The organism is Pseudomonas sp. WS 5503 (assembly GCF_012985385.1).
Classification (GTDB): domain Bacteria; phylum Pseudomonadota; class Gammaproteobacteria; order Pseudomonadales; family Pseudomonadaceae; genus Aquipseudomonas; species Aquipseudomonas paracarnis.
The window spans coordinates 519045-576715 of sequence record NZ_JAAQWI010000003.1 but is presented as its reverse complement, the minus strand read 5'-3'; the positions used below and the strand labels follow the sequence as shown (position 1 = coordinate 576715).

46 protein-coding genes (2 of these 46 cut by a window edge) are annotated in these 57671 nt (G+C 61.9%); 33 read left to right on the top strand and 13 right to left on the bottom strand.

The window, feature by feature from the left end:
* Positions 1 to 233: the 5' portion of an alpha-2-macroglobulin gene (locus HBO10_RS11615; protein WP_034126426.1), read on the bottom strand. Its footprint begins 4663 nt before the window's first position; only the first 233 of its 4896 coding nucleotides appear in the window; it begins with the start codon at positions 231 to 233; its stop codon lies off the left edge, out of view.
* Between the two features lie 299 nt (positions 234 to 532).
* On the opposite strand from HBO10_RS11615, the gene HBO10_RS11610 reads away from it, so the two are divergent.
* Positions 533 to 1879 carry an MATE family efflux transporter gene (locus HBO10_RS11610; protein WP_034126425.1) on the top strand — a complete coding sequence of 449 codons (1347 nt, stop codon included), beginning with the start codon at positions 533 to 535 and terminating at the stop codon, positions 1877 to 1879.
* Positions 1880 to 1979: 100 nt separating this feature from the next.
* On the top strand, positions 1980 to 2306 hold the full coding sequence (locus tag HBO10_RS11605) for a hypothetical protein (RefSeq protein WP_034126424.1): 327 nt from the start codon (positions 1980 to 1982) through the stop codon (positions 2304 to 2306).
* Positions 2307 to 2386: 80 nt separating this feature from the next.
* Here HBO10_RS11605 and speA read toward each other — a convergent pair whose 3' ends face one another.
* The 4 genes from speA to HBO10_RS11585 form a co-directional block, all read right to left on the bottom strand.
* A complete protein-coding gene (gene speA, locus HBO10_RS11600) occupies positions 2387 to 4300 on the bottom strand; it encodes an arginine decarboxylase (protein WP_034126423.1) in 1914 nt (637 codons plus the stop codon).
* A 142-nt stretch (positions 4301 to 4442) separates the two neighbouring features.
* Positions 4443 to 4814 carry a translation initiation factor Sui1 gene (locus HBO10_RS11595; protein WP_032893757.1) on the bottom strand — a complete coding sequence of 124 codons (372 nt, stop codon included), beginning with the start codon at positions 4812 to 4814 and terminating at the stop codon, positions 4443 to 4445.
* Between the two features lie 306 nt (positions 4815 to 5120).
* Complete coding sequence (locus HBO10_RS11590) at positions 5121 to 5657, bottom strand: NUDIX hydrolase (RefSeq protein ID WP_034126422.1); 537 nt, start codon at positions 5655 to 5657, stop codon at positions 5121 to 5123.
* 2 nt (positions 5658 to 5659) lie between these two features.
* The gene (locus HBO10_RS11585; protein WP_034126421.1) at positions 5660 to 6727 is read right to left on the bottom strand and encodes a DUF2333 family protein; all 1068 of its coding nucleotides are present in this window, start codon (positions 6725 to 6727) and stop codon (positions 5660 to 5662) included.
* Between the two features lie 298 nt (positions 6728 to 7025).
* On the opposite strand from HBO10_RS11585, the gene HBO10_RS11580 reads away from it, so the two are divergent.
* The 13 genes from HBO10_RS11580 to HBO10_RS11520 all read left to right on the top strand — a co-directional run bounded on the left by HBO10_RS11580 (position 7026) and on the right by HBO10_RS11520 (position 24802).
* Positions 7026 to 8696, top strand: a complete 1671-nt coding sequence (locus HBO10_RS11580) for a PleD family two-component system response regulator (RefSeq protein WP_034126420.1) — start codon at positions 7026 to 7028, stop codon at positions 8694 to 8696.
* A gap of 53 nt (positions 8697 to 8749) precedes the next feature.
* Positions 8750 to 10711 carry a methyl-accepting chemotaxis protein gene (locus HBO10_RS11575; protein WP_034126419.1) on the top strand — a complete coding sequence of 654 codons (1962 nt, stop codon included), beginning with the start codon at positions 8750 to 8752 and terminating at the stop codon, positions 10709 to 10711.
* A gap of 304 nt (positions 10712 to 11015) precedes the next feature.
* On the top strand, positions 11016 to 11471 hold the full coding sequence (aroQ, locus tag HBO10_RS11570) for a type II 3-dehydroquinate dehydratase (RefSeq protein WP_169921993.1): 456 nt from the start codon (positions 11016 to 11018) through the stop codon (positions 11469 to 11471).
* Positions 11472 to 11495: 24 nt separating this feature from the next.
* Positions 11496 to 11960 (top strand): acetyl-CoA carboxylase biotin carboxyl carrier protein, encoded by a 465-nt coding sequence (gene accB, locus HBO10_RS11565; RefSeq protein WP_003188191.1) that lies wholly within the window; start codon positions 11496 to 11498, stop codon positions 11958 to 11960.
* Positions 11961 to 11977: 17 nt separating this feature from the next.
* Entirely contained in the window at positions 11978 to 13339 is a 1362-nt protein-coding gene (gene accC, locus HBO10_RS11560) for an acetyl-CoA carboxylase biotin carboxylase subunit (protein ID WP_003188188.1), read from the top strand.
* Between the two features lie 267 nt (positions 13340 to 13606).
* Complete coding sequence (gene prmA, locus HBO10_RS11555; protein WP_034126418.1) at positions 13607 to 14485, top strand: 50S ribosomal protein L11 methyltransferase; 879 nt, start codon at positions 13607 to 13609, stop codon at positions 14483 to 14485.
* A gap of 30 nt (positions 14486 to 14515) precedes the next feature.
* Positions 14516 to 15763 carry a DUF3426 domain-containing protein gene (locus HBO10_RS11550; protein WP_034126417.1) on the top strand — a complete coding sequence of 416 codons (1248 nt, stop codon included), beginning with the start codon at positions 14516 to 14518 and terminating at the stop codon, positions 15761 to 15763.
* Between the two features lie 185 nt (positions 15764 to 15948).
* Positions 15949 to 16962, top strand: a complete 1014-nt coding sequence (gene dusB / locus HBO10_RS11545) for a tRNA dihydrouridine synthase DusB (protein WP_034126416.1) — start codon at positions 15949 to 15951, stop codon at positions 16960 to 16962.
* Positions 16959 to 17279, top strand: coding sequence for a DNA-binding transcriptional regulator Fis (gene fis, locus HBO10_RS11540; protein ID WP_002555375.1), 321 nt, complete (start codon positions 16959 to 16961; stop codon positions 17277 to 17279). Before dusB ends, fis begins: the two co-directional genes overlap by 4 nt.
* Positions 17280 to 17361: 82 nt before the next feature.
* Positions 17362 to 18969 carry a bifunctional phosphoribosylaminoimidazolecarboxamide formyltransferase/IMP cyclohydrolase gene (gene purH / locus HBO10_RS11535; RefSeq protein WP_034126415.1) on the top strand — a complete coding sequence of 536 codons (1608 nt, stop codon included), beginning with the start codon at positions 17362 to 17364 and terminating at the stop codon, positions 18967 to 18969.
* A 125-nt stretch (positions 18970 to 19094) separates the two neighbouring features.
* The gene (gene purD, locus HBO10_RS11530) at positions 19095 to 20387 is read left to right on the top strand and encodes a phosphoribosylamine--glycine ligase (protein ID WP_034126414.1); all 1293 of its coding nucleotides are present in this window, start codon (positions 19095 to 19097) and stop codon (positions 20385 to 20387) included.
* A 116-nt stretch (positions 20388 to 20503) separates the two neighbouring features.
* Positions 20504 to 23278: a hybrid sensor histidine kinase/response regulator gene (locus HBO10_RS11525; RefSeq protein ID WP_034126413.1), complete on the top strand. Its 2775-nt coding sequence runs from the start codon at positions 20504 to 20506 to the stop codon at positions 23276 to 23278.
* A gap of 927 nt (positions 23279 to 24205) precedes the next feature.
* On the top strand, positions 24206 to 24802 hold the full coding sequence (locus tag HBO10_RS11520; protein ID WP_003171467.1) for a MarC family protein: 597 nt from the start codon (positions 24206 to 24208) through the stop codon (positions 24800 to 24802).
* Here HBO10_RS11520 and HBO10_RS11515 read toward each other — a convergent pair.
* From HBO10_RS11515 to cobG, 5 genes are all read right to left on the bottom strand, one after another.
* A complete protein-coding gene (locus HBO10_RS11515) occupies positions 24799 to 25578 on the bottom strand; it encodes a hypothetical protein (protein ID WP_034126412.1) in 780 nt (259 codons plus the stop codon). The two genes, HBO10_RS11520 and HBO10_RS11515, sit on opposite strands and share 4 nt — an antisense overlap.
* A 237-nt stretch (positions 25579 to 25815) precedes the next feature.
* Complete coding sequence (gene cobJ / locus HBO10_RS11510; RefSeq protein ID WP_034126411.1) at positions 25816 to 27453, bottom strand: precorrin-3B C(17)-methyltransferase; 1638 nt, start codon at positions 27451 to 27453, stop codon at positions 25816 to 25818.
* Complete coding sequence (locus HBO10_RS11505; protein ID WP_003188163.1) at positions 27453 to 28184, bottom strand: precorrin-2 C(20)-methyltransferase; 732 nt, start codon at positions 28182 to 28184, stop codon at positions 27453 to 27455. Before HBO10_RS11505 ends, cobJ begins: the two co-directional genes overlap by 1 nt.
* Positions 28184 to 28810, bottom strand: coding sequence for a precorrin-8X methylmutase (locus HBO10_RS11500; RefSeq protein WP_034126410.1), 627 nt, complete (start codon positions 28808 to 28810; stop codon positions 28184 to 28186). Before HBO10_RS11500 ends, HBO10_RS11505 begins: the two co-directional genes overlap by 1 nt.
* The gene (cobG, locus tag HBO10_RS11495; RefSeq protein WP_034126409.1) at positions 28803 to 30149 is read right to left on the bottom strand and encodes a precorrin-3B synthase; all 1347 of its coding nucleotides are present in this window, start codon (positions 30147 to 30149) and stop codon (positions 28803 to 28805) included. Before cobG ends, HBO10_RS11500 begins: the two co-directional genes overlap by 8 nt.
* Before the next feature lie 38 nt (positions 30150 to 30187).
* Here cobG and HBO10_RS11490 point away from each other — a divergent pair, with 38 nt between their 5' ends.
* The 18 genes from HBO10_RS11490 (at position 30188) to ureC (ending at position 47935) form a co-directional block, all read left to right on the top strand.
* Complete coding sequence (locus HBO10_RS11490; RefSeq protein ID WP_034126408.1) at positions 30188 to 31393, top strand: bifunctional cobalt-precorrin-7 (C(5))-methyltransferase/cobalt-precorrin-6B (C(15))-methyltransferase; 1206 nt, start codon at positions 30188 to 30190, stop codon at positions 31391 to 31393.
* Complete coding sequence (locus HBO10_RS11485; RefSeq protein ID WP_034126407.1) at positions 31390 to 32109, top strand: cobalt-precorrin-6A reductase; 720 nt, start codon at positions 31390 to 31392, stop codon at positions 32107 to 32109. The genes HBO10_RS11490 and HBO10_RS11485 overlap by 4 nt, the downstream gene beginning before the upstream one ends.
* A 424-nt stretch (positions 32110 to 32533) precedes the next feature.
* Positions 32534 to 32926 (top strand): DUF2946 domain-containing protein, encoded by a 393-nt coding sequence (locus HBO10_RS11475; RefSeq protein WP_034126406.1) that lies wholly within the window; start codon positions 32534 to 32536, stop codon positions 32924 to 32926.
* Positions 32927 to 32973: 47 nt separating this feature from the next.
* Positions 32974 to 33456: a copper chaperone PCu(A)C gene (locus HBO10_RS11470; RefSeq protein WP_034126405.1), complete on the top strand. Its 483-nt coding sequence runs from the start codon at positions 32974 to 32976 to the stop codon at positions 33454 to 33456.
* A gap of 10 nt (positions 33457 to 33466) precedes the next feature.
* Complete coding sequence (locus tag HBO10_RS11465; protein WP_034126404.1) at positions 33467 to 33865, top strand: DUF2946 domain-containing protein; 399 nt, start codon at positions 33467 to 33469, stop codon at positions 33863 to 33865.
* Positions 33866 to 33958: 93 nt separating this feature from the next.
* Positions 33959 to 36019, top strand: a complete 2061-nt coding sequence (locus HBO10_RS11460; protein WP_034126403.1) for a TonB-dependent copper receptor — start codon at positions 33959 to 33961, stop codon at positions 36017 to 36019.
* 118 nt (positions 36020 to 36137) lie between these two features.
* Positions 36138 to 37499, top strand: a complete 1362-nt coding sequence (locus tag HBO10_RS11455; RefSeq protein ID WP_034126402.1) for a PepSY domain-containing protein — start codon at positions 36138 to 36140, stop codon at positions 37497 to 37499.
* Between the two features lie 193 nt (positions 37500 to 37692).
* Complete coding sequence (gene urtA, locus HBO10_RS11450; protein ID WP_003188149.1) at positions 37693 to 38958, top strand: urea ABC transporter substrate-binding protein; 1266 nt, start codon at positions 37693 to 37695, stop codon at positions 38956 to 38958.
* Positions 38959 to 39124: 166 nt separating this feature from the next.
* Positions 39125 to 40627, top strand: a complete 1503-nt coding sequence (urtB, locus tag HBO10_RS11445) for an urea ABC transporter permease subunit UrtB (protein WP_034126401.1) — start codon at positions 39125 to 39127, stop codon at positions 40625 to 40627.
* Entirely contained in the window at positions 40627 to 41694 is a 1068-nt protein-coding gene (gene urtC, locus HBO10_RS11440; protein ID WP_034126400.1) for an urea ABC transporter permease subunit UrtC, read from the top strand. Before urtB ends, urtC begins: the two co-directional genes overlap by 1 nt.
* Positions 41691 to 42524 (top strand): urea ABC transporter ATP-binding protein UrtD, encoded by an 834-nt coding sequence (gene urtD / locus HBO10_RS11435; protein WP_014716710.1) that lies wholly within the window; start codon positions 41691 to 41693, stop codon positions 42522 to 42524. Before urtC ends, urtD begins: the two co-directional genes overlap by 4 nt.
* A 147-nt stretch (positions 42525 to 42671) precedes the next feature.
* Complete coding sequence (gene urtE, locus HBO10_RS11425; RefSeq protein WP_034126399.1) at positions 42672 to 43370, top strand: urea ABC transporter ATP-binding subunit UrtE; 699 nt, start codon at positions 42672 to 42674, stop codon at positions 43368 to 43370.
* Positions 43371 to 43400: 30 nt separating this feature from the next.
* On the top strand, positions 43401 to 44240 hold the full coding sequence (locus tag HBO10_RS11420) for an urease accessory protein UreD (protein ID WP_034126398.1): 840 nt from the start codon (positions 43401 to 43403) through the stop codon (positions 44238 to 44240).
* A gap of 158 nt (positions 44241 to 44398) precedes the next feature.
* Positions 44399 to 44701 (top strand): urease subunit gamma, encoded by a 303-nt coding sequence (gene ureA, locus HBO10_RS11415; RefSeq protein ID WP_003171437.1) that lies wholly within the window; start codon positions 44399 to 44401, stop codon positions 44699 to 44701.
* A gap of 9 nt (positions 44702 to 44710) precedes the next feature.
* Positions 44711 to 45223 (top strand): GNAT family N-acetyltransferase, encoded by a 513-nt coding sequence (locus HBO10_RS11410; RefSeq protein ID WP_034126397.1) that lies wholly within the window; start codon positions 44711 to 44713, stop codon positions 45221 to 45223.
* A 5-nt stretch (positions 45224 to 45228) separates the two neighbouring features.
* Positions 45229 to 45762 (top strand): GNAT family N-acetyltransferase, encoded by a 534-nt coding sequence (locus HBO10_RS11405; RefSeq protein ID WP_034126396.1) that lies wholly within the window; start codon positions 45229 to 45231, stop codon positions 45760 to 45762.
* Positions 45759 to 46064 carry an urease subunit beta gene (locus HBO10_RS11400; RefSeq protein WP_003188134.1) on the top strand — a complete coding sequence of 102 codons (306 nt, stop codon included), beginning with the start codon at positions 45759 to 45761 and terminating at the stop codon, positions 46062 to 46064. Before HBO10_RS11405 ends, HBO10_RS11400 begins: the two co-directional genes overlap by 4 nt.
* Before the next feature lie 170 nt (positions 46065 to 46234).
* Positions 46235 to 47935 carry an urease subunit alpha gene (ureC, locus tag HBO10_RS11395; protein WP_054896378.1) on the top strand — a complete coding sequence of 567 codons (1701 nt, stop codon included), beginning with the start codon at positions 46235 to 46237 and terminating at the stop codon, positions 47933 to 47935.
* Here ureC and HBO10_RS11390 read toward each other — a convergent pair.
* The 3 genes from HBO10_RS11390 to HBO10_RS11380 all read right to left on the bottom strand — a co-directional run.
* On the bottom strand, positions 47932 to 53103 hold the full coding sequence (locus HBO10_RS11390; RefSeq protein ID WP_034126394.1) for a DUF6543 domain-containing protein: 5172 nt from the start codon (positions 53101 to 53103) through the stop codon (positions 47932 to 47934). The two genes, ureC and HBO10_RS11390, sit on opposite strands and share 4 nt — an antisense overlap.
* An 84-nt stretch (positions 53104 to 53187) precedes the next feature.
* Entirely contained in the window at positions 53188 to 54126 is a 939-nt protein-coding gene (locus HBO10_RS11385) for a DnaJ C-terminal domain-containing protein (RefSeq protein ID WP_034126393.1), read from the bottom strand.
* Positions 54127 to 54356: 230 nt separating this feature from the next.
* A protein-coding gene (locus HBO10_RS11380; RefSeq protein ID WP_034126392.1) for a DUF6543 domain-containing protein crosses the window boundary here: on the bottom strand, positions 54357 to 57671 show its 3' portion. Its footprint extends 3627 nt past the window's final position; only the last 3315 of its 6942 coding nucleotides appear in the window; its start codon lies off the right edge, out of view; it ends in the stop codon at positions 54357 to 54359.

The following is a 57671-nucleotide window of genomic DNA, read 5'->3' as shown; positions in this document are numbered from 1 at the left end:
GAAAAACTCACCGACAGCGTGCTGGCCCCATCCAACTGCACCTCGGACACATCCACCACGCTCAGCTCACGCCCGGCATAGCGTTGCTTCAACGCTGCCACGTCCACCGCCGCTTTCACCGGCTTCGGCGCTGCCGCCACGGTGGGCGCAGGCGGTGCAGCGGGTTTATCGGAAGAATCGCAAGCGCTCAGCAGGGCCAGCGCGCAGGCCAGGAACAGTCCTTTGTTAAGCATGGGGCACTCATAGTCAGAGGGAACCGAGGGGTGAACTATATATCAGCGCCGACCAAGCTGCTGCGGCGCCGGTCACATTGACCGACGGAGGGGCGGTTGGTTCTAGGTGGGCATGAAGCCAAGCCAAATCCCACAGCCACTGGAGATCAAACGGTGGGAGCTGGCTTGCCTGCGATAGCGGTCTTTCAGCCGATATCTTCACTGGCTGACCCACTGCTATCGCAGGCAAGCCAGCTCCCACATTGGTTCTGCTGTGTGGCGGGTTGACGGTTACAATGCCGCTCCACCAAGGAGCCTTCATGACCGCCCTGCTGACCGACTGGCGCCACCGCCCTACCCATCGCCGCGTCTGGGCCCTGGCCGCGCCGATGATCCTGTCGAATATCTCAGTGCCCTTGGTGGCTCTGGTGGACAGCATGGTCATCGGCCACCTGCCCCACGCCCACCAACTGGGTGCCGTGGCTGTCGGCGCCAGCCTGTATACCTTCCTCGCCTGGGCCATGGGTTTCCTGCGCATGGGCTCCACCGGGTTCGCCGCCCAGGCCGCCGGGCGTAACGATGGTGCAGCGTTGCGGCAAATCCTGTTGCAAGGCTTGCTGTTGGCGCTGGGGCTGGCGATGTTACTGGGTACCGTGGGCATTCCCCTGAGCCATCTGGCCCTGGAATGGATGCAGCCCTCGCCCGAACTGAACCAACTTACCCGCGAGTTTTTCCACACCCGCCTGTTCGGCCTGCCCGCCGCTCTCGCCAGTTATGCACTGGTCGGCTGGTTCCTCGGCACCCAGAATGCACGAGCGCCATTGGCGATTTTGCTGACCACCAACCTGGTCAACATCGCGCTTAACCTATGGTTCGTCCTCGGGCTGGACTGGGGCGTGGTCGGCTCCGCCCGAGCCTCGGTGATCGCAGAGTGGACCGGCGCCCTGCTCGGCCTGGCGCTTACGCAAAAAGCCCTGCGCGCCTATCCTGGGCATATCGCTTGGGCCGCCTTGAAATTGTGGCAAAGCTGGCGCCCGTTGCTGGCGGTCAACCGCGACATTTTTATCCGCAGCCTGGCGTTGCAGTCGGTGTTTTTCATGATCACGGTGCAAGGCGCAAGGCTGGGAGATGCCACAGTTGCAGCCAATGCCTTGCTGCTCAATGGGCTGTTACTGACGGCACATGCCCTGGATGGCCTGGCTCACGCGGTCGAGGCTCTGTGCGGCCACGCCATCGGCGCACGTGACCGGCAAGCGTTACGGCGGTCATTGGTGGTTGCCTGTGGTTGGTCGCTGATCGCCAGCGTGGGTTTCGCCCTGCTGTTCACCTTCGGCGGCCATCTGTTCATCGCCATGCAAACCGATATCCCCAGCGTGCGCGAAACCGCCGATATCTACCTGCCCTACCTCGCGGTATTGCCGTTGATTGCGGTGTGGAGTTATTTGCTCGATGGGCTGTTTATCGGTGCAACGCGGGCGCGGGAAATGCGCGATGGGATGTTGCTGACGGTGATGCTGGTACTGCCAATTGCCTGGGCCTTGCAGGGCTTGGGCAACCACGGACTGTGGATAACTTTTTTGCTATTCATGGCGGTACGCAGCTTGATCCTGGGGGCGATTGCCTGGTGGCTGAGCACGCAGAATCGCTGGCTGAGCGATACCCGCTGACACGAGCCCCTACCTGTTACTTCTGACAGGTTACAAGCCGATTTTTCAAGCGTTGAATAGCGATGGGCAACCTCCCCTGCTTACGCCAAGGAAAATCGCTATGAATATCAAACGACAAACAGGCATCGTCACCCTTTGGGTAATCGCCACGCTGACTACCGCAGGCTGCACGGCGCCGTCGAACTCAACAGCGCAGCCGGCCGGGACACTGCGGGTGGAGAATCAAATGGCCGGTGAGTACACACTCGTGGTGATACATGGGACTGAACAGCACAGAATCACCAAAGGCGAATCAAAGGACCTGACAATCGATGGAAAAGAGGTGCTCCTGTCGCGCCTCAACAGTCAGGGCACAATAACGCAGATAGCCCTCAACGCTCACTCAGAGAGCAAATGCCCAGTGACGCAATGCTTGCTCGTAAGGTGACTTGATCAACGTCGTGCCAATGCGGCCGGCCTCACAGGAACTAAACGAACACTCGCTCAGTTCCGGTGAGGCCGCACGACTCAAGAAGACAAGTAAGAAGAACGAGTCAACCCAAGACGCAACGCATCCAGGAACTGGGTACGCTCGGACGCCGAGATCTTCGCGCTCGCGCACTTGTCGCGGTAGTGCGTCATCAACTCTTCCGGCGACAAGTGCACATAGCGCAGCATGTCTTCGATGGTGTCGTGAGTCTCGATCCCGGCGCTGTACACCGAACCGTCTTCACGCTGGTAGATGTTCACCGAGTCGGTGTCACCGAACAGGTTGTGCATGTCGCCCAGGATTTCCTGATAGGCGCCGACCAGGAAGATACCCAACAGGTAGTCCTCGCCTTCGTTCAAGCCGTGAACCGGCAGGCTGGTTTCGATGCTCTGCTCATCGACGTATTGCTTGATCTTGCCGTCGGAGTCGCAGGTCAGGTCTTGCAGCACGGCGCGGCGCAGCGGCTCTTCGTCGAGGCGGTGCAGCGGCAGGATCGGCAAGACCTGGCCGATGGCCCACGTATCCGGCAAGCTCTGGAATACCGAGAAGTTGCAGATGTATTTGTCGGCCAGCTTGTCGTTGAGTTCGTCCAACACCTGGCGGTGCGAGCGCTGGCGGGCTTTCAACGAGTTGTGCAGGCGGCGGCACACCGCGAAGTAGCACTGTTCGGCCAGGGCTTTTTCGGCCAGGGTCAGCTTGCCGTCGGCGTACTGGGTGGCCACGTCGCTCATGTAGTGGGTGGCGCGCCAGTAGGTTTCGGTGACCATCTCGATGTCGGTCGGGCCCAGCAGGTCCACCAGCCATTGCACGGTTTCCGGCAGGCTTTCCTTGTTTTCGATGGTTGGGATTTCGTCGTTGTGCTTCTCGACGTCCGTCACCTGCACCACCAGCATGGCGTGGTGAGCGGTCAGGGAGCGGCCGCTTTCGGAGAAGATGTTCGGGTGCGGCAGGCTCTGCGCGTCGCAGAATTCCTTGAGCATGCCCACTACCACGCCGGCGTAGTCGTCCATGTCGTAGTTGATCGAACTGGCGTTGCGCGAGTGCGTGCCGTCGTAGTCCACGCCCAGGCCACCGCCGACGTCGATGTGGTCCACCGGCAGGCCGAGGTTGCGCAGTTCGCCGTAGTAACGAATGGCTTCCTTGAACCCGTGCTGGTAGTCGGCCAGGTTGGCAATCTGCGAGCCCATGTGGAAGTGCAGCAGGCGGATTCCCTGGTCCAGGCCGGCTGCGCGGAAGCGCTCGACCACCGACAGCAACTGGGCTGCCGACAGACCGAATTTGGATTTCTCGCCACCGGTGTCCGCCCACTTGCTCGATGCCAGGGACGACAGGCGCACACGCAGGCCCACCTGCGGCTTGACCTTGAGGCTCGCTGCCTCTTCGATCACCAGCCCCACCTCGGACTCTTTCTCGATCACGATGAACACGTTGTGGCCGAGCTTCTGGCCCATCAGCGCCAGGCGGATGAACTCACGGTCTTTGTAACCGTTGCAGACGATGGTGCCGCCCTTCGGCGCCAGGGCCAGCACGGCCAGCAGCTCAGGCTTGGAGCCGGCTTCCAGGCCGATGGAAACGTTCTGGGTGGCAATGATGTTCTCGATCACCGCTTCCTGCTGGTTCACCTTGATCGGGTACAGCGCGGTGTACTTGCTCTGGTATTCCAGGCGCTCGATGTTGGCATCGAAGGCACCGGTCAATTGGCGCACGCGGTCTTGCAGGATATCGGGGAAGCGCACCAGCAGCGGCAACGACAGGCCGCTTTTGCGCAACTCATCGACTTGCTCGTACAGGTCGACGGGCGTGCTGTTCGGGCCGTTCGGACGGACTTCTACGCGACCGGCTTCATTGATCGCGAAATACCCGGCCCCCCAATGGCGAATCCCGTAAACACTGCGGCTGTCCGCAACTGTCCATTGGCTGCCATCGTCTTTGCGTGTGCGTCGTACGGACATCGAAGTCCCCTATAAATGAAGGCGAAGGCGCCACCTCTCGCGGAGGCTGGCGCAGTCTAAAGAATGAAAATGACGATTTGCCTGCAAGGGAAGTAGACCCCACTGGCAGGACAGAGTTTAGCCACAGGTTGGGAAGAGGCTTTCAGCCGCCGGACTTCTTGGCCTTGTACCCGAGCTTGATCAGCTCGGCCAACAGCAACTCGACGTGATCGCCCTGAATCTCGATAACCCCGTCTTTCAACGCGCCACCGGTGCCACAGCGCTTTTTCAGCGAGGTGGCCAATTCCTTCAGGGCGTCTTCAGCCAGGGGCACGCCGGTGATAGTGGTCACCGTCTTGCCGCCACGGCCTTTGCTCTCGCGACGCACGCGGGCAATACCGTCGCCTTCGGGGATCAGGGTCTGTTTGCAGGTGCACGAATCCACGGGCTGACGACAGTCCGGGCAGTGTCGACCTGCGTCGGTGGAAAATACCAGGCCACCAAGGGCGGCGAAGGATGCGGCTTTTTTGGCCACCGGCAATCCTCTTGGGAGGATGAAGACTGATCGGCGCCGCACAAGGCGGTGACCGACCGCGAAGCCCCACTCAGGCAGGGGCAGCGCTACCGAACCGTCAAGGCCACCACCACTGTAGGAGCGAGCTTGCTCGCGAAGATCGTCAACGATAACGCGGGCATTCAGCCAGCACGCGGTGTCTTGGCGTTTTTCGCGAGCAAGCTCGCTCCTACAGGGTGAAACAATAGCGGTTCGGGTGAAAAGGCGCGCAGTGTAACGGCAAAAAGCCAAGTTGCTAAGAGCCAAATGGCGCCAATTTATACAACTTTAGCGACGTGAGGCGAGATAGCGCCGCAAGCCCTCTTGGGCGTCCGGGCAATAAGACTTTTGCTCGGCCTCTGCAAGCACCGTTTCAATGGATAGAAAACGCGCTTCCATGACCTCTTCAGGCTGCAAACACAGCGGGCCGTCCCATACAGCAGAGTAGGACGTACACCACAGGCGGCTGTCGCCATCTTCAAAGTAAAAATGATCGTGCTCGACCAACTCCACGCCACTCACGCCCAGCTCTTCCGCCAATTCCCGCTGTGCCGACAGGGCATAGCTTTCTCCCGCCGCCACCATCCCGCCCGCCGCCGTATCCCAGAACCCCGGGTACAGGGCTTTGCTCAGCGTGCGCCGATGCACACACAGCTCGCCTTTGGAATTGAACAGGAAGATAAACGTGCAACGGCCGATCAAGCCGCGCTGGCGCAGGTCGGACCTGACCAAGTGACCGAGCAGATGGTCCTGCTCGTCGACCCAGCAGATCAGTTCAGCGTCGGAGGCTGCTCGGTGTGCGGCCTCCTTTTGAGTAGCGTCCATCATCAACCCTGGTTGAGGAGCTGACGCAAGTCGATCACTGCAGCGTTTGCCCGGGAAATATAGTTGGCCATCACCAGCGAATGGTTCGCCAGTACGCCGAAGCCACTGCCGTTAAGAATCATAGGACTCCATACCGGTTCTTGCGAGGCCTCTAGCTCCCGAATGATCTGGCGCACGCTGACGGTGGCATTTTTCTTGGCCAGTACGTCGGCAAAATCGACTTCGATGGCACGCAGCAGATGGGACAGCGCCCATGCCTGGCCGCGCGCTTCGTAGAACACGTTGTCGATCTGCATCCATGGGGTTTCCACCACTTCTTCATCGACCTGCGGCACTTCACCCGGCGCCAGCGTCTCGGTTTTCAGCGCAGTGTTCAACTTGACCCGGCCCACGCTGGCGGACAGACGCTGGGACAGCGAGCCCAAACGTGTGGCCACATCGCCCAGCCAGTTGTTGAGGTTGTCGGCACGCGCATAAAAAAGCGCGCCGCGCTGGTTCGGGTCAGACAGGCGCGCTTCGTAGCGGCTCAAGGAATTGATGCCTTCCTGGTATTCCGACTCACTGGATGGCAGCACCCAACTCTTGTTGTCGAAGTTGAAGCGCGGCTCGGCCTTGGCCAAGTCAGCGTCTTCAGCCGACTGCGACTGGGAGCGGGCGAAGTCTTTACGCAGGGCGCGGGTAAGGTCACGCACCTGCACCAGCACGCCGTATTCCCAGCTCGGCATGTTGTCCATCCACAAGCCTGGCGGGAAACGGTCGTTGGAGATGTAGCCGCCTGGCTTGTTCAGCAAGGTGCCGACCACGGTCTTGAGGGTTTCGACGGTGGTGTAACCCACCACCATCTGCTTGCCTTCCTTCTCGGCGGCAAGCTGGGCATTTTGCTGCACCGGAAACAGCGCCGGCTCTTGGCTCCAGTACCAACCCAGGCCACCGGTGACCAGCAGGTACAAGCCGATGATGCTGAGCAACGCCCGGCTCATCAGCAGGTTGCGAAAATAGCTGCGGTTGGCCGACTTGGGCTCAGCGGCGGGGCCTTTGGCACTGCCTTCGCGGTTTTTCCAGTCCAGCATGGCGATATCCTTTCAATCACTTGAGTTCATGCACGTCAATTGTCCGGGTGCGTTCAGACATTCCGACCACAACCCTACCCCATCGTGCCCATCGGTGCGGGGCTTTTACACGAAACTGGCGCACCAGCGCGCTTGGACTATAAAGGATGCACGCGATTTACGCTGCGCGACCCATTGGTCAATAACTGAATGGCAGGCACGCAGACTTAATTGACGTATGACACTCATCTATCAGAAAAGAGGTGCTAGCATAGAGCCATCAGTCGACCTCAGCATGCACCCTCACAGTAGTCAGGATATGACCGAGTCAGAAGACCCCAGCCGCGAGCGTCTCAAGCAGCACTTTGCCCAGCGGGTAATTCATCAGGCACGTCAAATTCTTGAGATCTGGCAGCGCCTGCAACGCAGCGAGTGGTCGAACGCCGACTTTTCCGAACTCAGCGAAGCCAACCTGCGCCTGCAACGCTTCGCCGAACGCTTCGAACAGCCCGAACACACACAACTGGCACGGCATATCAGTCAATCCTTGCAGGCTGTGGACGAGAACCGTGGCCGTCTGAGCAGCCAACTGATCACCGAGCTCAACCGCTTGATGCAACGCCTGTCCCGCACCGGCCTGCGCCAGGGCGATCAGCTTGAGCAAACCTTCCTGCCGCCGATGCGCAAGCCGATCTATGTGATGCTGGCCGACCATGACCGCGCCGAACGCCTGGCCAAGCAGTTGGAGTTCTTCGGCATGGGCGCCCACGCCCTGGACAGCGTGGCCGCCTTTCGCGCGTCCATGGCCGAGCGTTTGCCGTCGGCGATCGTGATGGACGTGGACTTCTGCGGCACCGGCCTGGGCCTGAAGCTCGCGGCAGAGGCCCAGGAGGGCCTGGAGCAAAAGCTGCCGCTGTTGTTTTTCAGCCTGCACGAAACCGACACCCCGACACGCCTGGCCGCCGTACGCGCCGGCGGCGAAGAGTTCCTGACCGGCACCCTGGAGGCCTCAAGCCTGCTGGAAAAGATCGAAGTGCTAACCTGCGCGGCCCAGTACGAACCGTACAAAGTGCTGATCATCGACGACTCGCGGGCCCAGGCGCTGCACACCGAACGCCTGCTCAACAGTGCCGGCATTGTCACCCGCACATTGACCGAACCGATCCAGGCCATGGCCGAGCTGGCGGATTTCCAGCCCGACCTGATCATCCTCGACATGTACATGCCTGCCTGTACCGGCACCGAACTGGCCAAGGTGATTCGCCACAACGACCGCTACGTCAGTGTGCCGATCATTTACCTGTCGGCCGAGGACGACCTGGATAAACAGCTGGATGCGATGAGCGAGGGCGGTGACGATTTCCTCACCAAACCGATCAAGCCGCGTCACCTGATCACCACTGTGCGCAACCGTGCGTCACGTGCGCGCAACTTGAAGGCACGGATGGTGCGCGACAGCCTGACCGGGCTGTACAACCACACGCATATCCTGCAACTGCTCGAAGATTGCAGCTTCCGCGCACGCCGCGAGAACAAGCCGTTGAGCTTTGCCATGCTCGATATCGACCACTTCAAGCGCGTCAATGACAGCCACGGCCACCCCATGGGCGACCGGGTGATCAAGAGCCTGGCACTGTTTCTCAAGCAGCGTTTGCGCAAGACCGATTACATCGGCCGCTACGGCGGTGAAGAGTTCGCCATCGTGATGCCCGACACCGACCTGGAATCGGCCTGCAAAGTGCTGGACGACATTCGTCGGCGCTTTGCAGAAATCCACTACCCCGCCCAACCGCAGGATTTGTGGTGCACCTTCAGCGCCGGCCTGGTGGAGCTGTGCGACGGTTCCGACAGCTTGATGATGGCCGCCCAGGCTGACGAAGCGCTGTACCGCGCCAAGGACGCCGGACGTAATCGCGTGCAAGCCGCTCGTACATCAAAGCAAAGTGCCATCTTTTCACCAGAATCCACCGATTCGGTCATAACGCTGTAATACAAACGCAATAAATTCAGGCGCTTATCTCTTGCCGTCGGTTGAAACCCCGCATGCGCCTGAAGCTGCTGACCAATCTCAATACCCTTCTGCTGGTGGCTGTGTGCCTGGCCCTCGGGGCGACACTGTGGTGGTCGCAACGGGCGCTGGAGCGTCCGTACTTGTTGATGGAGCGCTACCTCGGGTTGTCCCAGGTCTTTCAAAACCAGGCTGCCCGTAACATCGAGGACTACTTAGCCAGCGGCGATGCCCTGCGCCTGAGCAGTGCAACCCAGAGCCTGGAAAGCCTGCAGCTTCAGCTGGGCGAACTGCCGCCCGACTTGGCGCAAAACCTGCGCCCCAGCCTCATGGACCTGGAGACTTTCAGCAAGACCGACCTGTTGGCCGCCGGTAAATTGGCTGGCGACCCGCAAGCCCTGTTGCTGCAAGCCGAGCGTGAACTGGGCGCGAACCTGGAACAATTGAGCCAGTACGCCAGCGGTGTCAATTCCGCGGAGGCTGCGCATTATATGTCGCCATTGCTCGCAGCCTCACAGCACCTGGGCAAACTGTCCCTGGCCCGCGACAAGCTAGTCAGCAGCGGGCGCGCCGAGTTGGCCGCGGATGTCGAGCGGGAAGTGACCAACCTGCGCACTCAGGCCGACCTGCTTGCGCAGCTGCCCTTATTGGGAATAAAGGCCAGCGCTGAATCCCACACCGATGATTTTTCCGCGTTGATGGGCCTGGAAAATACCGAAAAAACCGAAGCCCAGGACACCGGCGTCGACCTCAAGCGCGAACTCAACAGCCTGTTGACCCGCTACCCCGCCGAACTCCAACGCACCCGTGAACAGATCCAGCAACGCGCCGATCTCGCCGCCAGCACCCACCTTAAAATCACCAACGTACAACAGGCCATCGCCGGCCTGGAACCCGTGGTGCGCGCGCAACACGCGAAGATTCAGGGTGAAGTGCGTGTGATGCAGGGGGTGATGATTGGTCTGATCCTGCTGATCGCATTGCTGATCGATACCCTGCAACGCCGCCTGGCGCGCGTGCTGACCAACCTGGCACCCGCCTTGTCGACCTGGGCCGAAGGCGACTTCAGCCAACCGATTGCCCTGGGCAAGACCAACCGTGAACTGCACGATATCGAGGCCTCCCTTAACCGCCTGCGCGCCTACCTGGTGGATCTGGTCGGCACCATCCGTGGCAATGCCGAAGAAGTGGCAGGCAGCAGCCGCGCCCTGGCCGAACTGAGCAGCGGCCTGCACGACGGCGCCGAGCGCCAGGCCGGCGACACCGCGCAAATCCGTGATTCCCTGGGCGAACTGGAAGCCACCATCCAGCAAGTCGCCGGGGATGCCAGCCAGGCCGCCGGGGCCAGTCGCAGTGCGGGCCATGCGGTAGAGCAAGGCCAGCGTGTGATCGGCCTGAGCCTCACCGGGCTGCATGCGCTGGTAGGCGAAGTGCAGCAAAACGCGCAGATGATCGAGAAACTTGCCGAAGAGTCCGCCACCATCGGCGGCGTGCTCACGGTGATTCGCTCGATTGCCGACCAGACCAACCTGCTGGCGCTCAACGCCGCTATCGAAGCCGCCCGCGCCGGTGAAGCCGGACGTGGTTTCGCCGTGGTAGCCGACGAAGTGCGCTCCCTGGCCCAGCGTACTGCCGGCGCCACCGCCGAAATCCAGGGCCTGATCGCCGGCCTGCAAAGCGCCGCGCACCAGTCGGTAGAAGGCATGCGCGCCCAGGTCGAACACGCCGAAGCCACCGCCCAGCAGGCCCAGGCGGCGGATGGCGCGCTGGATGAAATCGTCGGGGCGATCCAGACCATCTCGGATACCGCCGTACGCATTGCCGATGTGACCGCGCAGCAGAGTGGCGCCGTGAGCGAGATACGCGACAACAGTGAGCGGATTCATCAATTGGGTGAGGATAATTTGCTGCGTATTGGCCAGGGCCGGAGCCAGGGCGAGCACCTGCTGGTACTGGGCGGGCAACTGACTACCGCCGTGCAAGCCTTCCGCGTCTAACCCGATCCGGCCCTCTATGAAGACCGCAATGTGGCTGATCGTTCCCACGCTCCGCGTGGGAATGTCGCCCCAGACGCTCCGCGTCCCGCTTTAAAGCCGTGACGCAGAGCGTCACTGGATGCGTGCCCACGAGGAGCGTGGGTGCGATCAGCTCCCACACTGACCAAATGCCGTCTCCCAGTCACAAATTTTGCGCAATCCTCGCTAATCGTGCCGGCTACTGCATAGAACTGGACAGTCACAAAGGCTTTGCGGCATAGTCGCCGGGTTCTGACGCACCCACACCAATAACAAGGAACAGCCAATGGCGACCTTACTGGTTCTTCACGGACCCAACCTGAACCTGCTTGGCACCCGCGAACCGGGCGTCTACGGGGCAGTGACCCTGGACCAGATCAACCTCGACCTGGAAAAGCGGGCCCGTGAAGCCGGCCACCATTTGCTCTACCTGCAAAGCAATGCCGAGTATGAATTGATTGATCGCATCCATGCCGCGCGCGGCGAAGGCGTGGACTTTATTCTGATCAATCCCGCCGCTTTTACGCACACAAGCGTTGCATTACGTGACGCGCTGCTGGCGGTGAGCATCCCATTCATCGAAGTGCATTTATCGAACGTGCACAAACGCGAAGCTTTCCGCCATCACTCTTACTTCTCCGACGTAGCGGTAGGAGTGATCTGCGGCCTTGGCGCCAGCGGTTACCGACTGGCCCTGGAGGCCGCCCTGGAACACACTGAAGAACAGGCTAAACGCCCCTGACCGACCCTTGGGAGTTGATGATTCATGGATATCCGTAAAGTTAAGAAACTGATCGAACTGCTGGAAGAATCCGGTATCGACGAGCTGGAAATCAAGGAAGGCGAAGAGTCCGTACGGATCAGCCGTCACAGCAAGACCCCGGCCCAACAGTTCTACGCGCCACAGATGCAAGCACCGGCTCCAGCCGCTGCAGCTCCGGCTGCCGCACCTGCCGCCGCCGCTGCACCTGCCGCCCCAGCCGCTCCTGCGCTGAACGGCTTCGTGGTCAAGTCGCCAATGGTCGGTACTTTCTACCGCACCCCGGCACCGACCTCGCCAGCCTTCGTTGAAGTGGGCAAGACCGTGAAAGTGGGCGACACCATCTGCATCGTTGAAGCGATGAAGATGATGAACCACATCACCGCGGAAAAAGCCGGCGTCATTGAATCCATCCTGGTAGAAAACGGTCAGCCGGTTGAGTACGACCAGCCGCTGTTCACCATCGTTTGAACCGCGGAGCGCCTTCGATGTTGAAACCTGCGAAGAAACTGCAAAAAGTCCTGATCGCCAACCGCGGCGAGATCGCGCTGCGTATCCTGCGCGCCTGTAAGGAAGAGGGCATCAAGACCGTCGCTGTTTACTCGACGGCCGATACCGAATTGATGCACGTGAAACTGGCGGACGAAAGCATCTGCATCGGCCCGCCACTGGCCACGAACTCGTACCTGAAAGTCTCGAATATCATCGCCGCGGCAGAAGTGACCGGCGCCGATGGCATCCACCCGGGCTACGGCTTCCTCGCGGAAAACGCCGACTTCGCCGAACAAGTGGAAAAATCGGGGTTTGCCTTCATCGGCCCGAAAGCCGAAACCATTCGCCTGATGGGCGACAAGGTCTCGGCCAAGGACGCCATGATCGCGGCCGGTGTGCCAACCGTTCCAGGCTCCGACGGCCCACTGCCTGAAGACGAGGAAACCGCTCTGCGCATTGGTCGCGAAGTCGGCTACCCGGTGATCATCAAGGCCGCCGGTGGCGGTGGTGGTCGCGGCATGCGCGTGGTGCACAAGGAAGAAGACCTGATCGAAGCCGCCAAGCAGACCCGCTCCGAAGCGGGCGCCTGGTTCGGCAACCCGATGGTCTACCTGGAGAAGTACCTGACCAACCCACGTCACGTGGAAGTCCAGGTACTGTCCGATGGCCAGGGCCACGCTATCCACCTGGGCGACCGCGATTGCTCGCTGCAACGTCGCCACCAGAAAGTCCTGGAAGAAGCTCCGGCTCCGGGCCTGGATGAAAAGGCGCGTCAGGAAGTCCTGGCACGCTGCGTCAAGGCGTGCATCGACATCAATTACCGTGGCGCCGGTACCTTCGAGTTCCTCTACGAAAACGGCCGCTTCTACTTCATCGAGATGAACACTCGTGTGCAGGTAGAGCACCCGGTATCGGAGATGGTCACCGGTATCGACATCGTCAAGGAAATGCTGAGCATCGCAGCCGGTAACGTGCTGTCCTTCACCCAGGACGACGTGAAGATGCACGGCCACTCCCTGGAGTGCCGCATCAACGCCGAAGACCCGAAAACCTTTATCCCAAGCCCTGGCCTGGTCAAGCATTTCCACGCGCCCGGCGGCAACGGCGTACGTGTGGATTCGCACCTGTACAGCGGCTACAAGGTTCCGTCCAACTACGACTCGCTGATCGGCAAGCTGATCACCTGGGGTGCCACTCGCGACGAGGCCATGGCCCGTATGCGCAACGCCCTGGACGAAATCGTGGTCGACGGCATCAAGACCAACATCCCGCTGCATCGGGATCTGGTTCGTGATGAAGGCTTCTGCGAAGGTGGTGTGAACATTCACTACCTGGAACACAAGCTGGCCAACCAGTAAGTGCTCCACCCAACAAAGCCGCCTTCGGGCGGTTTTGTTGTTTATGGGCCACCGACCCCTGATCGTTCCCACGCTCGGCGTGGGAACGCCTCTTGTGGCGCTCCGCGCCACGCCTTAACAACGGGACGCGGAGCGTCCGAGGCGGCATTCCCACGCCGAGCGCGGGAACGATCGTCGGCGCAGTCGTCTTCTGGCTTGCTCTCGCGTAAACTTGCGCGCTTTCGCGGCCTGCCCGCCGCACATTCATTTTTTTCAAAGGTGCCCGCCATGCCTTGGCTGCAAGTCCGTCTCGCCATCAGCCCAGAACAAGCCGAAACCTACGAAGACGCGTTCCTCGAAGTGGGCGCCGTGTCGGTGACCTTCATGGACGCCGAAGACCAGCCGATTTTCGAGCCGGAACTCAACACCACGCCGCTGTGGTCCCACACCCACTTGCTGGCCCTGTTCGAAGACGGCACCGACGCCGCTGCCGTGCTGGCCCATATGGAACTGCTCACCGGCAGCCCGCTGCCCGAGCATCACAGCGAAGTCATCGAAGACCAGGACTGGGAACGCAGCTGGATGGATAACTTCCAGCCCATGCGTTTCGGCCAGCGCCTGTGGATCGTGCCAAGCTGGCACGCCGCGCCCGAGCCAGACGCCGTCAACCTGCTGCTGGACCCGGGCCTTGCGTTCGGTACCGGCACGCACCCGACCACCGCCCTGTGCCTGGAATGGCTGGACGGCCAGGACCTGACCGACAGCAACGTACTGGACTTTGGTTGCGGCTCGGGGATCCTGGCCATCGCCGCCCTGCTGTTGGGCGCCAAGGAGGCCGTGGGCACCGATATCGACGTGCAGGCCCTGGAAGCCTCCCGCGATAACGCCGGGCGCAACAACATTGCCGAAGGCAAATTCCCACTCTACCTGCCTGAGGACCTGCCCCAGGTTCAGGCCGATGTGCTGGTGGCCAATATCCTCGCCGGGCCACTGGTGTCGCTGGCGCCGCAACTGTCGAGCCTGGTCAAGCCGGGCGGGCGCCTGGCGCTGTCGGGCATCCTCGCCGAGCAAGGTGAAGACGTGGCTGCGGCCTACGCCAAAGACTTCGAGCTGGACCCGATCGCCAACCGTGATGGCTGGGTACGCATCAGCGGTCGTCGGCGCTAGAATGAGCGCTTGCCTGAATCGGATGGCCGCATGACCGACAGTTTCGTCACCCAGTGCCCACATTGCCAATCGCGCTTTCGCGTCAACCACGCTCAATTGAGCGTGGCCCGCGGCGTGGTGCGTTGCGGCTCGTGCCTCCAAGTGTTCAACGCCGCTCGCCAGTTGCTGGAGCAACGTGCCCAGGCGTCTGCGCCGGAACCTGAAGCGCCGACAACCCCCGAACCGATTGGCGAAGCACCTCCCGAGCCACCACGGGCCATCAGCCAGAAACAGTGGACGGCCGAAGAGCTGGACCTGGATAACCTGGACAAGGAACTGGCCAAGCTGGAACGTCGCGAGATCCAACATACCCAGGCCTTGGGTGCGGAACGTCGCCAGCCAGGTGCCGACCGCCGGCAAAAGGAAGAGTCCTTCAGCGCCAGCCGCGATACGGTCAAGGCCGAGGAAGAAAAGTGGGCGGCCAGCCTGTTCAGTGAGCCACCCCAAGAGCGCGCCCAGGCACCAGAAGAAGAGCCCGAGCCGGTTAAGGCACCTGCGTCCAAACAGCGCACCGAACCGTCCATGTCGGCCCACGTCGACGAACTCGATGACGAACCAGCTCTGCACGCCACTACCGTGGATGACGACCTCGACCCGCCGCTGACACCCACCCGCGACGAGCACGATGAGCCTGAACCCGAAGACCGCGCACAGCCGCGCCGCAAGCGCGCGCGAACGGAGGCTGGTGTACACGACGAGTTACTCCAGGACCTGGAAGACGACCCCCTGCACCTCTATGCGCAGAAGCGTCCGTCAAGCTGGGGTCGCCGTCTGGTCTGGATATTGTTGGTGGTACTCGCCGCTGCCGGTCTGGCCGGCCAGTACATCGCCTACCAATTCGACGACCTGGCCCGCCAGGACGCCTACCGTCCCTGGTTCCAGGCGTTATGCCCGAAACTGGGGTGCACCGTGCCATCGCGGGTCGACATTACCCACATAAAGAGCAGCAATCTGGTGGTGCGCAGCCACCCCGAATTCGCCGGGGCGCTGGTGGTCGATGCCATCATCTATAACCGTGCGACCTTCTCTCAGCCCTTCCCGCTGCTGGAGTTGCGCTTTGCGGACTTGAACGGCAGCCTGATTGCCAGTCGTCGCTTCAAGCCCGCCGAATACCTCAGCGGCGAGTTGGCTGGCGTCAGCGAAATGCCCTCGCAGACGCCTATCCACATCTCCCTGGACATTCTTGATCCGGGCAATAGAGCCGTGAACTACAGCCTGAGCTTCCACTCGCCCGAGTAAAACGGCGTACCCACCGAGGTTTGACGGCGGATTATTGACTTGACCGCCGTCAACCAAACCGATGGCGATAAAAAAGTAACTGTTCAGATTTTATCCAATTCAGCCTTTAACCAGTCATCGAGAGCGGGTATCATGCCAACCCTTTTTCGAACTCTAATGATCCGGCCCCACAACAGGGAAGTCCTATGTCGGCGGTACGCATCGGCCCATACACATTGCAAAACGGCTTGATCCTCGCCCCGATGGCGGGTGTCACCGACCAGCCCTTTCGTCAGCTGTGCAAGCGTTTGGGCGCGGGTCTAGTAGTCTCTGAAATGGTTACCAGCGACATGAGTCTGTGGAACACCCGCAAGTCGCGGATGCGCATGATCCACGAAGGTGATCCCGAGCCACGCTCGGTGCAGATCGCCGGGGGCGATGCGCAGATGCTGGCGGATGCCGCACGGGCCAATGTGGAGCTGGGTGCACAGATCATCGACATCAACATGGGCTGCCCGGCCAAGAAGGTTTGCAACAAGGCCGCCGGTTCCGCACTGTTGAAAGATGAGCAGTTGGTCGCCGAGATCCTGCAGGCCGTTGTTGGCGCAGTGGATGTACCGGTGACCCTTAAGATTCGTACCGGTTGGGACCGGGACAACAAGAATGGCCTGACGGTGGCGAAGATCGCTGAACAGGCAGGCATTACAGCGCTGGCGGTGCATGGCCGTACCCGCGCCGACCTTTATACCGGTGAAGCCGAGTACGACACCATTGCCGCGATCAAGCAGGCCGTGTCGATGCCCGTCTTTGCCAATGGCGACATCGACAGTGCCGAGAAAGCCCGGCGCGTGCTGCACGCGACCGGTGCCGATGGCTTGTTGATTGGCCGGGCCGCCCAGGGGCGGCCGTGGATTTTTCGTGAAATCGAGCATTTCCTGCGTACCGGTGAAGTCTTGCCGGCACCAGAGTTGGTCGAGGTGGAACGTATTCTGCTAGAGCATCTGGCCGCCCTGCACGCCTTTTATGGGGACGTGATGGGAGTACGCATTGCTCGCAAGCATGTCGGCTGGTATCTCGCCACCTTGCCGGGCGCCAAGGAATTCCGCGCTCAGTTCAATCGTTTGGATGAAACGCAGGCACAGGTCGCCACCGTTCGTGAGTTCTTCGCCGGACGCGACAAGAGCCTGGGAACAGGGGATGGAGAAGGGGTGGCCGCATGACGATGATGACCGAGACTTTAGTGAGTGGAACAACACCCGTGAGCGACAATGTCAATTTGAAACAGCACCTCAACACGCCGAGCGAAGAAGGCCAGACCCTTCGCGGGAGTGTCGAGAAGGCGCTGCACAATTATTTCGCCCACCTTGAGGGCGCTTCCGTCACGGATGTGTACAACCTGGTGCTCTCCGAAGTCGAGGCGCCCTTGCTCGAAAGCGTGATGAACTACGTCAAGGGCAACCAGACCAAAGCCAGTGAGCTGCTGGGCCTCAACCGTGGCACCTTGCGCAAAAAGCTCAAGCAGTACGATTTGCTGTAAGCATTCAATCAAACCAGAAAGGCGCCCGCGTAAAACCGGTCGCCTTTTTTGCTGACTTCCTTTGCTTTTGATGGAAATTGAGATGACCGACCAGACCACCCGCCTGCCGATCCGCCGTGCCTTGATCAGTGTTTCCGACAAGACCGGGATCCTCGAATTTGCCCGGGAGCTGGAAGCCCTGGGTGTGGAAATCCTCTCCACGGGCGGGACCTTCAAACTGCTGCAGGACAACGGCGTGGCCGCAGTAGAAGTCGCGGACTACACCGGTTTCGCAGAAATGATGGACGGTCGCGTCAAGACCCTGCACCCGAAAATTCACGGCGGCATCCTCGGCCGTCGCGGCATCGACGACGCCATCATGACCGAGCACGGCATCAAGCCGATCGACCTGGTGGCCGTTAACCTCTACCCGTTCGAAGCCACCATCAACAAGCCAGGCTGCGACCTGCCGACCGCCATCGAAAACATCGATATCGGCGGCCCGACCATGGTGCGCTCGGCGGCCAAGAACCATAAGGACGTGGCCATCGTGGTCAATGCCAGCGACTACGCCAACGTCCTGGAAAACCTCAAGGCCGGTGGCCTGACCTACGCCCAGCGCTTCGACCTGATGCTCAAGGCGTTCGAACACACCGCCGCCTATGACGGCATGATCGCCAACTACATGGGCACCGTGAACCAAGCGGCTGACACCCTGAGCACAGAAGGTCGCAGCCAGTTCCCGCGCACCTTCAACAGCCAGTTCATCAAGGCCCAGGAAATGCGCTACGGTGAGAACCCGCACCAGAGTGCGGCGTTCTACGTGGAAGCCAAGCCGGCCGAAGTGGGCATCGCCACCGCTACTCAACTGCAAGGCAAAGAACTCTCCTACAACAACGTGGCCGACACTGACGCCGCGCTGGAATGCGTAAAGAGCTTCGTCAAGCCGGCCTGCGTGATCGTCAAGCACGCCAACCCGTGCGGCGTGGCCGTCAGCCCGGACGCTGAAGGCGGTATCCGCCAGGCGTACGAACTGGCCTACGCCACCGACACCGAATCCGCATTCGGCGGCATCATTGCCTTCAACCGCGAACTGGATGCCGAGACCGCCAAGGCCATCGTCGAGCGTCAGTTCGTCGAAGTGATCATCGCCCCAAGCGTCAGCGAAGAAGCCCGCGCCATCGTCGCCGCCAAAGCCAACGTGCGCCTGCTGGCCTGTGGCGAGTGGTCGGCAGACCGCGCCGCGGCCTGGGACTACAAGCGCGTCAATGGCGGCCTGCTGGTACAGAGCCGCGACATCGGCATGATCGGCAGCGACGACCTGAAAGTCGTGACCAAGCGCGCGCCGACCGAGCAAGAGATCAACGACCTGATCTTCGCCTGGAAAGTGGCCAAATACGTCAAGTCCAACGCCATCGTCTACGCCAAGAACCGCCAGACCATCGGTGTCGGCGCTGGTCAGATGAGCCGCGTGAACTCGGCACGTATCGCCGCGATCAAGGCTGAACATGCCGGTTTGCAGGTGGTGGGCTCGGTGATGGCTTCCGATGCGTTCTTCCCGTTCCGTGACGGCCTGGACAACGCCGCGAAAGCAGGCGTGACCGCCGTGATCCAACCAGGCGGTTCGATGCGTGATGCAGAAGTCATCGCCGCTGCTGATGAAGCTGGCATTGCGATGGTCTTCACCGGCATGCGCCACTTCCGCCACTGATTGATCGTTCCCACGCTCCGCGTGGGAACGCAGCCAGGGACGCTCCGCGTCCCTCGGACGCAGAGCGTCCGTAGAGGCATTCCCACGCAGAGCGTGGGAACGATCATCCTAACGAGGTTTTTGAAATGAATGTTTTGATCATTGGCAGCGGTGGCCGTGAACACGCCCTGGCCTGGAAAGTAGCCCAGGACCCACGCGTGCAGAAAGTCTTCGTTGCTCCCGGCAACGCCGGCACCGCCATCGAAGCCAAGTGTGAAAACGTCGCCATCGACGTGCTGGCCCTGGAGCAGTTGGCGGATTTTGCCGAGAAGAATGTTTCCCTGACCATCGTCGGCCCGGAAGTGCCACTGGTAGCAGGCGTCGTCGATCTGTTCCGCAGCCGTGGCCTGGATTGCTTTGGCCCTACCGCTGGCGCCGCCCAGCTGGAAGGCTCGAAAGCCTTTACCAAGGACTTCCTGGCTCGCCACAAGATCCCGACGGCCGACTACCAGAACTTCACCGAGATCGAACCGGCCCTGGCTTACCTGCGTGAGAAAGGCGCACCGATCGTGATCAAGGCCGATGGCCTGGCTGCCGGCAAAGGCGTGATCGTCGCCATGACCCTGCAGGAAGCCGAAGACGCCGTGCGCGACATGCTCGCCGGCAATGCCTTTGGTGACGCCGGTTCACGCGTAGTCATCGAGGAGTTCCTCGACGGCGAGGAAGCCAGTTTTATCGTGATGGTCGACGGCAAGAACGTATTGCCGATGGCCACCAGCCAGGACCACAAGCGCGTCGGCAACGGCGACAGTGGCCCGAACACCGGCGGCATGGGTGCCTACTCCCCGGCGCCCGTTGTCACCGCCGACGTCCACCAGCGCGTCATGGACCTGGTAATCTGGCCAACCGTGCGCGGCATGGCGGATGAAGGCAACGTGTACACCGGTTTCCTCTATGCCGGCCTGATGATCGACAAAGCCGGTAACCCCAAAGTCATCGAGTTCAACTGCCGCTTCGGCGATCCGGAAACCCAACCGGTGATGCTGCGCCTGCAATCGAGCATGGTGCTGCTGGTGGAAGCCGCCCTCGCCCAGGCCCTGGACAAGGTCGAAGCGCAGTGGGACCCACGTCCTAGCGTTGGGATTGTGCTGGCGGCCGGTGGCTACCCTGCCGACTACGCCAAGGGCGATGTGATCGAAGGCCTCGACGCCGCCGCTGCGCTGGAAGGCAAGGTGTTCCATGCAGGCACCGCGCTCAAGGACGGCAAAGTTGTAACCGCCGGTGGCCGCGTGTTGTGCGCCACCGCGATGGGTGCCAGTGTCGATGCCGCGCAACAACAGGCATACAAACTGGCGGCGAAAATCGACTGGAAGGGCTGCTTCTACCGCACCGACATTGGCTACCGTGCCATTGCCCGCGAACGCGGTGAGAACAACTGAGCAGCTACACTTGCAGTAGCTATCCGTTCGGTTAGGTAAGGGCCTTTGGCCCTTGCCGTACCCTGTTGCCCCGCGCATAGTTAACCCGTGCATCCACCTACCGAAGGGATTTCGCCGTGCGCTGGCTCAGGATCGCCATAGGTTTCACAATCAGTCTGCTGACCCTGCTCTGCTTGCTACCGGCCCAGGCCGCTGCGCAAGGCAGTGGCTGGGCAGTATTGCTTGATGAACAGGCCGACCTGCAACTGAGCGATATCCGTTCCGCCCGCTATACCAATCAATTCAGCCCCATCGAACTGGACCGGATCACCGCCGCGCAGCCGGACGGTGCGTTGTGGGTGCGTTTCAGGTTGCAGCCCGGCAAGCACGAACAAGTGCTGCGGGTGTTCGCCCCGGACCTCTCCAGCCTGAGCCTGTATGTGCTGGACGGCGACACCCTGGTGGAGCAACAAACCACCGGCACACGCCAACCCCAGGCTGAGCGCTCGTTGCCCAGCAGTGACTTCATGCTGCCGATGCCTCAGAGCCAACGGCCACTGGAGGTATACCTGCGCCTGGTCTCGGAACACGAGCTGCGCCCTTACATCACCCTGGAACCAGCGGTGCTGGCCGCCGCCAACCAGAACCAGACGCTGATCTACGGCCTGCTGTTCGGCGTGCTGTCGATGCTGATCCTGCACAACCTCACGCGCTTCGCCTACCACCGCTCGCGCAGCAGCCTGTGGCTGGCCGCGTGCGAGTTCCTGTTGATGCTCAGCCTGGCGCTGTTGCTCAACCTGGTGGGGCCATGGCTGCCGAACTGGCACGCAATCCAGACCCCGGGGGCCTACCTGGCCCTGCTGCTGACCGCACCCTGTGGGCTGATGTTCGCCTACCGCTTCTTCATGCCCCTGGGCCCGCACCCGCTGAACAAAGTGTTGATGGCCGACATCCTGCTGATCATCCTGTGCGGCCTGCTCCTGTTGTTCGTCAACACCTTGCCGCTGAACATCATCACCTATGCCCTGGTCGCGCTGGCGGGCCTGAGCATGCTGTTTGTCTCGGCCTATCACTGGCAAAAAGGCTACCGCCCGGCGCGCTTGTTCGTGGCGGCCATGGTGGTGTTCAACATCGGCACGCTGATCATCCTGCCCGCACTGCTCGGCCTTACCCTGGTGGCGCCACAGGGGCTGATCGTCACCCTCTTGAGCTTTATCTGCCTCAGTGGCCTGCTGATGAGCCTGGCCCTCGGCGAGCGCCAGCGCGCCATTGTCGAAACCCGTTTCAGCCTGAGCCGCGACCTGGCGGCCAGCAATGCCGAAATCGCCGCCAAAGCCGAGTTCCTGGCGAAGATCAGCCACGAAATCCGCACGCCCATGAACGGTGTGCTGGGCATGACCGAGTTGCTGCTGGGCACGCCGTTGTCGGTGAAGCAACGCGACTATGTGCAGACCATCCACAGCGCCGGTAATGAGTTGCTCACCCTGATCAACGAGATTCTCGACATTTCCAAGCTCGAATCCGGGCAGATCGAACTCGATGATGTGCAGTTCGATCTCAATGCATTGATCGACGACTGCCTGAGCATCTTCCGCGCCAAGGCCGAGCAACAGAATGTCGAGCTGATCAGCTTTATCCAGCCCCAGGTGCCACGGGTGATCAGCGGTGACCCGACGCGACTGCGCCAGGCTTTACTGAGCCTTCTGGAAAACGCCCTGCACAAAACCGATGAAGGTGAAGTGCTGATCGTTGTCGCCCTGGATGAGCGCAGCACCAAGCCACGCCTGCGCATTGCCGTGCAAGACAGCGGCGTGCCCATGGAAGCTGCCGAACGCGACGCCCTGTTGCACAGCGAACTGCACAGCAAGAACTTCCTTTCGGCGACGCGCTTGAGCGGCCACTTGGGCTTGGTCATCGCACGCCAGCTGATCTTGTTGATGAACGGCGAGTTCGGCGTCAAGAGTGGGAGCCACCAGGGCAGTACCCTGTGGCTGACCCTGCCGCTGGACCCGGAACGCCTGGAACACCCGACCAGCGACCTCGACGGCCCGCTCAAGGACGCCCGCGTGCTGGTGGTGGACGACAACGACACCTGCCGCAAAGTCCTGGTGCAACAATGCACGGCCTGGGGCCTGAACGTCAGCGCCGTGCCTTCGGGCAAGGAGGCCCTGGCGCTGCTGCGCACCAAGGCGCACCTGCGTGATTATTTCGACGTGGTACTGCTGGACCAGAACATGCCCGGCATGACCGGCATGCAACTGGCGGCGAAAATCAAGGAAGACCCGAGCCTGAACCACGACATCCTGCTGATCATGCTCACCGGAATCAGTAACGCACCGAGCAAGATCATTGCGCGCAACTGCGGGATCAAGCGCATCCTCGCCAAACCGGTGGCTGGCTACACCCTCAAGACCACCCTGGCCGATGAACTGGCCCAGCGCAGCAAAGGCGCCCCCGTGGCACGCCCGGCCCCCAGCGCACCGGCAGCCATGACCGTGCCCAGCGATTTCCGCATCCTGGTAGCCGAAGACAACAGCATTTCCACCAAAGTGATTCGCGGCATGCTCGGCAAGCTCAATCTCGACCCGGACACCGCCAGCAACGGCGAAGAAGCGCTGCAAGCGATGAAAGCCCAGCGCTATGACCTGGTATTGATGGACTGCGAAATGCCGATTCTCGATGGCTTCTCCGCCACACAGCAACTGCGGGCATGGGAAGTCAGCCACCAACGCGTGCGCACGCCAGTGGTGGCGCTCACCGCGCATATCCTGTCGGAACACAAAGAACGCGCACGCCAGGCAGGCATGGACGGGCATATGGCCAAGCCGGTGGAACTGTCGCAGTTGCGCGAGCTGGTGGACTACTGGGTCGCGCAGCGCCAACAGCGCCCTGAGCACAGCACCCTTTCCTGATGATCGTTCCCACGCTCCGCGTGGGAATGCCGCCCGGGACGCTCCGCGTCCTGCTTGAACGCGACGCAGAGCGTCACTGGATGCATTCCCACGCAGAGCGTGGGAACGATCACACGGGCGTATGGCCAAGCCGGTGGAACTGTCGCAGATGCGCGAGCTGGTGGACTACTGGGTGGCGCAGCGCCAACAGCGCCCTGAGCACAGCACCCTTTCCGGATGATCGTTCCCACGCTCCGCGTGGGAATGCCGCCCGGGACGCTCCGCGTCCTGCTTGAACGCGACGCAGAGCGTCACTGGATGCATTCCCACGCAGAGCGTGGGAACGATCACACCCACCGCTATCGCAGGCAAGCCAGCTCCCACATTTGATCTGTGTCGGATAGACTCCTCCACACTTTCCCCGCCCGCGAGCCGCCCCCATGGTCCATGTGTTATTCAGCGTTCTGATGATCGTTCCCACGCTCCGCGTGGGAACGCTGCCCGGGACGCTCCGCGTCCTGCTTGAACGCGACGCAGAGCGTCACTGAATGCATTCCCACACAGAGCGTGGGAATGATCAGCCAGCCTTGATGGCTTCACCGCCACGCAGCAACTGCGGGCATGGGAAGTCAGGCAGGCATGGACGGGCGTATAGCCAAGCCGGTGGACTGTCGCAGATGCGCGAGCTGGTGGACTACTGGGTGGCGCAGCGCCAACAGCGCCCTGAGCACAGCCCCCTTTCCTGATGATCGTTCCCACGCTCCGCGTGGGAATGCCGCCCGGGACGCTTCGCGTCCTGCTTGAACGCGACGCAGAGCGTCACTGGATGTATTCCCACGCAGAGCGTGGGAACGATCACACCCACCGCTATCGCAGGCAAGCCAGCTCCCACATTTGATCTGTGTCGGATAGACTCCTCCACACTTTCCCCGCCCGCGAGCCGCCCTCATGCTCCATGTGTTATTCAGCGTTTACCTGAAGATGCTGGTGCTCTACAGCCCGTTCTTTGTGCTGTCCTGCTTTATCAGCCTGACCCGTGGCTATTCCAGCAAGGAGCGTCGGCGCCTGGCGTGGAAAGTTGCACTGGCCACCCTGGTATCGAGCGTGCTGCTCTACCTGTTTGGACGGGTGATTTTCAGTGTGTTCGGCATTACCGTCGACGCGTTCCGTATCGGCGCCGGCAGCGTGTTGTTTATCTCCGCCCTGGGCATGGCCCAGGGCAAGTCGGCGGTACAGACCGACAACGTGCAGCAGGACGTGACCATCGTGCCGCTGACCATCCCCCTCACCGTCGGCCCCGGCACCATCGGCGCCTTGCTGGTGATGGGCGTCAGCCAACCACACTGGGACGACAAGCTTACCGCCATCCTCAGTATTGCCCTGGCCAGCCTGACGGTGGGCGTGGTGCTGTACCTGTCCAACCGTATCGAACGCATTCTCGGCGACCAGGGCTTGCAGATTGTCAGCCGGTTGATGGGCCTGTTCGTCTGCGCCCTGGCCGCGCAAATCATTTTTACCGGGGTACGCGGCTACCTGGTGCCCTAGATCCGGTATTTGGCGATAGCCATTTCCACTTTGTCACCGGCGCTTTCGCGCATCAGTTGGATGGTTTTCTCGTTGACCATAGAGGTATTGAGCACCAGGCAAGTCTGCCCGCTGAAGGCCTCGAACGAGGAGCTATCCCACTCCAGGAAGGGCAGGCCCACCTGTTTATCCACACCATGGGTGCTGTAGGTCACCAGCACCATGATCAACTCGCCGTCTGTTTCAGCGCAGGAGGCCAGGCCGAAATCGCCGCCCTCATGCACCGCGCAATTGCGCTTGAACAGCTCGAAAGACGCTGGCTGACGCTTCAATGCATCCAGCGCATCGGCGGCCAGCTTTGGCAAGGCGCTAAGCAGTGGCCCGAACAGCGCCGTCGACGTCAGCATCGAGGCGATGATATTCAGCGCCGCCAGTTGCACCGTCAGGCCCTTGCCCGCACGCGAGACCCGTTCAAAGCGACTGCGCAGCGGCAGCCACCCCAGGCTGACCATCACCTTGATAAATTCCTCGTACCACGCCTCGCTGCCCCGCTGGACCTTCAGCACATCGCTCACATAACTGCTGGCCAGCAGATAGCTTTTGCGTACGTATTCGCGATTCAACGCCGACAAGCCTTCGGCAAATGAAATCACCCCGTTGTTGACCACGGCCGCATTGCAATCATCGTCGCTATCCAGCGCGCAAGCGGCCTGCCTGGCAGGTGCGCCCGGCAATTTGTAGGCGGCAATCAACTTGCGCCTTTTTTTACTGTTGATCCTTCTGTGACGTCGCTCCATTTTCTGTTCTCCACAAGCACCCCACATGGGGCTTGCTTCCACCCTAGTCCAGGGAGCAGCGGGGTTTCCATGCGATAAACATCCCTTGGACTGCCCCGCCTAAAACCCGCGTCCAGCAATGACAAGGCGCGGCGGGCAGGCGTGCGGTTTTCATCGCAGAAAAAAGAAAAAGCCCCGAACAACGCCAGGGGAATCCCTGGGTTATCCGGAGCTTTCCGGCAGCCAACGGGGCTGTTTTCAGGAGCTGGGTTTGTCGCCATACCAACGTGGTGTGTACACCCACTCGCCGCCACCCGCGCGCGGGAACACACAGGTGGTGGATGAACCGATCAGCACCATGGTGCGCATGTCCACCTGCTCGGGCGTCAGTTGCCCCAAGGTAGTGATGCGCAGCGTCTGGCCTGGACGACCGATGTCACGGCCCAGCACCACCGGCGTCTGCGGCGTGCGATGCAGCGCGACGATCTCCAGGGCGCGTCCCAGTTGCCAAGGCCGCGACCTGGAGATCGGGTTGTAGAACGCCAAGGCCAGGTCGGCCTGGGAAGCCAGGTCCAGGCGTTTTTCGATGATCGCCCAGGGCTTGAGATTATCCGACAGCGACATCACACAGAAGTCATGCCCCAGCGGCGCGCCCGCCTGGGCAGCGGTGGCCAGCGAAGCGGAAACCCCCGGCAGGATTTCCAGGTCGACCTGATGCCAGGCCGGCTCGCTGGACTCGTGCAGCGCCTCGATCACCGCCGCGGCCATGGCGAATACACCCGGGTCACCAGAGGACACCACCACCACCGAGCGGCCTTGCGCGGCTAGCTCGAAGGCGTGGCGGGCGCGCTGCATTTCTTCGCGGTTGTCAGTGCAGTGTTGCACTTGGTCGTCCCGGAACGGCCCGGCCATGCGCACGTAGGTTTCATACCCCAGCACATCGGTGCAACGCGCCAGTTCCGCCTTCACCGCCGGCACCATCAATTCAGCAGCGCCGGGGCCCAGGCCAATCACCGCCAGACGCCCGCGGGGGCGCCCAACCTGTGACAGATCCAAGGGCTGCTCGGCCACGGTGATACTGATGTCCGCAACGGGTTCCAGTACGGCAAAACGCAGCGGTACGCCCAACGCTGACGCGGCTTCATGCAAGGACGCGTCAGCCATCTGCAGGTCGCTGGCCAGCAGGCAGGCCAGGGATTGCACGGCCACGCCCGCCTCCTGCAACGCCGAGCGCACACGCTCGGCCAACTGCACACCCGGCCGACAGGTGACGTAGACATTCTGCGGGTAAATCAGCAACTCGTTGGCTGCCGGTGTGCGCTCGGCACTGCCCACATGAATCGCCAGGCGCGCCTGTTGATCCTGAGGCAGGTTAGCGTCCTCCAGCCATGGCGCCGCGCCTTCAATGCGCACGCTTTCGCCGGCCAGAAGGTCGCAGACAAAGCGTTTGCCCAGTTCGATGTCGGCCAGTTGATAGCCCGCCGGCGGGTTGAGCAGGCAGGTGCCAAAACGCAACTCGCCGCTGGTGGTGATGGCGGCGGACACGCCGAGCGCTGCCGCAATATCGCGCGCCATGAGGTTTACGCCCCCCAGGCCACCGAGCAACGGCACCACAGCGCTGCCGTCTTCAGCCACGGCCAGCACGGCGGGTTCTTCGCCCTTTTCCAGCAGCAACGGTGCCAGGGTGCGAATCACAATGCCCGCGGCGCACAGGGCAATCAGTGGCGTGCCCTGCTGATAGAGCTGACGCAAGGTCGCGCCGAATTCGCTGTAGGTACGGTCTGCCCCCTCAACCCGTGTGGCCAAACCGTGGATCAACGCGCCGGGGTAAACCTGCTGGAGCCTGCGCGCAGTCGCCAGGCTGCCTTGGCCCAGAATCACAATCGCCGGGGTCATCAACCTTGCCACCTTTCACCGGGCACGATGATCAGCGAGAAATACGGCGACGACATCGGCTCCACCTGATCCAGCGGCACGATCTTCTGGTTGGCCATGGTCGCGCGTTCCACGTACAACGCCCGCTCGGCCAGACCCAACTCTTCCAACACCTGGCGCACTTTCGGGAAGTTGCGCCCCAGCTTCATGATCACTGCGGCATCGGCATCCGCCAGGCGGCGCTTGAGATCCTCATGGGGCAATACGCCCGAGAGCACCGACAAGCTCTGGTTGCGATACACCAACGGCGCGCCGAGTACCGAGGCACCACCGAGCATCGAGCACACACCTGGAATCACCTGGGCCTCGTAGCGCTCGGCCAGGCGGTCATGCAGGTACATGTAGGAGCCGTAGAAAAACGGGTCACCTTCGCAGATCACCGCCACGTCGCGGCCCGCGTCCAGGTGCGCGGCCACGTCGAGGCTGGCATTGTCGTAGAAGTCGCTGATCACCTGCTCGTAGGACAGCGGCGCCGGCAGCACTTCGGTGGTCACCGGGTACACCAGCGGCATCAGGGTCTGTTGCGGCACCAGGTGGTCCTCGATGATGCCGAAGGCGTTGCCCTTCTTGCCTTTGGCCACGAAGTACGCCACCACCGGCGATTCACGCAGCAGGCGCAGGGCTTTGAGGGTAATCAGTTCCGGGTCACCGGGGCCGACGCCCAGGCCGATCAAACGTCCGCGCACCTGCATTATTCGACCTCCGTGGCCAGGGCATTGACGGCGGCGGCAGCCATGGCGCTGCCGCCCAGGCGACCTTGCATGATCACGAACGGCACCCCACGACTATCAGCAGCGAGCATGGCCTTGGATTCGGCGGCGCCGACAAAGCCCACCGGGAAACCCAGGATCAACGCCGGCTTCGGCGCACCGGCATCGAGCATTTCCAACAGGTAGAACAACGCGGTCGGCGCGTTGCCGATCACCACCACACTGCCTTCCAGGTGCGGGCGCCACAGTTCAAGGGCGGCGGCCGAACGGGTGTTGCCCAACTCCCGCGCCAGCTCCGGCACGCTGTCGTCGCGCAGGGTGCAGATCACTGGGTTATTGGCTGGCAGGCGTGCGCGGGTCACGCCTTCGGAGACCATCCGCGCATCGCACAGAATCGGCGCGCCAGCGGCCAACGCGTCACGCCCGGCCTTGCCGGCCCCTTCGGAGAATTGCAGGCCGTCGATGGCTTCGACCATGCCGCACGCATGAATCACCCGCACCGCGAGTTTTTCCAAATCAGCCGGGATGCGGTCCAACTTGGCTTCCGCGCGAATAATGGCGAAGGAGTTGCGATAGATCTCCTGACCGTCGCGGATGTAATCAATCATCGATGTTGCTCCGTGGACGAGCGCGCAACAGGGCGCCCGCCGCTTCAATGGAAAGAGTGCGCGCGTGCAGCCGGCCAAAACCAGGCTGGGCTGCATCGCGAAAATAGAGGTCGTAGTGGCCGGGGCTCACCGCCAGCAAGGTGACTGGCGCGGTGTGCGCGGCAGCACAGGAGCGCGGGCAGCCGGACAGATGCACCTCAACGCCCGGTTGCAGAGCGGCCAGTTGCACGGCGTCGGCCTTGGTGTCGGCCAGGCCTTTTGCGCAGCCGCTGGAACCGGTGCAGGCAATCATGCGCGCCAGCGGGTGGCCGAGCGAGCAGATAAAGCCCAGTTGCGCCAGGCGCTCGGTCACGGCGTGAGGCTTTTCGACGTTGGGCACCAGCACGCCTTGCCAAGGGGTGAAGCGCAAGGTGCCGTCCCCATAGTCACTGGCCAGTTGTGCGGCGCCCTTGAGCATTGCCGGGGCCAGGCGACCCAAGGGCGCGAGGGCGGCGACGTAGAACTGATTCTTTTGCACTTGTGGATAAGTGCCCACCTGGAGCGACGCGTCGCTGGGCGGGCGTGTGAAGCCGTCGGCTGGCAGCAACGGCAAGCGCAAATGGTTCAGCACGTTATCCACCGGCAAATGGCGCATGCGCGTTTGCTCTGGGGTGGCGAGGTCCAGAAAGGCTTCCAGCACTGCCACTACCAACTCAAGGCCTTGGCCCAATGGCACGGCGGCCAGGGGCGCATCCAGGCCCGGACAGCCGGCCAGGCCGAACGCGAGCAGGGTTTCGCCATGGCGTACGAAGGCCGACAACCACAGGTCGTGGTGATGCTCGAGCATCGCCAGGTCTTCGCCGCCATCGAGTTGCACCGCGAACTTGGCCGACAGTTCATGGAAACGCGGATGGTTCTCCAGGGTGGCGAGGATCTGCGCGGCCAGTGGGCGGGTGTCGAACAGCATCTGCGGGTCAATGCCGGCGCTGGGGCTGAGCATCAGGTTGCGCACGTCGTCACCGCCCGCGTTGCTGGGGCCCAGGCCCGCCGCCAGTAGTCGGGCGATCAACGCCTCCTGCTCGGCGCCGATGCCGCGGATCTGCAGGTTGGCGCGGTTGGTCGCCTCAATCACCCCGCCCGCATACGCCTGGGCCGCGTCCGCCAAGGCGTGGGCCTGGGCGGCAGTGATCGCGCCGCCCGCCAATTTGACTCGGCAAATGCCACCGTCCAACGCCTGGACAATACGCAGCAACCCCGGACAAGCCGAGGGGCGCAAGGTATTCACAGCGGGCGTTGGGTTCACGGGGCTACCGGTTGACGGGTAAAGGCGCGGTATTATGCCTGCTTTGTCCGGCGGCATGAAAAGCCTGCCCGTCGGATGTCGTTCAAGGAATTGATATGTCGCTCTGGCTGACGGTTGTAGGCATCGGTGAAGACGGCTTCAAGGGCCTGGGCAGGAATGCCCGGCATGCCCTGTTGCGCGCCACGCGGATTATAGGTGCTCAGCGCCAGTTGGACCTGCTGCCGCAGTGTATTGGTGGCGAGCGCCAGCTGTGGCCGAGCCCGTTTTCACTGGATCCGGTGTTGTCGCGCCGTGGGGAGCCTGTGTGCGTCTTGGCCAGTGGCGACCCGATGTTCTATGGCGTCGGCGCCAGCCTGGCGCGGCAAGTGCCAACTGAAGAGTTGTTGATTTTGCCCGCGCCATCGTCGGTATCCCTGGCGGCGGCGCGCCTGGGCTGGCCGTTGCAGGAGGTGGTGACGTTATCCGTAGTGGCTCGTCCGGTGGCGGCACTTAATGCGCATCTGGCCAGTGGCGTGCGCTTGTTGGTGTTGAGCAATGACGCCAGCAGCCCCGCTTTGATTGCCGCGTTGTTGGTCGAGCGTGGTTTTGGCTCCAGCCGCATCAGTGTGTTTGAACATTTGGGCGGCCCGGCTGAACGGCGTATCGACGGGCACGCGCAAGCGTGGGAGCACACGGCGGTTGCCGATTTGAACCTGGTCGCCATCGACTGCCTGGCGGATGCGAACGCACCGCGTCTGTCGCGTCTTGCCGGCTTGCCGGACTCGGCCTTCAAACACGATGGCCAACTGACCAAACGCGATGTGCGCGCCATGACCCTAGCCCGCCTCGCGCCCATGCCGGGCGAACTGTTATGGGACGTGGGCGCGGGCAGTGGCTCCATCGGTATTGAATGGATGCGCACCCATCCCAGCTGTCGCGCCTTGGCGATCGAAGCCGACGCAGGCCGACAAAGCCTGATCGAACACAACCGCGACGCCCTCGGCGTGCCCGGCCTGCAACTGATTCGCGGCAAGGCGCCGGAGGCGTTAAGCGGCCTGGAAACGCCAGACGCCATCTTCATCGGCGGCGGCGTCACCCGCGACGGCGTGCTCGACACCTGCTGGCAACACCTGCGCCCCGGTGGCCGCCTGGTTGCCAATGCCGTGACCCTGCAAAGCGAAATGACCTTGATGAACTGGCGCGCCGAGCATGGCGGTGAACTGACCCGCATCCACGTCGCCCAGGCGCAGCCCCTGGGCGAGTTCGATACCTGGCGCCAGGCGCTGCCGATCACGTTGCTGGAAGTGATCAAGCCGCTATGAAAAGGATTCTATTACTGGGCGGGGTCACGGAAGCGCTGGCCATCGCCCGTACCCTGGGGCCGCAGCATATCTACAGCCTGGCCGGCGTGGGCCGCGTACCAACCGACCTGAACTGCAAGGTTCGTGTCGGGGGTTACGGAGGCGCTGAAGGGTTAGCGCAGTTTATTCGTGACGAACGTATCAGCCTGATCATTGACGCCACCCATCCGTATGCAGCGCAGATCAGCCAAAACGCGGCCCAAGCGGCGCAATTGAGCGATGTGCCTTGCTGGGCATTGCGACGCCCAGCCTGGCAGCCGCAGCCGGGGGATGATTGGCGCGAGGTCGCCGACTGGGCCGAACTGGCCGAAGCGCTCAAACCCTTCAAGCGCCCTCTGTTCACCTTGGGTCGCGAACCCTTGCAGCACCTCGACGAAATCCCCGCCGAGCAGTTCTGGACCTTGCGCGCGCTGGATGTGTATCCCGGCAACGAGCGCTGTGAGGTGATCGGCGCACGCGGACCGTTCATCATCAAGGACGAGCGGGCGTTATTCGAAGAACGGCGGATTGATGTGCTGATCAGCAAGAACAGCGGCAGCACCGCCACCGAGCCAAAGCTGGAAGTGGCGCGTGAGCGTGGGGTGCCGGTGTTGGTGTTGAAGCGGCCGGTGTTGGCTGCCGTAGATCGAGAGTTCACAGCAGTGCCGGCGTTGCTACAAGCAATCACTCTTTTCTAAACACCACCTATCCAATGTGGGAGCGTGCTTGCTCGCTCCCACACTTTGGAATTGCGTTATCAAATGACGGTAGTAGATCAGCCAGCCAAGGCGCTAGCTCAATCAACTGCGCAACCATTGGCTGGTAAAAGCCCTATACCTGACTTGATCGTTCCCACGCTCCGCGTGGGAATGCATCCTGTGACGCTCCGCGTCACGGCTTTAAAAGCGGACGCAGAGCGTCCAACGCGGCATTCCCACGCAGAGCGTGGGAACGATCAGCCCGCCTGGTGCGCCGCGTCCTTTCTGCAAAATTGGCAAGCGGCCGTTCTCGTCTATCCTCAAACCCACCACTGCGACACCAAACCACACCCGCCCTTTTTACTTATCCCCCCCGATCAGGCTAAATACCCGCCTGATCGTTTAACCCTACGGATTATCCGCCATGGCCCGTCAACGCTTTGCAATTGCCTGGATCGCCTGCCTTGCAGTGCTGTTCAATGCGTTTGCCATGCCGTTGGCCAGTGCGATGCAGCAGACCGATGACCCGGTCAAGCGTCTGATGTGGGGCGGGTTCTGTTCGTCCAATGGCGCGAGCCTCAAGGCGATTGCCCTGGGCAAGCTGGAAATTCCCGCACCGCCGGACGATCACTCCGCCATGCAGCATTGCTGGTGTTGCTCGGGTTCTGCGCCGTTGGTGGCGTTGCCGGGGCATGTGCCGCAGTTGTATGTGACGCGCTTCGAGGCGGTTCAGAACTTGCCGCCGCGCTTATTGCGCAATCCAACCCCGCGCCAGCAATGGCCGAGCCTTAACCCCCGCGCTTCTCCAACGGTCTGATCTTCTTCGCAAGTGAACTGCGTTTAGAACCGTTCTGGAGAACTGCCATGCTTAAATCTTCCCTGCTTCTGGCTGCGTTGCTGCTGCCGGTGTTCAGTGCTGCCAATGCCGAAGACTACAAGGCCGGCGATTTGCTGGTGAGCGACCCCTGGTCTCAGGAGTTGCCACCGAATGCGCCTACCGTCGCCGCCTACTTTGTAATTCATAACACCGGGGCGGCTCCGGATCGCCTGCTCAGCGTTGAAACCAGCGTTGCCGAAAAAGCCGAGCTGCATGAGCACGTAATGCAAGGCGATTTGATGAAGATGCAACAAGTGCCCAGCGTTGCCGTACCGGCCAAGGGTGAACTGACCTTCGCGCCGATGGCCTATCACGTCATGCTGCTTGGCCTCAAAGACCGCAGCCTGCTGGCCGACGGCAAGCAATTCCCGCTGACCCTGACCTTCGAAAACGCCGGCAAGGTCCAGGTGCAAGTGTCGGTGCACAAAGCGCCGCCAATGGCCGGCCACGAGCATATGCACACCCAGTAAGCCAAACCCGATGGGCGCCCCTCGCGCCAGGTTGTCTCCCCACCGCCGCCTGATGCGCGGCAGTTGGATCAGCCTGTTCGCCATGCTGATGATTTTTATCGGTCCGCTGATTTCCCAAGCGATGCCGATGGATCATCACGCCAGCATGTCCATGACCATGGACATGCCCAACTGCCATGGTGAACCTGCGCAGCACAGCAAAGCCCCCGACGAGCATCATGTTCTCTGGGAAAAATGCGGCTATTGCAGCTTGCTGTTCAGTTGCCCGGCCCTGCCCGGCAGCGTCTCCTACGTAACCCTCGGCACCCCGCCGCCCGCCAACGCCCTCACCCCCGCCACGCGCCTGGGCCATGCCCGGCAGAGCATCTTCCCCGGCGCGCGCAGCCGCGCGCCGCCTGTCGTTTCGTAAGCCCTTCACAGCGTTACTTCACCCCGGCCGACTTTAGACAGACAGCCGCAGGCTGCTGGCCGTGTTGTTTACGATTGATTGATGGAATTTGTCATGTCCAGGTTTTCTGCTGACACCCGTTTGGGAAGTACTGCCCTGCTCACCGCCTTATGCGGCGCACTATTGGCTGCCCACGCTCACGCCGACGAGCATGAGCTGAGCCCCACCGTCATCACCGCGATCGCCCCCAGCTCACCGCTGACCGTGGTCACCAACCCCAAAGACCCTCGCCAACCGGTGCCCGCCAGCGATGGCGGCGACTACCTCAAGACCATCCCCGGCTTCGCCCTGGTGCGCAACGGCGGCACCAACGGCGACCCGGTGCTGCGCGGCATGTTCGGCTCGCGCCTGAATATCCTCACCAACGGCGGCATGATGCTCGGCGCCTGCCCGGGGCGCATGGATGCGCCAACTTCGTATATTTCGCCGGAAACCTACGACAAGCTCACCGTGATCAAAGGCCCGCAAACCGTGCTCTGGGGCCCGGGCGCGTCAGCGGGCACCATCCTGTTCGACCGTGAACCCGAGCAATTCGGCGAGCTGGGCACGCGGGTCAACGCCAGCGTATTGGCCGGTTCCAACGGGCGTTTCGACAAGGTCATCGATGCTGCTGCTGGCGGCCCATTGGGTTATGTGCGCGTGATCGGCAACCAGGCCCATGCCGACGACTACAAGGACGGCAACAACGACACCGTCGCCTCGCGTTATGACAAGTGGAACGGTGACGTGGCTGTGGGCCTCACGCCCGACGCCGACACCCTGCTGGAACTCACCGCCGGGCGTGGCGATGGTGAAGCGCGCTACGCCGGTCGCGGCATGGACGGCTCGCAGTTCCTGCGCGAAAGCCTGGGGCTGCGTTTCGAGAAATCCAATATCGGCGAGGTGCTGGATAAGGTCGAGGCCCAGGTCTACTACAACTACGCCGACCATGTGATGGACAACTACAGCCTGCGTGTCCCTTCGGGCACCGGCATGATGGCGGGTCCCATGGCGTCCAACGTCGACCGCCGCACCCTTGGCGCACGCATCAAGGCCACCTGGCGCTGGGCGGATGTGCAATTGATCAGCGGCCTGGATGCACAGACCAATGAACACCGTGCGCGCAGCAGCATGGGCATCGACACGTATAAGGATCTGCCGCGCAACAAGGACGCCAATTTCCACAACTACGGTGTGTTCGGCGAACTGACCTGGTACGCCGCCGACAACGATCGCCTGATCACCGGCGCACGCCTGGACCGCGCCTCGGCCAAGGACTTCCGTCAACGCACCGGCTCGGGAATGATGTCGCGCCCGAACCCGACCGCCGGCGACACCCGCGCCGATACATTGCCCTCGGGCTTTGTGCGTTATGAGCACGACCTGGCGGACAGCCCCACCACGCTGTATGCCGGCCTGGGCCACGCGGAACGTTTCCCGGATTACTGGGAGCTGTTTTCCCCCAACACCGGCGCGGCCGGTTCGGTGAATGCCTTCGACGGCGTGAAGCCCGAGAAAACCACCCAGCTCGACTTCGGTGCCCAGTACAAGAGCGCCGACCTGGAAGCCTGGGTCTCGGGCTATGTCGGCCAGGTGCGCGACTTCATCCTGTTTGACTACAGGCCCGGCATGATGGGCACCACCTCCCAGGCGCGCAATGTGGACGCACGTATCATGGGCGGCGAAGTGGGCGCAGCGTACAAGCTGAGCCAACACTGGAAAGCCGACGCCAGCCTCGCCTATGCCTGGGGCAAGAACAGCAGCGACGGCAAGGCGCTGCCGCAAATGCCACCGCTGGACACGCGCCTGGGCCTGACCTACAGCGAAGACGATTGGAGCGCTGGTGCGTTGTGGAGGGTGGTTGCAGCGCAACACCGTATCGACCCGAACAAAGGCAACGTGGTCGGCAAGGACTACGACAAGAGTGGCGGCTTCGGCGTGTTCTCGCTGAACGCGGCATACCGCGTCAACAAGCACTTCAAGGTCAGCACCGGGGTCGACAACCTGTTCGGCAAGGCTTATGCCGAGCATCTGAATCTGGCCGGTAACGCAGGCTTCGGTTACCCAGCCAACGACCCGCAGGCCATCAAGGAGCCGGGGCGTACGCTCTGGACCAAGGTGGACATGAGCTTCTAAAAGCGTCGCAGGCAAGCCTGCGCCCACAGGTGGATTACAGTCCCCTGTGGGAGCTGGCTTGCCTGCGATGGCGGTGTAACAGACCAAGAAAAATCAAAAGCCTTATGCGGAGCACCCGATGACCACACAAAAAATTTCCTTCTACAACCTGGCCTGGCGCTGGCACTTTTACGCCGGCCTCTTCGTCGCCCCCTTCATGGTGCTGCTGGCCCTCACCGGCATCATCTACCTGTTCAAACCCCAGCTCGACCCGCTGATGTACGGCCACCTGCTCACCGTGCCCGCCGCCGAACACGCGCTGAGCGCCGACGAGCAACTGCAGCGCGTCCAGGCCGCCTACCCCCACGCCGCGATCAGCAAATACCTGCCCCCTGCCGACGCCACTCGCAGCGCGCAGTTCGTGATGCGCAACGACGCCCACGAAGTGACGGTGTTCATCGACCCCTATCGCGGCACCGTCCTCGGTGAGCAGGACGCAAACAACAACCTGCAAGCCATCGTCCGCGCCCTGCACGGCGAACTGATGATCGGCACCGTTGGCGATCGCCTGATCGAATTGGCCGCTGGCTGGGGCGTGATGCTGGTGGTGTCCGGCCTGTACCTGTGGTGGCCGCGGGGCAAATCCTCGGCCGGCGTGTTATGGCCGCGCATCGGCAGCCGTGGCCGCTTGTTCTGGCGTGACCTGCACGCTGTCGCCGGCTTCTGGGGCGCGGCGTTCCTGCTGGTGATGCTGCTCAGCGGCATGACCTGGACCGGCTTCTGGGGCAAGCAATACGCCGACCTGTGGAACACCTTCCCAGCCGCGATGTGGAACAGCGTGCCGCAGTCCGACCAGCAGGCCCGTGTGCTCAACACCGCCACCCAGCAGACCGTGCCCTGGGCCCTGGAAAACACGCCGATGCCAATGTCCGGCGACCACGCCGAGCATATGAATCACGGCGCAATGCACGCAGGCCCGGCCGCACCCACGGTGCGTCTGCAACAGGTGGTCGACCTGGCCAACGCACGCAAGGTCGAGCCCGGCTACAGCATTACCTTCCCCACCACCGCCACTGGTGTATTCACCGTCGCGGTGTTCGCCGACGACCCGCGCAACGACGCCACCCTGCACGTGGACCAGTACACCGGCAAGGTCCTGGCCGATGTACGTTGGGATCATTACAACCTGGTCGCACGCGCCACCGAAACCGGCGTGATGCTGCACGAGGGCAAGATGTTCGGCTGGGTCAACCAACTGATCGTGCTGGTGATCTGCCTGATGATTCTGCTCAGCGCGGTCAGCGGCGTGGTGATCTGGTGGAAGCGCCGGCCACAAGGCGGGCTAGGTGTGCCGCCGCTGCGCCATGACCTGCCCAAGTGGAAAACCGCGATGGCGATCATGCTCGGGCTGGCGATCATTTTCCCGTTGGTAGGGGCTTCGTTGGTCCTGGTGTGGGCGCTGGATCGCTTGTTGCTGTCACGCATCAGCGCAACCGCCTGAAGCATTGTCGCGCAACGCCCTCTTTTGAAGCCTGCCGTGCACTCAACGGCCTCCGTGGCGCCAACCTGGTGCGCCACGGAGCGGCTTTACCTCCCGAACCCGCCGGTAAACCGTGTCTGGCGTAGCAGGCACAGCCTTTGCAAAGCCCTGTGTATCTGCCCCACAACAATTATCGGTACACGGAGATCGCACCATGAAGCGTCGCAGCTTGATCAAGGCTTTCACTTTGTCGGCATCCATTGCCGCCATGGGTTTGACCTGGACCGTCCAGGCCGCCGAGACCATCAAGGTCGGCATCCTGCACTCGCTGTCCGGGACCATGGCGATCTCCGAAACCTCGCTCAAAGACATGGCGCTGATGACCATCGACGAGATCAACGCCAAGGGCGGGGTGAACGGCAAGATGCTCGAACCGGTGGTGGTGGACCCGGCGTCCAACTGGCCGCTGTTCGCCGAGAAAGGTCGGCAACTGTTAACCCAGGACAAGGTGGCCGTGGTGTTCGGCTGCTGGACCTCGGTGTCGCGTAAATCCGTACTGCCGGTGTTCGAAGAACTCAACGGCTTGCTGTTCTATCCGGTGCAGTACGAAGGCGAAGAGATGTCGCCCAACGTGTTCTATACCGGTGCGGCCCCGAACCAGCAGGCGATCCCGGCGGTGGAATACCTGATGAGCGAAGAAGGCGGCAGCGCCAAGCGTTTCTTCCTGCTCGGCACCGACTACGTGTACCCGCGCACCACCAACAAGATCCTGCGCTCGTTCCTGCATTCCAAAGGCGTGGCGGATAAAGACATCGAGGAGGTCTACACCCCGTTCGGCCACGCCGATTACCAGACCATCGTCGCCAACATCAAGAAGTTCTCCGCCGGTGGCAAGACCGCGGTGGTCTCCACCGTGAACGGCGACTCCAACGTGCCCTTCTACAAAGAACTGGCCAACCAGGGCTTGAAAGCCACCGAGGTACCGGTGGTGGCGTTCTCGGTGGGTGAAGAAGAACTGCGCGGCATCGACACCAAGCCGCTGGTGGGCAACCTCGCGGCCTGGAACTACTTCCAGTCGGTGGAGAACCCGGTGAACCAGAAGTTCGTGGCCGACTGGAAAGCCTACGCCAAGAAACACAACCTGCCGGGCGCCGACAAAGCCGTGACCAACGACCCGATGGAAGCCACCTATGTGGGTATTCATATGTGGGCGCAGGCGGCGGAAAAAGCCAAGTCCACCGACGTCGACAAGGTGCGTGAAGCCCTGGGCGGCCAGACCTTCGCCGCGCCGTCGGGCTTCACCCTGACCATGGACAAGACCAACCACCACTTGCACAAGCCGGTGATGATCGGTGAGATCCAGGCCGACGGGCAGTTCTCGGTGGTGTGGCAGACCGAAGCGCCGATTCGTGCACAGCCGTGGAGCCCTTACATTCCGGGCAATGACAAAAAACCGGACTATGCCGTGAAGAGCAACTAACGCCCCCACGGCTCGAATGTGGGACATGGTCACTGTGGGAGCTGGCTTGCCTGCGATGCAAACAACTCGGTGTGCCTGACACACCGCAGCGATGCCATCGCAGGCAAGCCAGCTCTTACACACAGCCTGCTCCCACACTGTCCCCGCATGACCAGGACATTTTTATATGCCCACTGCCCTCCACCGCCTCATCCTCGCCGTGCTGCTGGTGCTGCCCTTTGGCGCACACGCCAGCGACGCCGAAGACTTCCTTGCCGCCAACCCGGTGCAGCAAGCCAAACTCCTGCAGGACTGGGCCGCCCACCCCGACCCAACGCGTATCGAGTTGGTGGATGCCCTTGAGCAAGGCCACCTCACGCTCAACGGTGAAACCAAGACCGTGCGCCTGAATAACCGCCTGCGCGGTTTGATCAATAACGTGCAAGCCAGCCAGCAACTGCTCGCCGCCGACCCCAAGGTGCGCCTGGACGCAGCGCGCACCCTGCAAAAAAGCGCGGTGCCTGCACAACTTAAATTCCTCGACCAGCAGGTCGCCGCCGAGACGGATGAGCAGGTGCACAGCGCCCTCAGCCTGGCCCTGGCCAACCTGCAACTGGTCGACCCCGACCCGGTGGTGCGCCTGGCGGCCGTGCGCTTGCTCGGCAGCACCGGCGACCCGCTGGCCCGCACGCGCCTAGAGGCGCTGCTGGCGCCAGGCGTGGAAGCCGACGCCGACGTACACACTGCCGCTGAGACCAGCCTGGCCCAGGTCAAACGCAAACTGATGATGGGTGAGATCCTCGGCCAGGCGTTCAGCGGCATGTCCCTGGGCTCGATCCTGCTGCTGGCGGCCCTGGGCCTGGCGATCACCTTCGGCCTGCTCGGCGTGATCAACATGGCCCACGGCGAGATGCTGATGCTCGGCGCCTACTCCACCTATGTGGTGCAATTGATGATGCAGCGCTATGTGCCCCAGGCCATCGAGTTCTACCCGTTGATCGCGTTGCCGGTGGCGTTTTTTGTCACTGCGGCCATCGGCATGGCGCTGGAACGTACGGTGATTCGCCACCTGTATGGCCGCCCCCTGGAAACTCTGCTCGCCACCTGGGGCATCAGCCTGATGCTGATCCAGCTGGTGCGTCTGGTATTCGGCGCGCAGAACGTCGAAGTGTCTAACCCGGCCTGGCTGTCTGGCGGCATTCAGGTACTGCCCAACCTGGTGCTGCCTTACAACCGCATCGTGATCATTGCCTTTGCGCTGTTCGTGGTGGTGCTCACTTGGCTGCTGCTGAACAAGACGCGCCTGGGTCTGAACGTGCGCGCCGTCACCCAGAACCGCAACATGGCCGCCTGCTGCGGCGTGCCCACCGGGCGCGTGGACATGCTCGCCTTTGGCCTCGGCTCCGGTATCGCAGGTTTGGGCGGCGTGGCGCTGAGCCAGATCGGCAACGTCGGCCCGGACCTGGGCCAGAGCTACATCATCGACTCGTTCCTGGTGGTGGTGCTCGGCGGCGTCGGCCAGTTGGCCGGCAGTGTCATGGCTGCCTTTGGCTTAGGGATCGCCAACAAAATCCTCGAACCCCAGATCGGCGCCGTGCTCGGCAAGATCCTGATCCTCGCGCTGATCATTCTGTTTATCCAGAAACGCCCGCAAGGATTCTTCGCACTGAAAGGACGGGTGATCGACTGATGAACCAGCCATTAATGCTTACGGCCACGCAAAAAGCCGGCCCCAAAGTCACGATTGCAGTCGGTGCAGTCATCCTGCTCCTGCTGCTGGCGTTGCCCCTGTGTTCGTTATTGTCTGCGGACAACCCGCTGCATGTGTCGGCCTACACCTTGACCCTGGTGGGCAAGATTCTCTGTTACGCCATCGTCGCCCTGGCGCTGGACCTGGTGTGGGGTTACGCCGGGATGTTGTCCCTGGGCCACGGTTTGTTCTTCGCCCTGGGCGGCTACGCCATGGGCATGTACTTGATGCGCCAGGCGGCAGGCAGCGAGTTGCCGGCATTCATGACCTTTTTGTCCTGGACCGAATTGCCCTGGTATTGGGCCGGCACCGACCACTTCCTCTGGGCGTTGTGCCTGGTGGTACTGGCCCCCGGTGTGCTGGCCTTGGTGTTCGGTTTCTTCGCCTTCCGCTCGCGGATCAAGGGCGTGTATTTCTCGATCATGACTCAGGCCCTGACGTTCGCGGGGATGCTGTTGTTCTTTCGCAACGAGACCGGGTTCGGCGGCAACAACGGCTTTACCAACTTCCGCAGCATCTTAGGTTTTGGCATCACTGAACCGGGCACCCGGGCGGTGTTGTTTTTCGCCACGGTGCTGTTGCTGGTGGCCAGCCTCTACATCGGCTGGCGCCTGGCGAAAAGCAAGTTCGGCCGAGTGCTCACCGCCCTGCGGGATGCCGAGAACCGCCTGATGTTCTGCGGCTACGACCCACGCGGTTTCAAACTGTTCGTGTGGGTGTTGAGCGCAGTGTTGTGCGGCCTTGCCGGTGCGCTGTATGTGCCGCAGGTGGGCATCATCAACCCCAGCGAAATGTCACCGACCAACTCCATCGAAGCCGCTGTGTGGGTAGCGCTGGGCGGGCGTGGCACGTTGATCGGGCCGTTGCTCGGCGCTGGTGTGGTCAATGGCATGAAGAGCTGGTTTACCGTGGCCTTTCCCGAGTACTGGCTGTTCTTCCTGGGCGCGCTGTTCATCATCGTCACCCTGTACCTGCCCAAGGGCGTTATCGGCCTGCTGAAGAAATGAGGAACGTCATGCTTGAACCAATTTTCGACGCAGGCAGCGGCCGCGATGCGATTGGCATCGGCCAGGTCGCGGGCAAAGGGCTCAACACCCGGCACGGCACCATTCTGACCCTGGAAGATATCAGCGTCAGCTTCGACGGTTTCAAGGCCCTCAACGACCTGAACCTGTACATCGGTGTTGGCGAATTGCGCTGCATCATCGGCCCCAACGGCGCGGGCAAGACCACGCTGATGGACGTGATCACCGGCAAGACCCGGCCCAGCCACGGCAAGGCCTGGTTTGGCGAAACCCTGGACCTGACCCGCATGAGCGAAGTGCAGATCGCCCAGGCCGGCATCGGGCGCAAGTTCCAGAAGCCTACGGTGTTCGAAGCCTTGAGCGTGTTCGAAAACCTGGAGCTGGCGCAGAAGACCGACAAGTCGGTGTGGGCCAGCCTGCGGGCGCGCCTGAACGGGGAACAGAAGGACCGCATCGAGGAAGTGCTCGACACCATCCGTCTAACCGCCTCGGTGCATCGCCCCGCCGGTTTGCTGTCCCACGGCCAGAAGCAGTTTCTGGAAATCGGCATGTTGCTGATGCAAGACCCGCAACTGTTGCTGCTGGATGAACCGGTAGCAGGCATGACCGATGCCGAAACCGAATTCACCGCCGAGCTGTTCAAGCGCCTGGCCGGCAAGCACTCGTTGATGGTGGTGGAACATGACATGGGGTTTGTCGGCTCGATTGCCGACCACGTGACGGTGTTGCACCAGGGCAGCGTGCTGGCCGAAGGGTCGCTGGAACAGGTGCAGGAAAACGAGCGGGTGATCGAGGTTTACCTCGGCCGCTAACGCTGACACGAACGGCTGATCGTTCCCACGCTCCGCGTGGGAATGCCAGGTTGGACGCTCCGCGTCCCGCTGAGCAACGGTGACGCAGAGCGTCACGGGATGCATTCCCACGCAGAGCGTGGGAACGATCATTGAGGAGAATCGAACATGCTGCAAGTCGACAAGCTGCACCAGTACTACGGCGGTAGCCACATCCTGCGTGGGCTGTCTTTTGACGTGAAGATCGGCGAAGTCACCTGCCTGCTCGGGCGTAACGGCGTGGGCAAGACCACCCTGCTCAAGTGCCTGATGGGCCTGCTGCCGGCCAAGGAGGGCGCAGTGAACTGGGAAGGCAAGGCCATCACCGGCTTCAAGCCGCACCAGCGCGTACATGCCGGCATCGCCTACGTGCCCCAGGGCCGGGAGATATTCGGGCGGCTGACCGTAGAAGAAAACCTGCTGATGGGACTGTCACGTTTCCCCGGTTCCGAAGCCAAAGAGGTGCCGGCCTTCATCTACGAACTGTTCCCGGTGTTGCTGCAAATGAAGCATCGACGCGGCGGCGACTTGTCCGGCGGGCAGCAGCAACAGTTGGCGATTGGCCGTGCCCTGGCGAGCCGCCCGCGCCTGTTGATTCTCGATGAGCCCACCGAAGGCATCCAGCCGTCGGTGATCAAGGAAATCGGCGCTGTGATCAAGAAGCTCGCGGAGCGCGGCGATATGGCGATCCTGTTGGTGGAGCAGTTCTATGACTTTGCCGCTGAACTGGCTGACCAGTACCTGGTGATGTCCCGTGGCGAAATCATGCAGCAGGGCCGTGGTGAAAATATGGAACGCGAAGGTGTGCGCGGGCTGGTAACCATCTAATCTGTAGCCTCCTAACGATAAGCGCACGCCATGAACCTGCCCGTTACCCCTGCCCTGTTCACGCCCAGCTGGCACGCCGAGCTGGAACTCGGCTACGCGCGTGTCAATGACACCACGCGCCCGGTGCTGCGCCGCCACCTTGGCCCGCTGCGGGTGCAAAAACACCTGTACGCCGAAGGCCCCGAGGTATGCCAGCACATCATCGTGCACCCGCCCGGCGGGATTGCCGGTGGCGATCGCCTGGACATCAGCGCCCATGTGGGCACGGGTGCCTGGGCACAACTGACCAGCCCCGGCGCCGCCAAGTGGTACCGCGCCAGCGGCCCGGCGTTTCAACACGTCAAGTTGACCGTCGAGGCCGGCGCGACGCTGGAATGGCTGCCCCAGGAAACCATCGTATTCAGCGCCGCCCAGGCCGAACTGACCACGCGAGTGGAGCTGTCGGGCGATGCGCGGTTGTTCTACTGGGATGTGGTCGCTCTGGGCCGCCCGGCCAGTGGCGAACGGTTCGACCTTGGCCACTTTCAATCGCACCTGGACATTCGCCGCGACGGCCAGTTGCTCTGGCACGAACGCCAGCGCATTGTGGGCGCCGATGGATTGCTGGATTCGCCAATCGGGCTGGATGGGCAACCGGTGTTTGCCACGTTGCTGGTGACCGGTGAGCTCGACCCTGAACTGCTTGAACAATGCCGCTCACTGCCCCACGCAGTGCGCGGTGACCTGACCCAACTGCCCGGTTTGCTGGTGGCGCGGTGCCTGGCCAGTGAAGCGCTGCTGGCGCGGGGATGGTTGATTGATTTATGGCGGCTTTTACGCCCGGCGCTGTTTGGGCGTGAAGCAGTCGCACCAAGAATCTGGAGCACATGAAGATGCGCCCTTTTGTAGGAGCGAGCTTGCTCGCGAAAATCGTTAACGATAACGCGGGCATCCTGAATGCACGCGGCGCCCTCGGGTTTTTCGCGAGCAAGCTCGCTCCTACAGGGGTAAGCGCTCGTCTTTTTAACTGCCTTACTACGGACTGAACCATGGACCTGACCCCACGGGAAAAAGACAAACTGCTGATCTTCACCGCAGGCCTGGTCGCCGAACGGCGCCTGGCACGCGGAGTGAAGCTCAACTACCCGGAGACCATCGCCTATATCTCCGCCGCCCTGATGGAAGGCGCCCGCGATGGCCGCACGGTGGCCGACCTGATGCACTACGGCACCACCCTGCTCAGCCGCGAACAGGTTATGGAAGGTATCCCGGAAATGATCCCGGATATCCAGGTGGAAGCCACGTTCCCCGACGGCACCAAGCTGGTCACCGTCCACCAGCCCATTGCCTGAGGCGCAGCCATGATTCGTGATGCAACCGAACACGACCTGCCGGCGATCCGCGCCATCTACAACGACGCGGTGTTGAACACCACGGCGATCTGGAACGAGCAACCGGTGGATCTGGCCAACCGCCAGGCCTGGTTCAGTGCGCGCCAGGCGCAGCAGTACCCGATCCTGGTCGCGGTGGACAACGACGAAGTCACCGGCTACGCCTCATTCGGCGACTGGCGCCCCTTCGAAGGCTTCCGCTACAGCGTCGAACACTCGGTATACGTGCGCAATGACCAGCGCGGCAAAGGCCTCGGCCCGAGCCTGATGCAGGCCCTGATCGAGCGCGCCCGCAACTGCGGCAAGCACGTCATGGTCGCCGCCATCGAAAGCGGCAACCTGGCCTCGATCCGCCTGCATGAGCGCCTGGGCTTCGTGACTACCGGGCAAATGCCGCAAGTGGGCATCAAGGTCGGCCGCTGGCTGGACCTGACCTTTATGCAACTGACGTTGAATCCGGGCGCCGAACCGCCCCAGGAGTGAGATCGATGAGCGCTGCACAACTGCGTCGAGTCAATGCTGAAAGCTTTGCCCATTACCGCCGGGGCTTGATTGAGCTGTTGCTGGACGCGGTGCAGCACGGCGCGTCGGTGGGCTTCATGGCCGACTTCGATGAGGCCCAGGCCCGGGACTACCTGACCGGCGTGCAAGCCGGCGTCGAGGACACCAGCCTGCTGCTGTGGGTGGTGGTGCGCGACGAGCAGGTGATCGCCAGCGTGCAATTGGCGTTGTGCCAGAAAGCCAACGGCCTGAACCGCGCCGAGGTGCAAAAGTTGCTGGTGCACAGCAGCGCCCGTCGCCATGGCCTGGGCCAGCAATTGATGAATACCCTGGAACTCGCCGCGCGCCAGCACAAGCGTGGCCTGCTGTACCTGGACACCGAGGCCGGCTCCGGCGCCGAAGCCTTTTACCAGTCGCTGCGCTACACCAAGCTCGGTGAACTGCCCGACTATTGCCAAAGCCCGGACGGGCGTTACAGCCCGACCGCCATCTACTTCAAGACCCTGGGGCAACCTGCATGATTCCTGGTGAATATCAGATCCAGCCTGGCGAGATCGAACTGAATGTCGGCCGCCGTACCCTCACCCTCGGCGTAGCCAACAGCGGCGACCGGCCGATCCAGGTGGGCTCGCATTACCACTTTTTCGAGACCAATGACGCGCTGGAATTCGACCGCGCGGCCAGCCGTGGCATGCGCCTGAATATTCCGGCGGGCACGGCGGTGCGGTTTGAGCCGGGGCAGCGTCGGGAGGTGGAGTTGGTGGATTTGGGTGGTGGGCGGCGGGTATTTGGGTTTGCAGGGCGAGTCATGGGCGACCTTTAGGGCCTCATCGCAGGCAAGCCAGCTCCCACCGTTGGAATGCAATTAGATCGTTCCCACGCTCCGCGTGGGAACGCCGCCAGGGACGCTCTGCGTCCGCTCTTTACGTCGTGACGCAGAGCGTCACAGGATGCATTCCCACGCCGAACGTGGGAACGATCGAGGACACACCCATGAAGATATCCAGACAAGCCTACGCCGACATGTACGGCCCCACCGTCGGTGACAAGGTCCGCCTGGCCGACACCGAGCTGTTTGTCGAAGTCGAACAGGACTTCACCGTCTACGGCGAAGAGGTCAAATTCGGCGGCGGCAAGGTGATCCGTGACGGCCAGGGCCAGAGCCAATTGCTCGCCCATGAAGTGGTCGACACGCTGATCACCAACGCGCTGATCATCGACCACTGGGGCATCGTCAAGGCTGACGTGGGCTTGAAGAACGGTCGCATCCACGCCATCGGCAAGGCCGGCAACCCGGATATCCAGCCGGGGGTGACCATGGCCATCGGCGCCAGCACCGAAGTGATTGCCGGTGAAGGCATGATCCTCACCGCCGGCGGCATCGACTCCCACGTGCATTTCATTTGCCCACAGCAAATCGAAGAGGCCCTGACCAGCGGCGTCACCACCATGATCGGCGGCGGCACGGGGCCGGCTACCGGCACCAACGCTACCACCTGCACCTCCGGCCCGTGGCACCTTGCGCGGATGCTGCAGGCCAGCGATTCGTTCCCGATGAACATTGGCTTTACCGGCAAGGGCAACGCCAGTTTGCCCGAGCCGCTGATCGAGCAGGTCAAGGCCGGTGCGATCGGCTTGAAGCTACATGAAGACTGGGGCACCACACCCGCGAGCATCGACAACTGCCTGAGCGTCGCCGATGCCTACGACGTGCAGGTGGCGATCCACAGTGACACCCTCAATGAGTCGGGCTTTGTCGAAACCACCCTCGCCGCGCTCAAGGGCCGCACCATCCACACGTACCACACCGAAGGTGCCGGTGGCGGCCATGCACCGGACATCATCAAGGCCTGCGGCTTCCCCAATGTGCTGCCCAGCTCCACCAACCCGACGCGGCCGTTCACGCGTAATACCATCGACGAACACCTGGACATGTTGATGGTGTGTCACCACCTGGACCCAAGCATTGCCGAAGACGTGGCCTTCGCCGAAAGCCGCATCCGCCGCGAAACCATCGCCGCCGAAGACATCCTGCACGACCTCGGCGCGTTCTCGATGATCAGCTCCGACAGCCAGGCCATGGGCCGTGTTGGCGAAGTGATCACGCGCACCTGGCAGACCGCCGACAAGATGAAAAAACAGCGTGGCCCCCTGCCGGGCGACGGCGTGGGCAACGATAACTTCCGCGCCAAACGCTACATCGCCAAGTACACCATCAACCCGGCGATCACCCACGGTATCAGCCATATCGTCGGTTCCATCGAAGTCGGCAAATGGGCCGACCTGGTGCTGTGGCGCCCGGCGTTTTTCGGCATCAAGCCCACGTTGATCCTCAAGGGCGGCGCCATTGCTTCGAGCCTGATGGGCGACGCCAACGCCTCGATTCCGACGCCGCAGCCGGTGCATTACCGCCCCATGTTCGCCAGCTTCGGCAGCTCCCTGCACGCCACCAGCCTGACGTTTATCAGCCAGGCCGCGCAGGCGGCCGGACTGCCCGAGGCCCTGGGCCTGAAGAAGCAGATCGCGGTGGTCAAGGGTTGCCGCGACGTGCAGAAAACCGACCTGATCCACAACGATTACCTGCCGGATATCGAGGTGGACCCACAGACTTACCAGGTCAAGGCCGACGGTCAATTGCTGTGGTGCGAACCGGCCGAGGTGTTGCCGATGGCCCAGCGGTACTTCCTGTTCTAGAGGATGGCGCTGATCGCTTGATCGGTCAGTGTCTGGTTCAAGGTGATCAGTTCGGCATTGATGCGGCCAAAGGTGCCATCGTAGTCTTGCTGGGACATCAACTGCCCCGGTTCACTTTGCGAAGCCGGTCGGCCCAGGCGCTGGGCCGACCGGCTGATGGTTTGGCGCAGGGCCTGCCTCGCGCTCTCAGGGAGGTTGGCTGCGGCGGCCCATTGTTCCTGCGCGGCCTGATAGTCAATCAGTGCATCAAACTTTGCGGCAATCGACGCGTAGTCAGCTGGATGAGCCCGCTGCAGAAAGTCGGTCCACATCGGCTGCTCCAGCAGGTTGCCACGCAGCAGCTCGCCTTGGTCCAGTAGCTGTACGCGGTTGAATGCCGCCTCGACCATGGGCTCCGTCACATATTCCTCGTGGAACATCATGCTCCGCGATTGCCAGGGCAGGTCCAGACGGGTTGCCAATGGCGTTGTGTACGCCAGGTAGATCTCGACTTCGTCGATATCGGTGATCAAATTGCCGCGGGCATCGTAATGATCGATGCGTGCGCCTTTGGCGTCGTACTCCGGAAACTTGACGCCGTCGTCCTGCAGTTGGGACACGCGCTCATGGGCGATACGGCCCAACTCATCGAGCCGCCACTTGCCCCTGGCCAGGTTGAAGACAGTTTTGCGCACAGAGGCCACGTCCTCGCTGAAGTACGCCGACCAATGCAGCACGGCAACGCCCATCGCATTGAACATCTGGGCGCCGGCGTCCACGCAGGCCGCAGGGTCCCGGGCCATCAGGAACAACTGCTCGCGCAATTCGGCGTCTTCGCCCATCGCCTCAAGTATGCGCCAGACCTTGGCGGTCAGTTCCGGCAACCATACGCCACCCCCGACTGTCGAGTCCCCGGAGTTTCTGACGGCACGAAGAACATTGAAAAAACCCTCAGAGCCAAACGAACCTTCAAGCATGTCCCATAACACTTGCCTGGAGGGCCATTCCTGCGCCGAATAACCGGTTTTCCACTGCTCGCTGTCGCGCGCGCCCCTTTTCGGTAATTGGCGATCCGGATCGCGGCCGGCGGCCTCGATGTACCGCTTGAATTGAGCAAGCAGTTCAGGCGTCAGCGTTTCACGGGTGAGGAAGGTTTTCGCCACAATCAATGCCTTATCCGAGCCCGGCGCGAACTCGGGAATCCGCGCTATCGGGTTCTGCCGCATATCCAGAATGAAGTCTTCCGGCCTGGGCAAACGGAACACACTGCTAGGCCACTCCACCAGGCTTGCTTCATTGAGCAGCAAGGTATGTAAGCGCGGCATGCGCCCGACATCGGGTGGCAAGCCGAGTGGGTTCATTTCCAAAAATAACTCTTTGAGATGCACCCGATCTTTCAAGCGCAAGACGTCTTCAGGCGTAAGGACAATACTGTTACCGCCCAAATGCAACCGCTGCAAATGCGGCATCTGTTCGATGGCTGACGGCAGGCGTGTCAGTTGAGCGGCCTCGATCCCTAATTGACGCAGACCGCGAAAGTTAGCGAGCAGTGGCTGCACATCCGCATCCGTCAGCTGCGAGCCTTCGGCTCCCACAATGCCCAAGTAGCTGACATGGTCGAAGTTTGCAGTCAGTGCGGGCAAGGTTCGGAGCTGCTGCGCCAGGTCCTCTTCCAACCATTCGATTTTCTGCCCCAAGAGGCGCCCATTTCGATCGTAGTGCCGTGGGCCAACCTTTCTCCAGGCGTCATCCAGCGCCGTATAAATCTTGCGCCTGGCCCTCAGCACCTGACGTTGCTGGTCACCGAACGCCTCCATGCCTTGGGGCGGTGTACTCAGCCAGTTGTGCAAGGTCGCCTGCAGGGTCTTGTACTCTTGCTCCAACGCACGCAGCCAGCTCAGATCCAGCGCGCCGCGCTCGTTGATCAGGGCGAGCATTTCGTCCCGGGTGATTTCCGGGTACAGGCTGCGGACCCGCTCGCGTGTGATTTTTTCCCACTCAGTGCCACCGCGCCCGCTCAATGGATAGCCGCGACGCTCGCCCGGCAACACGCTCGGCGGTCGAAAAAACGGCAGCTTTTCCGGCGACATGCCCAAGGCTTTGCGCAACGGTGCTCGGCCTAATGCATGTTGCTGGATCAACCCCTTCAATTGCTCACCCTGGCTGACATGGGGCAGGCCAATCGCGTTGCGATGGGCGTCGGTCAACGCGTGCTGCAAGGCGCCATAGAAACCATTGAGGCCATGCAGATCCTGACCGCGCTCATCAAAGGCTTGATAACGCCCGTCCTCCATACGTGCCAGGACCTTGCGATTGCTCGCCTCCTGAGGGCCAAAACTGGCACGCAATGGGCCTTCAAACCGACCCTCGCGCACTTCCAGGCGCAGATTGTCCGACCAGCCGGGCAGCGCCGGCAGTGTGTGGAGGGCCAGGGTTTCGGTGTCTGGGCCGGCCAACGCATCGAGGTACAAGCCTTCATACGCGAGGGTCAGGCGCATTTGCTGCTGCGCCCGGCGCGCCTTTTCAGCGAGGCGCAGGGGAATGCGCTTGGCGCGGCTCATCGTGTCGCGCTCGGTCGGCGTCGCGTCCGCCAGCACTTCGCGCGCCAAAATCGTCGGCACACCGCTGAAGTCACGCTGGATCAGCATAATCGCGGTGTCGGAGAGTGGCTGCTGCTCGACGTAAATACTCTTCATCAACCGCTCGCGCACCTCGATGGCCCTTTGTTCGAGTTTCAATTGCAGGGCCTCGGTTCTCGCCTCGGGTGTGCGGGCGGTGTAACTGCCCACCAGAGCATCGCGCTGAGGTTCGCTGAACGCTTCGATAATGCGTATGGGCAACTGGCCGCTCATCAATTCGGCGCGGTGGACCTGCACGGTGTCCGCCGCCGCGGCCTGCTGATTACCGTATTTGATCGACGGCCCGCTCAACTCGGTGCCGGAAAATGCCTCGATCGCCTTGCTCGCTGGCCATCCAGGCAACTCCACCGCCAGGGATGCGGCATAGCTGCACAGTGCGCTGCTGAGCGAGCCCTGGCGAATACCCTCGGCGACGCTCACCGCATCGCGATACGCCCTGAACTGGCGCAGGGTGTCGAGCAGGATCGCCGGTACCGGCTCGCCTTCCACATGCACGCGGCGCAGCACGTCCTCACTCACCGCCGCAACGCTGCGCACCTGCTCCAACTCGGCATCACTGAAGCCCTCCGTCACCGGGCCCAATCGCCGCATCAACGTGGCGCCTTCCCAGGTGTGCGGGCGTTCCACTTCATGGTTCCAGAGGCCAGCGCCGTTGCTCTTCAATATCGGTTGATAGGCCTCGGCGCGCGTGGGATGGAGGATGCGGTATTGCTCGGTCAGCGGGTCTTGTTGCACGGCATAGCGTTTACCCTCCAATGGCAGCGCGGTCTGGCCGTTGTGCCGGTGCAGGCCTTGCTCATCCACCGCCACTGAAGGTAGGGACGCGGTGTGCTCATAGGTCGACAAGTCGGGTTTCCACAGCCGAGTCTTGCCACTGGGGAGAGTGACGGCCTTGAGCTGCTCGATAAACGGCGACACGGTGAAGTGCACCACGGCTGCCTGCACCGCCAGCGTCGCTAGGTTTTCCACCACGTCGGTGATGTGCGCCCAGCCCTCTTCGCGATCGCCTTCGCTCAGCTCGATGACACCTTCGATGACTTCGTAGAGCATTTGCCCGGCCATCGCCACGGCCATCAGCACGCCAAGCGGTGGCACCGCCATGGCCACCAGGTTGAGACCGAACAGGCCAATGCTCATGTAATGCGCGGCGCGCAGTGAGCGCGAGGCCTCATCGACATCGGCGGTGCTCACCGCACGATGCCGCGCATTCTCGAACAGGCGGGCACGCAGGCTGCCCAGGCGATAGGTCCACAGGTCTGCAACTTGCCATAGGTCCGTCAGGGTGTGGGCGCGAATGTTGAATTCAGGGGCAGTGGCATGCACGCGCACGTAGGGATGTGGTTCGCCCAGTGTCGAAGGCGTGGCAAAGGACGGAGAAGTGAGCAGGCGCCCCCATTCCGATCGCAAGGCCTGTGCGCCAAACGGCTGGGGAGGTGCGTCCAGCACCAGTTCGGTCAGCCGTTTGTAGTAGTAGGCGCGGTCTTTGTCGGCAACGAACCGGGCAAAAAAATGCTGGTTCGGCGTAGCCCTCCAGCCTTGAGAGCGGTCAGCTTCCTGGGTGGTTTTCGCGCTCAGGCGCTCGGTCAATGCAGTGCTGAAGTCATTGAAGGTGTCATAACGCTTGATGGGATGGTCGGGGTCATCGGGAATATAAACGATGACCCAGCAGCTGTAGCCAGGCTTGGCGCAAGCGTCGATGACCAGGCAATCATGCAGGTGCAGGTTCATCAGGCTCAGGCTGCGATACCCGATAGGCTTGCCATCGCTGAGAATGTGTTTTTCCCCCGCCGCCACCCGCATCAGCAAGGCGTGGTCGCTGTCACCAATGTCGCCCTTGAGCAACGCCAGGTACGCTGCCGCCTGGAAGGCGGCTTTCTGGTGCCGGACATAACGCTCGCGCAGTTCGGCCTGGGACTTGGCGTCGTCAGGTTTCAACTGTGCCTTGAGATGAGCCTGGTACTGCTTGCCCAGGTCCAGGTCTCGGCACAGCTGGGTGAACGCATGAATCTTCAGGGTGGTGGTGTGGCGCTCGAAATGATCGCGCGCGTCCGGTTGGGTAATAAAACCTGAGGCGCTGTTGAAATAGCCCTCTCGAGTCTCGCGTTGCTCAAAGTTGCCAAGGGCAGCGTGCAGCAGGGAGAACGTTTTGACCCTGAAGCCACTGGTCTTTACGCCAAAGGCATCTTCGACCGGTACATACAGGCGCAACCAGGTTTGATTGACGTCCAGCTCGTGGCCGACAGCCTTTAGCTTGGCTTCCAACAAGGGTTGGGCAAACGCTTGCTCCGAGCGTATGTGACTGAAGGTTTTCTCCAGTTCGTTGAGCGAATCGCAACGGGCGTCCAGCAACACTTTGAGCTGATCTTTGTGCGCCTGGGAAGCAGCGTCATACCAGCGGGGAATGGCTGGCGGCGTGTCTTTGAGGGCCTTGCGACGGGAGGGCGAACTGTTGACCAGGCAAGTGGGGATCGCCTGTTTGATCAGCTCGTAATGTTGGCCCTGCTCACCGGGAAGCGGCGTGGCGGGGTCGGTGACCTGAAAGTCCGGCATGGGATGACAACCTTTTTCTTGGAAGAGGTTGTCATCCTAGGCACGCCGTTTTTGCGGCTGGCGCTAACTAAATCAATGACCCGTTCAGAACTGCTCGCGCGGGTTGAACGCAGCCTTTTGCGCCAGGGCCTCCCACAATGCCTTGACCTCATCATCCGCCGCCTTGGGCATGACGGCCTTGAGCTGGATGAACAGATAGCCGCGTTGCCCGGCCTTGTTCAGCAAACCATGGCCCTTGGCACGCATGCGCTGGCCGTTCTGGCTACCGGCAGGCACCTTGAGGTTGATCTTGCCGGTGAGGGTCGGCACGGCCACTTCCGTGCCCAGCGCCAACTCCCAGGGTGCCAGCGGCAGGTTGATGATCAGGTTTTCGCCGTCCACCTCGAACCTGGGGTGGGGCGCAAACTTGATGATCAGGTACAAATCACCATTGGCCCCGCCGCCAATGCCCGGCGCGCCCTGGGCCTTGAGGCGAATGCGCTCGCCATCGGCCACACCGGCCGGGATCTTCACGTTCAGGCTTTTGGTGGTGTTGCTCACATGCCGACCGGAGGCATCGTATTGCGGCACCTGGAAGCTGATCTGCTTGGACTCGGTGGACAGGGTTTCCTCCAGGGAGACCGTGAGCTGCATCTCCACATCCTGGCCCTTGCGCCCGGTAGGACGGCGCTGGCCGCCACCGAAAGCATCACCACGCGAGCCGAAGATCGAACTGAAAAAGTCCGAAAAGTCGCCCGCGTCCTGGCCACCACCAAAGCCGCCACGGCTCTGCCAGCCCGGTGGGCCCTGGAACGGCTGGCCATGCTGGCCGTACTTGCGCAGTTCGTCGTATTCGGCGCGCTTGTCGGCGCTTTTAAGCGCTTCATAGGCCTCGGACGCATCCTTGAACTTGGCTTCGGCGTCCTTTTCCTTGCTGACGTCCGGGTGATATTTGCGCGCCAGCTTGCGATAAGCCGACTTGATCTCTTTGTCATCAGCCGTGGGCTCGACACCGAGAATCTTGTAGTAGTCTTTGAAATCCATGGGGGCATCACCATCCGTTATCGATATCGCGCGGCCCGCCACACGGCACGCCATGGCTGGCAGCCTGGGAATTGATGTCAGGGCGCGTCATAAGTTAATCGGCGGCACACAGGGTCAGTGCAATCACTGTGTACCGCCTGGATATGCCCACAAGATTGGGGCAAAACCCGCCCTTTCAAGATGGGATATGGCTATTTACGACGACAGACCCGTTACTTACTCGGGTAGGATCAAGCGAACAGGTTTTTTATTGCCCCCTCAGTGTACTGATAATCCATGCGCAGCTCGGCGCCCGCTGCAATGTCTTCAGTGGCAAATACCGCCGTCAGTATCAAATTCTCGCGTTTGGTTCGCGCACCCTCCCCTACCCCCATCCACCTGTCTGCCTCGACATTGAAGCCCACCGCTTCAACGTTGTAGCCACTGGGGGCCTGGCGCAACGGTTTGCCCTGGGCGTCATACTCGAAGAGGGTATTGATTCTGGAAATAATATTATCCCCCGACAGGTGGATCGGCTCTTCCACCAGGGTATTGCCCCGCGCGACCTCCTTGCTTCCTACCCTCATGGTGTACGTCTGCCCGCTGGGTCCGAAGATCCCCATGGGCAATACCGTTCCGCCGTACACGCCGACGATTTCGCCCTTGGCGATACGCCGGTTGGCAACCACCATGGCCTGGCCTATCAACGCGCTTTCACCGGGCGCTTTCATGTCCTGGGCCGTAAACGAACGTAGCTGGAGTTTCTCTTCATAGCGTGCGCCCACCTGCTCATAGCCCTGAAATTGAATGTAGGGCTTGATCTGCTCCGAGGTGTAGCGCACACCGGGATCTATCGTGACCGCTTGCTCCAATTCGCGAATGCGGATTGCCCGGCCTTGATAGTCCCTGAGCGGGTATTTGCCGTTATTGGCACGGTTATAACTGCCGATGCGATTGGGGCTGGCCGTAAAGTGGATATCGCGACGCATATGGCGCAGTTCCTCCGCCGTGTAGGGCGTTACCGGCATGGACTCCGACGCGTCGAAAAACTCATCGTCGGAGCCCTGCGGCTTCATCCCACCCGCCAAACCCCTGCGCTTCCAGACCCCATGGATATCGGGCTTGGCTACCACCCCACTGCTGACCAGCGCCAACGGGTTCTGGGGTGCCTGCACCCGCAAGATGTAATGCTCGCCATCGCCCGCATCCGGCATGCTCGCGACAAAATACTGTTTACCGTTGAAATCGATGGCTTTAGCCTCAGACAGTTGCAGCTCCTGACCCACAGGCTCCACCAACACTTCAAGGCTCGCAGTGGGCATCAACGCCTGCGCCACTTCATCGCGGGACAGGGTTTGAATCAGCTGTGCTTCTTCGATTGCAAACTGCCCCTGCAGTGCTTCGGCCTCACCGTCGAACACCGCCTTGGAGATTGCACCGGACTCGAAATCGCGCAACAACGCATTCATTTGTTCGTGATGGGGTTGGTTCTGCGCCTCGAACCGCGAGCGGTATTTGTTCGCGATGTAGTCTTGCCAGAATTCCCTGGCGAGCATGGCTTGAAACTCATGCACCGAATTATCCAGGCCGATCACCTTATCGTACGCAGCATCCAGCATCGCCTGGCTGACGTTGCCGAAACGAATGAACCTGGTCTGCTGCGCCTGGCCAGGCAAGTCAAGCCGCTCTTTAAGGCCGTAACGATAGGCCAGCCTGATTTCCACTTCTTCCAGAGCCCTTAGAGCGTCAGCCTTCTGCGTCGCCGTCAGGTCTTCGCGGCTATTGATCGCAGTCCGGCGCTGGTCGATATCCGTAAGGGCGATCTTTTCCACTTCCTCCAGACGGAACAAGCCCCTGGACAGCTTCACCAGCGCGGCGCCCTGATTCGAATCCAACGCCTGGGCCTTGGCATTGCTGGTCATCAGCAGGATTTCCAGATTACCGAAGGTCAACGCGGCACGGTCGCAACACGTCGCCTGGCCCGCCCATTCGAACATCTCCTTGCGCAGCTGCTCCGACTCGGCGCTGTGGCTGGCAATCGCGTCGATCACCTCCCACACCCGCTGCTGCACATCCTCATATTCAGCGGGCGCCACGTTCAGGTCTCTGAGCATGTCGAAAAAACCGTCCGAGCCTGGCAGTGCACGCAGGGTGGACCATTGGCTTTGGCGCTGGGCAAGCTGCTGCGTTGACAACCCTCTGGCCCAGCGCTGAAACGGCGCTGAGTCGCCAGTAACGGCCTGCGGCACAGCCACCTCCAGAGTGCTGCGCACCAACCTGTTGGCCGCTCGCTCCGGGTCGGTAAGCCGACGGTTGTAATCGGCGATTCGTGCCTGAGTTTCGGCGGACAAGGGGTTCAGGCCCAGGTCAGTGACGCTGGTTACCCGCAGGGATTGCGCCAACGCCTCGTCCGAGGGGGCAATCAGCGCATCGGGCAGCGTTGAAATCCGACTGCCCCTCAGGTACACCGCATCCAGGCTGGGCTGCGCCCCCAGCCCGGTGGGAAAGGTTTCAATATGGGTGTTGCCCATCCCCAGCGAACGCAAATCCGTCATCTGGCTGAAATCCGGCGCGATATCAAGGGGGTTTGAATTGAGGATCAAGGCTCTGAGGGTGCTGCGCGACGCCAGCATCGCAGCCGACTCCGGGTTCAGGCGTATCTGGTTATTTTGCAACGACAGCCGGGTCAGGCCATGCATCTGCCCCAGCGCCGGCGGCAACTCACGCAACTGGTTGCGCGACATGTCCAGCCAGCGTACGCCCTGATGGCGAGCGAGGAACCCCTCAGGCGAAGTACTGAGGTTCATGTTGCTCAGCTTGAGTGAGCCTACGTGGCTGAAGTCCGCATCCAGGTCGGGCAGGCTTGGCAGCGTCAGGCCGCTGAGGTCCAGCTCCAGGCCGAAGGGCTCGCCGTCGTTGGTGAGCTGTTGCGGGGTTTCACGGCGCCAGCAGCGCATGATGCGGTTGTGCGCCAGGTTGCGATCACGCAGTGACGCAGCATCGGTGGCGCGCTCCCCCACGCGCACATAGCGCTGGCGCTCGCCGCCGCCTGAAAATGCCCACGCGTTCAACTGCCTGAGCAGCACAGAAAACTCCTGCCAGCGCCGGTCCAGCTCGGTATCGGCGCCTTCGCCCCAGCTCCAGACAAGCTCCCGGGCCTTTTGCAGGGAATACTCGGGGTACATGTGCTGCACCATTTCCAGGCGTGGATTTCTGCTGTCAAAGGCGCCATCGAGAGCGCCTGACACAAGGTCGGGGCGTGACTGGTTCACGTCCTGCCAATACTTATCGAATGTTTCCCAGTAATCGTGTGGGAAGCGATTGCCATCAAGCAAGGTGACGTTATTGATCCGCACGATCGTTTCCAGTTGATCTGCCGGCGGAACAAGATTGTCCTGCGGTACCTGCAGCAGTCGATTGTGACGTAAGTCGACGCGCTCCAGCCCAGTCTGCGTCCTCAACCCCGAAGGCCAACGCTCGATTCGGGTGAAAGATAGATTCAGCGCTCTTAAATGCGGCATACCGCCGAAATCAGGCAATGTACCCAGCGGATTTTCCGAAAGATC

Bases quoted from the DNA above. Each gene is read 5' to 3' on its own strand.
- HBO10_RS11400 (WP_003188134.1), top strand. From the start codon at position 45,759: ATGATTCCTGGTGAATATCAGATCCAGCCTGGCGAGATCGAACTGAAT.
- urtB (WP_034126401.1), top strand. From the start codon at position 39,125: ATGCCCACTGCCCTCCACCGCCTCATCCTCGCCGTGCTGCTGGTGCTG.
- HBO10_RS11390 (WP_034126394.1), bottom strand. From the start codon at position 53,103: ATGCCGGACTTTCAGGTCACCGACCCCGCCACGCCGCTTCCCGGTGAG.
- HBO10_RS11505 (WP_003188163.1), bottom strand. From the start codon at position 28,184: ATGCAGGTGCGCGGACGTTTGATCGGCCTGGGCGTCGGCCCCGGTGAC.
- HBO10_RS11590 (WP_034126422.1), bottom strand. From the start codon at position 5,657: ATGGACGCTACTCAAAAGGAGGCCGCACACCGAGCAGCCTCCGACGCT.
- purD (WP_034126414.1), top strand. From the start codon at position 19,095: ATGAATGTTTTGATCATTGGCAGCGGTGGCCGTGAACACGCCCTGGCC.
- HBO10_RS11410 (WP_034126397.1), top strand. From the start codon at position 44,711: ATGATTCGTGATGCAACCGAACACGACCTGCCGGCGATCCGCGCCATC.
- HBO10_RS11515 (WP_034126412.1), bottom strand. From the start codon at position 25,578: ATGGAGCGACGTCACAGAAGGATCAACAGTAAAAAAAGGCGCAAGTTG.
- HBO10_RS11475 (WP_034126406.1), top strand. From the start codon at position 32,534: ATGGCCCGTCAACGCTTTGCAATTGCCTGGATCGCCTGCCTTGCAGTG.
- HBO10_RS11550 (WP_034126417.1), top strand. From the start codon at position 14,516: ATGACCGACAGTTTCGTCACCCAGTGCCCACATTGCCAATCGCGCTTT.
- HBO10_RS11460 (WP_034126403.1), top strand. From the start codon at position 33,959: ATGTCCAGGTTTTCTGCTGACACCCGTTTGGGAAGTACTGCCCTGCTC.
- HBO10_RS11455 (WP_034126402.1), top strand. From the start codon at position 36,138: ATGACCACACAAAAAATTTCCTTCTACAACCTGGCCTGGCGCTGGCAC.
- HBO10_RS11420 (WP_034126398.1), top strand. From the start codon at position 43,401: ATGAACCTGCCCGTTACCCCTGCCCTGTTCACGCCCAGCTGGCACGCC.
- fis (WP_002555375.1), top strand. From the start codon at position 16,959: ATGACGATGATGACCGAGACTTTAGTGAGTGGAACAACACCCGTGAGC.
- accC (WP_003188188.1), top strand. From the start codon at position 11,978: ATGTTGAAACCTGCGAAGAAACTGCAAAAAGTCCTGATCGCCAACCGC.
- HBO10_RS11490 (WP_034126408.1), top strand. From the start codon at position 30,188: ATGTCGCTCTGGCTGACGGTTGTAGGCATCGGTGAAGACGGCTTCAAG.
- ureC (WP_054896378.1), top strand. From the start codon at position 46,235: ATGAAGATATCCAGACAAGCCTACGCCGACATGTACGGCCCCACCGTC.
- aroQ (WP_169921993.1), top strand. From the start codon at position 11,016: ATGGCGACCTTACTGGTTCTTCACGGACCCAACCTGAACCTGCTTGGC.
- urtA (WP_003188149.1), top strand. From the start codon at position 37,693: ATGAAGCGTCGCAGCTTGATCAAGGCTTTCACTTTGTCGGCATCCATT.
- ureA (WP_003171437.1), top strand. From the start codon at position 44,399: ATGGACCTGACCCCACGGGAAAAAGACAAACTGCTGATCTTCACCGCA.
- speA (WP_034126423.1), bottom strand. From the start codon at position 4,300: ATGTCCGTACGACGCACACGCAAAGACGATGGCAGCCAATGGACAGTT.
- cobJ (WP_034126411.1), bottom strand. From the start codon at position 27,453: ATGACCCCGGCGATTGTGATTCTGGGCCAAGGCAGCCTGGCGACTGCG.
- urtC (WP_034126400.1), top strand. From the start codon at position 40,627: ATGAACCAGCCATTAATGCTTACGGCCACGCAAAAAGCCGGCCCCAAA.
- HBO10_RS11575 (WP_034126419.1), top strand. From the start codon at position 8,750: ATGCGCCTGAAGCTGCTGACCAATCTCAATACCCTTCTGCTGGTGGCT.
- urtE (WP_034126399.1), top strand. From the start codon at position 42,672: ATGCTGCAAGTCGACAAGCTGCACCAGTACTACGGCGGTAGCCACATC.
- HBO10_RS11585 (WP_034126421.1), bottom strand. From the start codon at position 6,727: ATGCTGGACTGGAAAAACCGCGAAGGCAGTGCCAAAGGCCCCGCCGCT.
- HBO10_RS11605 (WP_034126424.1), top strand. From the start codon at position 1,980: ATGAATATCAAACGACAAACAGGCATCGTCACCCTTTGGGTAATCGCC.
- dusB (WP_034126416.1), top strand. From the start codon at position 15,949: ATGTCGGCGGTACGCATCGGCCCATACACATTGCAAAACGGCTTGATC.
- HBO10_RS11470 (WP_034126405.1), top strand. From the start codon at position 32,974: ATGCTTAAATCTTCCCTGCTTCTGGCTGCGTTGCTGCTGCCGGTGTTC.
- accB (WP_003188191.1), top strand. From the start codon at position 11,496: ATGGATATCCGTAAAGTTAAGAAACTGATCGAACTGCTGGAAGAATCC.
- HBO10_RS11385 (WP_034126393.1), bottom strand. From the start codon at position 54,126: ATGGATTTCAAAGACTACTACAAGATTCTCGGTGTCGAGCCCACGGCT.
- HBO10_RS11580 (WP_034126420.1), top strand. From the start codon at position 7,026: ATGACCGAGTCAGAAGACCCCAGCCGCGAGCGTCTCAAGCAGCACTTT.
- purH (WP_034126415.1), top strand. From the start codon at position 17,362: ATGACCGACCAGACCACCCGCCTGCCGATCCGCCGTGCCTTGATCAGT.
- cobG (WP_034126409.1), bottom strand. From the start codon at position 30,149: ATGCCGCCGGACAAAGCAGGCATAATACCGCGCCTTTACCCGTCAACC.
- HBO10_RS11405 (WP_034126396.1), top strand. From the start codon at position 45,229: ATGAGCGCTGCACAACTGCGTCGAGTCAATGCTGAAAGCTTTGCCCAT.
- prmA (WP_034126418.1), top strand. From the start codon at position 13,607: ATGCCTTGGCTGCAAGTCCGTCTCGCCATCAGCCCAGAACAAGCCGAA.
- HBO10_RS11465 (WP_034126404.1), top strand. From the start codon at position 33,467: ATGGGCGCCCCTCGCGCCAGGTTGTCTCCCCACCGCCGCCTGATGCGC.
- HBO10_RS11610 (WP_034126425.1), top strand. From the start codon at position 533: ATGACCGCCCTGCTGACCGACTGGCGCCACCGCCCTACCCATCGCCGC.
- HBO10_RS11520 (WP_003171467.1), top strand. From the start codon at position 24,206: ATGCTCCATGTGTTATTCAGCGTTTACCTGAAGATGCTGGTGCTCTAC.
- HBO10_RS11485 (WP_034126407.1), top strand. From the start codon at position 31,390: ATGAAAAGGATTCTATTACTGGGCGGGGTCACGGAAGCGCTGGCCATC.
- HBO10_RS11500 (WP_034126410.1), bottom strand. From the start codon at position 28,810: ATGATTGATTACATCCGCGACGGTCAGGAGATCTATCGCAACTCCTTC.
- urtD (WP_014716710.1), top strand. From the start codon at position 41,691: ATGAGGAACGTCATGCTTGAACCAATTTTCGACGCAGGCAGCGGCCGC.